Origin of the sequence: Pseudodesulfovibrio sp. 5S69, from assembly GCF_037094465.1 — a bacterium.
Classification (GTDB): Bacteria; Desulfobacterota; Desulfovibrionia; order Desulfovibrionales; family Desulfovibrionaceae; genus Pseudodesulfovibrio; species Pseudodesulfovibrio methanolicus.
Map to the genome: position 1 here is coordinate 2,131,881 of NZ_CP146609.1, position 57,448 is coordinate 2,189,328.

At 62.5% G+C, this 57,448-nt stretch carries 50 protein-coding genes and 1 tRNA gene (2 of these 51 only partly in view); 24 read left to right on the plus strand and 27 right to left on the minus strand.

Annotated features, from left to right (window positions below; all coding sequences use genetic code 11):
- Window positions 1-2,468: the 5' portion of an SNF2-related protein gene (locus V8V93_RS10100; RefSeq protein ID WP_338666554.1), read on the minus strand. It extends 742 nt beyond the left edge of the window; only the first 2,468 of its 3,210 coding nucleotides appear in the window; the start codon lies at window positions 2,466-2,468; its stop codon lies beyond the left edge, outside the window.
- 197 nt (window positions 2,469-2,665) lie between these two features.
- Here V8V93_RS10100 and V8V93_RS10105 point away from each other — a divergent pair, with 197 nt between their 5' ends.
- Together V8V93_RS10105 and V8V93_RS10110 are read left to right on the plus strand one after the other, a co-directional pair.
- Window positions 2,666-4,303 (plus strand): peptide-binding protein, encoded by a 1,638-nt coding sequence (locus V8V93_RS10105; RefSeq protein WP_338666555.1) that lies wholly within the window; start codon window positions 2,666-2,668, stop codon window positions 4,301-4,303.
- A gap of 15 nt (window positions 4,304-4,318) precedes the next feature.
- Window positions 4,319-6,520 carry a RelA/SpoT family protein gene (locus tag V8V93_RS10110; RefSeq protein ID WP_338666556.1) on the plus strand — a complete coding sequence of 734 codons (2,202 nt, stop codon included), beginning with the start codon at window positions 4,319-4,321 and terminating at the stop codon, window positions 6,518-6,520.
- Between the two features lie 75 nt (window positions 6,521-6,595).
- Here the strand turns inward: V8V93_RS10110 and V8V93_RS10115 are convergent, their stop codons facing one another.
- From V8V93_RS10115 to V8V93_RS10145, 7 genes are all read right to left on the minus strand, one after another.
- The gene (locus V8V93_RS10115; protein WP_338666557.1) at window positions 6,596-6,949 is read right to left on the minus strand and encodes a hypothetical protein; all 354 of its coding nucleotides are present in this window, start codon (window positions 6,947-6,949) and stop codon (window positions 6,596-6,598) included.
- A 239-nt stretch (window positions 6,950-7,188) separates the two neighbouring features.
- On the minus strand, window positions 7,189-7,581 hold the full coding sequence (locus V8V93_RS10120; protein ID WP_338666558.1) for a cytochrome c3 family protein: 393 nt from the start codon (window positions 7,579-7,581) through the stop codon (window positions 7,189-7,191).
- A gap of 246 nt (window positions 7,582-7,827) precedes the next feature.
- The gene (locus V8V93_RS10125; RefSeq protein ID WP_338666559.1) at window positions 7,828-9,591 is read right to left on the minus strand and encodes an amino acid ABC transporter permease; all 1,764 of its coding nucleotides are present in this window, start codon (window positions 9,589-9,591) and stop codon (window positions 7,828-7,830) included.
- A 72-nt stretch (window positions 9,592-9,663) separates the two neighbouring features.
- Window positions 9,664-10,488 carry an ABC transporter substrate-binding protein gene (locus V8V93_RS10130; RefSeq protein WP_338666560.1) on the minus strand — a complete coding sequence of 275 codons (825 nt, stop codon included), beginning with the start codon at window positions 10,486-10,488 and terminating at the stop codon, window positions 9,664-9,666.
- A gap of 73 nt (window positions 10,489-10,561) precedes the next feature.
- Complete coding sequence (locus V8V93_RS10135) at window positions 10,562-11,290, minus strand: amino acid ABC transporter ATP-binding protein (RefSeq protein WP_338666561.1); 729 nt, start codon at window positions 11,288-11,290, stop codon at window positions 10,562-10,564.
- Window positions 11,291-11,458: 168 nt separating this feature from the next.
- Window positions 11,459-12,820, minus strand: a complete 1,362-nt coding sequence (locus V8V93_RS10140; protein ID WP_338666562.1) for an L-serine ammonia-lyase — start codon at window positions 12,818-12,820, stop codon at window positions 11,459-11,461.
- 19 nt (window positions 12,821-12,839) lie between these two features.
- On the minus strand, window positions 12,840-15,023 hold the full coding sequence (locus tag V8V93_RS10145) for a malate synthase G (RefSeq protein ID WP_338666563.1): 2,184 nt from the start codon (window positions 15,021-15,023) through the stop codon (window positions 12,840-12,842).
- Window positions 15,024-15,261: 238 nt separating this feature from the next.
- Between V8V93_RS10145 and V8V93_RS10150 the strand changes: the two genes are divergently transcribed.
- The gene (locus tag V8V93_RS10150) at window positions 15,262-15,711 is read left to right on the plus strand and encodes a glycosyltransferase (protein ID WP_338666564.1); all 450 of its coding nucleotides are present in this window, start codon (window positions 15,262-15,264) and stop codon (window positions 15,709-15,711) included.
- A 95-nt stretch (window positions 15,712-15,806) separates the two neighbouring features.
- On the opposite strand, the gene V8V93_RS10155 is transcribed toward V8V93_RS10150, so the two are convergent.
- On the minus strand, window positions 15,807-16,175 hold the full coding sequence (locus V8V93_RS10155; RefSeq protein ID WP_338666565.1) for a response regulator: 369 nt from the start codon (window positions 16,173-16,175) through the stop codon (window positions 15,807-15,809).
- 565 nt (window positions 16,176-16,740) lie between these two features.
- On the opposite strand from V8V93_RS10155, the gene V8V93_RS10160 reads away from it, so the two are divergent.
- From V8V93_RS10160 to V8V93_RS10235, 16 genes are all read left to right on the plus strand, one after another.
- On the plus strand, window positions 16,741-18,456 hold the full coding sequence (locus V8V93_RS10160) for a sensor histidine kinase (protein WP_338666566.1): 1,716 nt from the start codon (window positions 16,741-16,743) through the stop codon (window positions 18,454-18,456).
- Window positions 18,449-18,880 (plus strand): response regulator, encoded by a 432-nt coding sequence (locus V8V93_RS10165; RefSeq protein WP_338666567.1) that lies wholly within the window; start codon window positions 18,449-18,451, stop codon window positions 18,878-18,880. The genes V8V93_RS10160 and V8V93_RS10165 overlap by 8 nt, the downstream gene beginning before the upstream one ends.
- 16 nt (window positions 18,881-18,896) lie before the next feature.
- Complete coding sequence (locus V8V93_RS10170) at window positions 18,897-19,295, plus strand: response regulator transcription factor (protein ID WP_338666568.1); 399 nt, start codon at window positions 18,897-18,899, stop codon at window positions 19,293-19,295.
- Window positions 19,292-19,675, plus strand: a complete 384-nt coding sequence (locus V8V93_RS10175; protein ID WP_338666569.1) for a response regulator — start codon at window positions 19,292-19,294, stop codon at window positions 19,673-19,675. The genes V8V93_RS10170 and V8V93_RS10175 overlap by 4 nt, the downstream gene beginning before the upstream one ends.
- 60 nt (window positions 19,676-19,735) lie before the next feature.
- A complete protein-coding gene (locus V8V93_RS10180) occupies window positions 19,736-21,013 on the plus strand; it encodes a sulfite exporter TauE/SafE family protein (protein WP_338666570.1) in 1,278 nt (425 codons plus the stop codon).
- 4 nt (window positions 21,014-21,017) lie between these two features.
- Complete coding sequence (locus V8V93_RS10185) at window positions 21,018-21,704, plus strand: hypothetical protein (RefSeq protein ID WP_338666571.1); 687 nt, start codon at window positions 21,018-21,020, stop codon at window positions 21,702-21,704.
- Between the two features lie 135 nt (window positions 21,705-21,839).
- Complete coding sequence (locus tag V8V93_RS10190) at window positions 21,840-23,327, plus strand: PAS domain-containing sensor histidine kinase (protein ID WP_338666572.1); 1,488 nt, start codon at window positions 21,840-21,842, stop codon at window positions 23,325-23,327.
- Window positions 23,324-24,670 carry a sigma-54-dependent transcriptional regulator gene (locus V8V93_RS10195; protein WP_338666573.1) on the plus strand — a complete coding sequence of 449 codons (1,347 nt, stop codon included), beginning with the start codon at window positions 23,324-23,326 and terminating at the stop codon, window positions 24,668-24,670. The genes V8V93_RS10190 and V8V93_RS10195 overlap by 4 nt, the downstream gene beginning before the upstream one ends.
- Before the next feature lie 131 nt (window positions 24,671-24,801).
- The gene (locus V8V93_RS10200; RefSeq protein ID WP_338666574.1) at window positions 24,802-25,842 is read left to right on the plus strand and encodes an FUSC family protein; all 1,041 of its coding nucleotides are present in this window, start codon (window positions 24,802-24,804) and stop codon (window positions 25,840-25,842) included.
- Window positions 25,843-26,528: 686 nt separating this feature from the next.
- Window positions 26,529-27,005, plus strand: a complete 477-nt coding sequence (locus V8V93_RS10205) for a cytochrome c3 family protein (RefSeq protein ID WP_338666575.1) — start codon at window positions 26,529-26,531, stop codon at window positions 27,003-27,005.
- 3 nt (window positions 27,006-27,008) lie between these two features.
- Window positions 27,009-28,157 (plus strand): electron transporter RnfC, encoded by a 1,149-nt coding sequence (locus tag V8V93_RS10210; RefSeq protein ID WP_338666576.1) that lies wholly within the window; start codon window positions 27,009-27,011, stop codon window positions 28,155-28,157.
- Window positions 28,158-28,208: 51 nt separating this feature from the next.
- The gene (locus tag V8V93_RS10215; protein WP_338666577.1) at window positions 28,209-29,180 is read left to right on the plus strand and encodes an RnfABCDGE type electron transport complex subunit D; all 972 of its coding nucleotides are present in this window, start codon (window positions 28,209-28,211) and stop codon (window positions 29,178-29,180) included.
- A gap of 2 nt (window positions 29,181-29,182) precedes the next feature.
- Window positions 29,183-29,752 carry an RnfABCDGE type electron transport complex subunit G gene (rnfG, locus tag V8V93_RS10220; RefSeq protein ID WP_338666578.1) on the plus strand — a complete coding sequence of 190 codons (570 nt, stop codon included), beginning with the start codon at window positions 29,183-29,185 and terminating at the stop codon, window positions 29,750-29,752.
- A 12-nt stretch (window positions 29,753-29,764) separates the two neighbouring features.
- Window positions 29,765-30,457: an electron transport complex subunit E gene (locus V8V93_RS10225; protein WP_338666579.1), complete on the plus strand. Its 693-nt coding sequence runs from the start codon at window positions 29,765-29,767 to the stop codon at window positions 30,455-30,457.
- 3 nt (window positions 30,458-30,460) lie between these two features.
- The gene (locus tag V8V93_RS10230) at window positions 30,461-31,036 is read left to right on the plus strand and encodes an electron transport complex protein RnfA (protein WP_338666580.1); all 576 of its coding nucleotides are present in this window, start codon (window positions 30,461-30,463) and stop codon (window positions 31,034-31,036) included.
- A 24-nt stretch (window positions 31,037-31,060) separates the two neighbouring features.
- Complete coding sequence (locus V8V93_RS10235) at window positions 31,061-33,175, plus strand: FAD-dependent oxidoreductase (protein ID WP_338666581.1); 2,115 nt, start codon at window positions 31,061-31,063, stop codon at window positions 33,173-33,175.
- A gap of 162 nt (window positions 33,176-33,337) precedes the next feature.
- Here the strand turns inward: V8V93_RS10235 and speA are convergent, their stop codons facing one another.
- The 3 genes from speA to V8V93_RS10250 all read right to left on the minus strand — a co-directional run bounded on the left by speA (window position 33,338) and on the right by V8V93_RS10250 (window position 39,210).
- A complete protein-coding gene (gene speA / locus V8V93_RS10240; protein WP_338666582.1) occupies window positions 33,338-35,251 on the minus strand; it encodes a biosynthetic arginine decarboxylase in 1,914 nt (637 codons plus the stop codon).
- Window positions 35,252-35,413: 162 nt separating this feature from the next.
- Entirely contained in the window at window positions 35,414-36,817 is a 1,404-nt protein-coding gene (locus tag V8V93_RS10245) for a sigma-54-dependent transcriptional regulator (RefSeq protein ID WP_338666583.1), read from the minus strand.
- Window positions 36,814-39,210 (minus strand): c-type heme family protein, encoded by a 2,397-nt coding sequence (locus V8V93_RS10250; RefSeq protein ID WP_338666584.1) that lies wholly within the window; start codon window positions 39,208-39,210, stop codon window positions 36,814-36,816. The genes V8V93_RS10245 and V8V93_RS10250 overlap by 4 nt, the downstream gene beginning before the upstream one ends.
- A 308-nt stretch (window positions 39,211-39,518) precedes the next feature.
- Between V8V93_RS10250 and V8V93_RS10255 the strand changes: the two genes are divergently transcribed.
- From V8V93_RS10255 to V8V93_RS10265, 3 genes are read left to right on the plus strand one after another with little or no spacing between them, the layout of a single operon-like run.
- Window positions 39,519-40,961 carry a putative sulfate exporter family transporter gene (locus V8V93_RS10255; RefSeq protein ID WP_338666585.1) on the plus strand — a complete coding sequence of 481 codons (1,443 nt, stop codon included), beginning with the start codon at window positions 39,519-39,521 and terminating at the stop codon, window positions 40,959-40,961.
- A gap of 46 nt (window positions 40,962-41,007) precedes the next feature.
- Window positions 41,008-41,178, plus strand: coding sequence for a hypothetical protein (locus V8V93_RS10260; protein WP_338666586.1), 171 nt, complete (start codon window positions 41,008-41,010; stop codon window positions 41,176-41,178).
- A gap of 52 nt (window positions 41,179-41,230) precedes the next feature.
- A complete protein-coding gene (locus V8V93_RS10265) occupies window positions 41,231-41,503 on the plus strand; it encodes a hypothetical protein (RefSeq protein ID WP_338666587.1) in 273 nt (90 codons plus the stop codon).
- 187 nt (window positions 41,504-41,690) lie between these two features.
- Here the strand turns inward: V8V93_RS10265 and V8V93_RS10270 are convergent, their stop codons facing one another.
- The 15 genes from V8V93_RS10270 to V8V93_RS10340 form a co-directional block, all read right to left on the minus strand.
- A complete protein-coding gene (locus tag V8V93_RS10270) occupies window positions 41,691-42,350 on the minus strand; it encodes a response regulator (RefSeq protein ID WP_338666588.1) in 660 nt (219 codons plus the stop codon).
- Window positions 42,343-43,974: an ATP-binding protein gene (locus tag V8V93_RS10275; RefSeq protein WP_338666589.1), complete on the minus strand. Its 1,632-nt coding sequence runs from the start codon at window positions 43,972-43,974 to the stop codon at window positions 42,343-42,345. Before V8V93_RS10275 ends, V8V93_RS10270 begins: the two co-directional genes overlap by 8 nt.
- Window positions 43,971-44,930 (minus strand): triphosphoribosyl-dephospho-CoA synthase, encoded by a 960-nt coding sequence (locus tag V8V93_RS10280; RefSeq protein WP_338666590.1) that lies wholly within the window; start codon window positions 44,928-44,930, stop codon window positions 43,971-43,973. The genes V8V93_RS10275 and V8V93_RS10280 overlap by 4 nt, the downstream gene beginning before the upstream one ends.
- The gene (gene citX / locus V8V93_RS10285; protein ID WP_338666591.1) at window positions 44,927-45,502 is read right to left on the minus strand and encodes a citrate lyase holo-[acyl-carrier protein] synthase; all 576 of its coding nucleotides are present in this window, start codon (window positions 45,500-45,502) and stop codon (window positions 44,927-44,929) included. Before citX ends, V8V93_RS10280 begins: the two co-directional genes overlap by 4 nt.
- Window positions 45,492-46,895: a citrate lyase subunit alpha gene (citF, locus tag V8V93_RS10290; protein WP_338666592.1), complete on the minus strand. Its 1,404-nt coding sequence runs from the start codon at window positions 46,893-46,895 to the stop codon at window positions 45,492-45,494. The genes citX and citF overlap by 11 nt, the downstream gene beginning before the upstream one ends.
- A 15-nt stretch (window positions 46,896-46,910) precedes the next feature.
- Window positions 46,911-47,756, minus strand: a complete 846-nt coding sequence (locus tag V8V93_RS10295) for an HpcH/HpaI aldolase/citrate lyase family protein (RefSeq protein ID WP_338666593.1) — start codon at window positions 47,754-47,756, stop codon at window positions 46,911-46,913.
- Window positions 47,753-48,073, minus strand: a complete 321-nt coding sequence (citD, locus tag V8V93_RS10300; protein WP_338666594.1) for a citrate lyase acyl carrier protein — start codon at window positions 48,071-48,073, stop codon at window positions 47,753-47,755. The genes V8V93_RS10295 and citD overlap by 4 nt, the downstream gene beginning before the upstream one ends.
- A gap of 13 nt (window positions 48,074-48,086) precedes the next feature.
- Window positions 48,087-49,154 carry a GNAT family N-acetyltransferase gene (locus tag V8V93_RS10305; protein WP_338666595.1) on the minus strand — a complete coding sequence of 356 codons (1,068 nt, stop codon included), beginning with the start codon at window positions 49,152-49,154 and terminating at the stop codon, window positions 48,087-48,089.
- A 14-nt stretch (window positions 49,155-49,168) separates the two neighbouring features.
- Window positions 49,169-50,431 carry a 2-hydroxycarboxylate transporter family protein gene (locus V8V93_RS10310; protein ID WP_338666596.1) on the minus strand — a complete coding sequence of 421 codons (1,263 nt, stop codon included), beginning with the start codon at window positions 50,429-50,431 and terminating at the stop codon, window positions 49,169-49,171.
- Between the two features lie 383 nt (window positions 50,432-50,814).
- Window positions 50,815-51,441, minus strand: a complete 627-nt coding sequence (locus tag V8V93_RS10315) for a hypothetical protein (RefSeq protein ID WP_338666597.1) — start codon at window positions 51,439-51,441, stop codon at window positions 50,815-50,817.
- 13 nt (window positions 51,442-51,454) lie between these two features.
- Window positions 51,455-52,138, minus strand: a complete 684-nt coding sequence (locus V8V93_RS10320; RefSeq protein WP_338666598.1) for a hypothetical protein — start codon at window positions 52,136-52,138, stop codon at window positions 51,455-51,457.
- An 81-nt stretch (window positions 52,139-52,219) separates the two neighbouring features.
- A complete protein-coding gene (locus tag V8V93_RS10325; protein WP_338666599.1) occupies window positions 52,220-52,762 on the minus strand; it encodes a hypothetical protein in 543 nt (180 codons plus the stop codon).
- A gap of 1 nt (window position 52,763) precedes the next feature.
- Complete coding sequence (locus tag V8V93_RS10330; RefSeq protein ID WP_338666600.1) at window positions 52,764-52,946, minus strand: hypothetical protein; 183 nt, start codon at window positions 52,944-52,946, stop codon at window positions 52,764-52,766.
- Between the two features lie 477 nt (window positions 52,947-53,423).
- Complete coding sequence (locus tag V8V93_RS10335; protein ID WP_338666601.1) at window positions 53,424-55,226, minus strand: reverse transcriptase domain-containing protein; 1,803 nt, start codon at window positions 55,224-55,226, stop codon at window positions 53,424-53,426.
- A gap of 437 nt (window positions 55,227-55,663) precedes the next feature.
- Window positions 55,664-55,740 (minus strand) — tRNA-Pro (locus V8V93_RS10340).
- 240 nt (window positions 55,741-55,980) lie between these two features.
- Between V8V93_RS10340 and V8V93_RS10345 the strand changes: the two genes are divergently transcribed.
- A complete protein-coding gene (locus V8V93_RS10345) occupies window positions 55,981-57,030 on the plus strand; it encodes a protein-glutamate methylesterase/protein-glutamine glutaminase (protein WP_338666602.1) in 1,050 nt (349 codons plus the stop codon).
- 39 nt (window positions 57,031-57,069) lie between these two features.
- Window positions 57,070-57,448: the 5' end (the start) of a HEAT repeat domain-containing protein gene (locus tag V8V93_RS10350; protein WP_338666603.1), read on the plus strand. The gene runs 1,553 nt beyond the window's last position; 379 of the gene's 1,932 nt are visible here — the first part of the coding sequence; it begins with the start codon at window positions 57,070-57,072; the stop codon falls past the right edge of the window.

The following is a 57,448-nucleotide window of genomic DNA, read 5'->3' on the forward strand; positions in this document are numbered from 1 at the left end:
TTGGCCACCTCGGCCTTGGTGCGCCGCAGGATGAACGGCTTGACCCGGGTACGCAGGTAATCGAGCGTCTCTTCGTCGCCGTCCTTGATGGGCTTGACGATGCCGCGCTGGAAGCTGTGCTGGGAGCCCAGGAAGCCGGGCATGAGAAATTCGAACAGGGACCAGAGCTCGAACAGGTTGTTTTCGATGGGCGTACCCGACAGGCAGACACGCAAGCCGGCTTCAAGCTTGCGTACCGAGCGGGCCGTGATGGTGTTCGGGTTCTTGATGTTCTGGGCCTCGTCCAGGATGACGCTGGCGTACTCGTACTTGAGCAGTTCGTCCAGGTCGCGCCGGAGCAGGGCGTAGGTCGTGATGACCAGGTGCGAGCCCTTGATATGCTGGAACAGCCCCTCGCGTTTTGCCCCGTAGATGGTCAGCCGCTTCAGGTTGGGCACGAACTTCTGGGCCTCGCGCTCCCAGTTGGGCAGGACCGAAGTGGGCACGATGATCAGGTTCGGCCCGTCCACGCCGCTGTCCACCAGGGACTGGATGTAGGACAGGGTCTGGATGGTCTTGCCCAGGCCCATCTCGTCGGCCAGGATGCCGCCGAAGCCGTACTCGCGCAGGAAGTTCAGGTAGCTCAACCCCTGGACCTGGTAGGGGCGCAGGGTGGCCTGCAACTCCTTGGGCTGGGCGACGATCTTGATCTGGTCGAAGTTGTTGATCTTCTCGCGCAGCTTGACGAAAAATTCATCGGTCTGGGCCTGCGGCAGGTCTTCCAGGATCTTTTCGAGCACCGGGGCCTCGAACTGGTTGAACTGCTGCTTGGGGGCCTTTTCCGGGTCGAAGCCCAGGGCCTTGAGCTTGTGCCCGAGCTTGTTCAGCCAGGACTCGGGCAGGCTGGTGTAGGAGCCATCCTTGAGCTGGACGTAGCGCTTGCCCTTGGTCCACGCCTCCCAGATGACCTCGATGGGTACCCGCTGGTCGTCGTACTGGACCGACAATTCGAGGTTGAACCACTTGTCCTCCTCGTCGCTCTCCACCTCGGCAACCACCTGGGGCTGCGTGGTGCGCACCTTGTAGCGGGTCAGGTTCTGCTCGCCGTAGACCCGGTAGGCCTCGACCAACTGCGGATAGAAGTCGAGCAGGAAGTTGATGGCCTCCTCCTGCTCCATGAACCAGATGTGGTTGTTCCTGGGCTGGAAATTCATGTCCTGGAGCTCGGTCAGGAGCCGGGCCTCCTCGTCCTGAGCGCGCCGGATGAGGTAGGACTTGCCGCCGTCGTGGTAGGAGCCTGTCTGCAGGTCCGGGTTGGGGCCGGGCATGATGAACTCGCCGTGCTCGTTGGTGTAGATGTTCTGGATCTTGAGCACGAGCAGGGAGCCTTCCTCGTCCAGGTAGAGCTTGGGATCGTAGTCCGCGTCCTGGAAGATGGGGCCCACGCGCTCCAGGAAGTCCTCCTGGCCGTAGAGGTCGCTGACCGGAATCTGGGTCCAGACGCGGTCCAGGAACTCGGACACGTCGGCGTGGGGCACGATGGGCTTCTGCTCGACCATGCCCTGGACCAGCTTGGGGTCCAGCCCGGTCTGCACCGGATAGAAGGAGTTCTTGTAGTAGACCCACAGCGGCAGCCGCCCGTAGAAATATATCTCCTCCTCATCGGTGATGGGGAAGGGCATCTTGTCCTCGCGGGCCAGCAGGATGTCGAAGGACAGGCCGTCCTCGCTGAGTGCGGGCGAGAGCTTCAACTGCATGGTCTTGGACTCGATGGTCACGGGCTGGTCGGTCTCGCGCAGGTAGAGGTAGTACTCGTTCTTGACTGCGCGGAAGAACCAGGAGTGCAGGCCCGCCGGAATCTCCACCTTGTGGCCCCAGTAGTCGAGGTAGTGCCCGATCTGCTCGGCCACGCCGGGCAGGGCAGGGGAGGTATCGCACCAGTCCTGGTTTTCCACGATCTGGGCCAGGGTGACCTCGTTCTGGACCTGGGAGATGCCCGACTTGTTCTGGCGGGCGCGGAAAAAGGCGACCTGCAACCGGCCGAGCTCGGGATAGATGCGGTAGATGAGATAGTGCCGTCCGGACTCGGGTTCGAGCTCGGTGGCGAAGAACGGGCGGAAGGTCTGGCGCCAGTCCGTGCGCGGAGTGGGCATCTCGCCGCCGGATTCGGTGTCCAGGGACTTGAGCAGCTTGACCGCCGTGGCGGCCACGTGACGGCAGACTCCGGAGAAGGAGTCCGGACAGTTGCAGTAATAATTGATGGTCTTGTCGGACAGGTTCAGCCCGATTTCCGAGGTGTAGTTCTGGAAGTCGTCGCCCTGCACCTGGCCGTCGATGTCCCAATACTGTTCCCGCTTCTTGAGGTCCAGTTTTGCGACGCCGTTTTCCGCCACGATGCCACGGGCGCTCTCCAGGATGTAATCCGGGACGCTGTCGCCGATGAAATCCTGCAATATGGATTTGACTATCTGTTCTTCACCGCTGCTCATAGAAAGTCTCGCGAAATCATCATATCAACAAATTCGAACAGAACTTCTTACATAGAACCCCAGCAATGGGCAAGCTGGATTTGTTTCCCCCACGTCCATGTGGCCCCTTGGCTTTTCGCACCCGTTGGGCCATACTGGAAATGTCAACCATGCTCGCATAATTATATGGTTCAACCAAATTGTTTTTGCAAGGGAAAATGAGACTCAAGAACCTGCTAGTGCCCCTGTTCTGCCTGATGCTCCTGTCCGCCTGTTCCGACGGCGGCGGCCCCGCCACGCCCGTGGCTCCGGTAAACCCGGCGGATATCCCGGCCGAGCCCGAGCAGGGCGGCACTCTGGTCCAGCCCATGCTCGGCGAGCCGAGCAATCTGATCACCATCCTGTCTTCGGATCAACCCTCCCACATGATCGGCAGCGAGATCTACGTCAGTCTGCTCAAGTACGACAAGGACATCAACCTGGTGCCCTACGCGGCCGAGTCCTACGAGGTTCTGAACGGCGGCAAGCTGCTCAAGTTCAAGCTGCGCCGGGACATCTACTGGACCGACGGCGTCCAGCTCACGGCCGACGATGTGGAGTTCACCTACCGGTTGACCATCGACCCCAAGACGCCCACGGCCTATGCGGGCAACTTCAAGCTGGTCAAGGAGTTCCGCAAGACCGGCAAGTTCTCCTTCGAGGTGACCTACGACCAGCCGTTTGCCAAGGCGCTGGTATCCTGGGCTACGGACATCCTGCCCAAGCACCTCCTGGAAGGGGAGAACATCGTCGACACCAAGTACAGCCGCGCACCCGTGGGGGCCGGGCCGTACATGCTCAAGGAATGGACCGCCGGCAGCCGGATCGTGCTCGAGGCCAATCCGAACTATTTCGAAGGCAAGCCGTACATCGACCACTTGGTCTACCGCATGATCCCGGACATGGGCACCCAGTTCCTGGAACTCAAGGCCGGGAATCTGGACATGATGGGGCTCGACCCTCTGCAGTACCTCTACCAGACCTCGGGGCCGGGCTGGGACGGCAGTTTCCGCAAGTTCAAGTTCCTCTCCTTCGGGTATTCCTTCCTCGGCTTCAATTTCCGGCATCCTTTTTTCCAGGACGTGCGCGTGCGCCGGGCCATCGACTACGCCATCGACCGGCGGGAGCTGGTCAAGGGCGTGCTCTACGGGCTGGGCGAGGCGGCCAACGGGCCGTACAAGCCGGGCACCTGGCAGTATGATGCGAACATCAAGCCGCGCCCCTATGACCCGGACAAGGCCCGAGAACTCCTGGCCGAGGCGGGCTGGACCGACTCGGACGGCGACGGTTGGTTGGACAAGGACGGCAAGCGGTTCGTCTTCTCCATCATCACCAACCAGGGCAACACCCAGCGCAGCAAGACCGGCGTCATATTGCAGCAGCGGCTCAAGGACGTCGGTATCCAGGTCTCCCTGCGCACGGTGGAGTGGGCCGCGTTCATCAAGGAGTTCATTGACAAGGGCCGTTTCGACGCTATTATCCTGGGATGGAATATCCTGCAGGATCCTGACATCTACAACGTCTGGCATTCGTCCAAGGCCGTGGACGGCGGGCTCAACTTCATCCGCTACACCAACCCGGAACTGGACGACCTGCTCGAGCGGGGGCGGCACCTGGTCCGGGAGGAGGAGCGCAAGCCTATCTACGATCGGGTGCAGGAGATCCTGCACGACGAAGTGCCCTATTGTTTTCTCTACATCCCCATGTCCCTGCCCATCGTTCAGGCCCGGATACAGAATATCAAGGCGGCTCCGGCGGGGATCGGCTACAACTCAGAGAAGTGGTGGATACCGCGCAGGCTGCAGCATCAGCCGTAAGACGGACGGACATACATGATTCGCATCAATGAAATCACCGACAAGGTGGCCTCATACATCAAGGAACCCGACCTGGACCTGATCCAACGGGCCTACGTCTTTTCCGCCCAGGCGCACGACGGCGTGGTCCGGCGTTCGGGCGAGCCGTACATCTCCCACCCCATGAACGTGGCCTATCTCCTGGCCGACATGCAGCTCGACGAGGCCACGGTGGCCGCCGGGCTGCTGCACGACACCGTGGAGGACACGGACACCACCGTGGACGAGATCGAGGAGCTGTTCGGCTCGGACGTGGCCGACATCGTGGACGGGGTGACCAAGATCAGCAAGATGGACTTCGAGTCCAAGGCCGTGCAGCAGGCCGAGAACATCCGCAAACTCATCCTGGCCATGGCCGAGGACATCCGCGTGCTCATGGTCAAGCTGGCCGACCGGCTGCACAACATGCGCACCCTCAAGTACATGAAGCCGGTCAAGCAGCGGCTCATCGCCCAGGAGACCCAGGACATCTACGCGCCCCTGGCCAACCGGCTGGGCCTGCACCGGATCAAGACCGAGCTGGAAGACCTCTGCCTGCAATACCTCCGTCCCGACGTCTATGCGCAGCTCTCCGAGGCGGTGCACGAGCACCGGGCCGCGGGCGAGTCGTACATCGAGAAGGTCATCGAACTGATCTCGGACATGCTCAAGGTGAACAAGATCAAGGGCCGTGTCTTCGGCCGGACCAAGCACCTGCATTCCATCCAGGTCAAGATGGAGCAGCAGGGGCTGACCTTCGACGAGATATACGACCTTATCGCCTTCCGGGTCATCGTCAACTCGCTCAAGGACTGTTACGCCGTGCTCGGCCTGATCCATGCGGCCTGGCGGCCCGTGCCCGGCCGGTTCAAGGATTATATTTCCATCCCCAAGGCGAACATGTACCAGTCCCTGCACACTACGGTCATGGGGCCCGAAGGGGAGCGCATCGAGATACAGATCCGCACCGAGGAGATGCATCGCATCGCCGAAAACGGCGTGGCCGCCCACTGGCAGTACAAGGAAGTGGGCAAGGGGGCCAAGCGGGGCAAGACCGCGGGCAGGCGCGACGCCGAGCGGTACACCTGGCTCAAGCAGATCATGGACTGGCAGCGCGAACTGTCCGACCCGCGCGAGTTCATGTCCTCCCTGCGGCTCGAGATGTTCCAGGACGAGGTCTACGTGTTCACGCCCAACGGCGACATCAAGGAGCTGCCGGACGGGGCCACGCCCGTGGACTTCGCCTACGCCATCCACTCGGAGGTGGGCGACATCTGTGCCGGAGCCAAGGTCAACGGGCGCATCGTGCCCCTGCAATACCGGCTTCAGAACGGCGACTCGGTGGAGATCATCACCGACAAGAACCGCGTGCCCAGCCGCGACTGGCTCAAGTTCGTCAAGACCGCCAAGGCCCGGACCCGGATCAAGCACTACATCCGCACCGTGGAGAAGGAGCGGGCCATCAACCTGGCCAAGGAGATGCTCGAGAAGGAAGGCCGCCGGGTCGGCATCAACGTGCAGAAGGCCATCAAGGACGGCGAACTGACCAAGCTGGCCGCGGAATTCAACTGCGGCAGCCTGGACGAGCTCCTGACCCAGATCGGCTTTTCGCGCTACACCCCGCGCAAGGTCATCAAACGGCTGTACGCGGTCCTGCACGGTGAGACCCTGGACGAGCGCAAGATCAGGGAAAAGGGCGAGGCCGAGCCCGACGAGGAACCGATCGTCGCCTCGGGCGTGGAGATCGGCAAGAAACCCAAGGCCGACGGATTGCAGATATCCGGCGTGGACAACGTCTTGGTGCGCTTCGCCAGTTGCTGCAACCCGCTGCCCGGCGAGCCGATCATCGGCTACATCACCCGCGGTCGAGGCGTGACCGTGCACCGCATCGACTGTCCCAACGTCGGTAACTTCGAGGACGAGCGGCTCATCCAGGTCAGTTGGGAGGGCGTGGAGGAGAAACCGTACCCGGCCAAGGTCAAGATCAAGTGCCTGAACAAGCCGGGGATGCTCGGGCGCATCTGCACCATGCTCGCGGACCTGGACGTGAACATCGATTCCGGCAACTTCGAGTCCAAGGTGGACGGCACCTCGCTGCTCAACTTCACCGTGGAGGTCAAGGATCTGGACCAGCTCTATTCGGCCCTGGCCGAGGTCAAGAAGCTCAAGGCGGTCAAGGAGGCGATCCGCGTCTCCTGATCGCGCGCATTCCAGCGAACGACAAAAGGCCCGCTTTGGAGCGGGCCTTTTCTTTTGGGCTGAGGCCGCCGGGGGCTAGTTGGCGGTCCGGATCCTGATCGAGTATTCCAGGACCGATCCACGGTTCAGGGAGCGTTCGCGGACCACAACGGGGCGGCGGTGGACCGGCTCGCAACGCCTGGCGACATAGCGCGAACGGTAGACATGGCGCTGGCCGTAGCGGTGGCCGGGGCGGTGGGCCCATTGGGGAGCCGGATGGCGGGGCATGGCTCGGTGCCCCCATGCCGGGCCCTTGGCCACGGACCGGTGCACGACCACGTGCTTGGCATAGCCGGGGGCGGCCGCGCGGTGGTTGCCGGGACCGGCCCAGGCCGAAGCGGAAAGGGTGAGCAGGCAAAGGGTCACGGTGATGATGAGAAGGCGTCGCATACTGTCTCCTGGGTTGTGGTTGCTTCGTTTACCATATGGCAAGGGACGTGCCATTAATAACATCATGAATTATCAGTATTTTAATGTGGACTCTCCTGCGGGGGAGCGCAGGGTTTGCGCACGCGCGCACCGGATCTGGACGGTGCGTGCGCCCTGGTGCGCGGGCGGGAACGGGAAGACCCCGCCTGGCGGGGCGGGGTCTTCGGCTTGGGGAGGATGTGGGGGTATGGTCGTATGGCTTACTTCTCGTGGCATTGGCCGCAGCTCACCGGAACCGCCTTGCCCGCCTTTTTCAGGGTCTTGTGGCAGCCGAGGCAACTGCGGTCGGTCTTCTTTGCGTGGAAGGCCGTATAAAAGGCGGTCTCGCCCTTCTTGCCGGGCTGGTCGTGGCAGCCGGTGGCCGCGCAGCCCTGGATATCGGACTTGCCGTCCCAGGTGTGGTGGCAGGTGACGCACTGGACATCGGCCGCGCCGTGCCCTGCATGGGAAAACTCGACCATGGCCTTGCTCGCCTTGATTCCTGCGGGCGGGCCGAGCTTGAGATCGCCCGGCGCTTGCGCGGCGGCCGAGGCCAGGCCCGCGCCCAGAAGCAGCGCGCACAGGGACAGAGTGACGGTCAGAAAGCGGGACATGCGAACCTCCAGTGGTTGTTGGTGAATGCCACTTTGCTGATCGCAATGGACGTGCCAATGTAAATATCCCATGAATACGGTCTGTTGGGGAAAAGATCACCGCGCACGGCGTACCGTTTTTGCGCGCCGTTGCGCAGATTAGCCGGGCTGCGACCGCCTCGGGACAGGGAGGGCGGAGTGTTTCGGGAACAAAAAAGGGGAAGCGCGTCTGCGCTCCCCCTTCATATGCCAGTGTCGCTGAACCGGCTACATCTCGATGCGCATGGCCTCGGGGCTGAGCTTGCGTTCCAGCCGCTTGGCGTACAGGCTCATGAAGTAGCTGAAGACGAAGTAGAGCACGGCCACGGTGGTGTAGATCTCGAACGGGTGGACCATGATCCGGTTGTTGACGGCGTAGGCCGCGCGGGTCAGCTCCATGACGCCGATGATGTAGGCCAGCGAGGTGTCCTTGAAGTCGGCGATGAACATGCCCACCAGGGCGGGGAGCATCTGTTTGAGTGCCTGGGGCAGGATGATTTTCCGCATGGTCTGGAAGTAGGTCAGGCCGGACGCCTTGGCCGCTTCCACCTGGCCGGAGGGGATGTTTTCGATGCCGCCGCGTACGGTCTCGGCGATGTATGCCCCGAAGAAGAAGGTTAGGGCGATGGTGGCCGCCCAGAAGGCGTCCAGGTCCACTTTGAAGACGACCGGGAGGATGGCCTGGTAGAACCACAGGATGACCAGGATGAGCGGAATGCCCCGGATGATTTCGATGTACAGCAGGCTCGGGATGCGGAAGACGCGGTTTTTGGCGGTGCGGCCCATGCCCAGGACGAGCCCGATGAGGAAACTGCCGACGATGGAAATGACGGCCATGAGCAGGGAGCCGGCCAGACCGCCCAGACCGAGGAAGAACTCGGTGTCGTCGCCGTCGGGGAAGCGCCAGATGAGCAGGGTCTTGAGATTGGCCCAAATGATTTCCCAATTGAAATGATATACGGCCGTGCCGACCTCGTAGAGGACGTAAGCCAGGGTGGCCACGAACAGGATTTTGAGCGACAGGATGGTTTGCTTGCCGACCACGCGCAACGACTGCCTCAAGGGCGAGATGGTGCGCTGGTCCGGGCTCTTGCGGAAATACCAGAAGACGTATTCGAGCTTGCGGCCCAGGAAGTCGAGGGGCCAGAAAAGGATGTCGGCCACCCTGCGCAGGGGGGTGGTCCGGTCCGGGGACATGATCTTGAGGCGTTCGTTGACGATGTAGAGGATGCCCGCGATGGCCAGGGACATGGCCAGGTAGACCAGGGTGGCCACGCTGAAGGCCTCGAAGGTGCGGTAGGTCAGGGAGTAGACTTCGGTCATGGACCAGCACAGTTCGGTCACGCCGATGGTCATGGCCAGGGAGGTGTTCTTCATGTTGTTGAGGAACTCGCTGCCCAGGGGCGGGATGATCTCGCGGAAGGCCAGCGGCAGGATGACCTTGCGCAGCGTCTGGGAGAAGGTCAGGCCCGAGGAGTAGGAGGCTTCGAGCAGTCCCTTGGGAATGGACTGGATGCCCGCGCGGATGATCTCGGCCATGAACGCGCCGGTGAAGATGCCGCAACCGACCGTGGCGCACCAGAACTCGAAATGCATGTCGAAGAGCTTGAGGCGGAGGTCTTCGGGGAAGGCGTAGGGCAGGGCGAAGTTCCAGAAAAAGAGCTGGATGAGCAGCGGGGTGTTGCGGAACAGTTCCACGTAGCAGGTGGCGAACCAGTAGACCGGTTTGAACTTGGACAGCCGGGCCAGGCCGAAGACGGTGCCCATGGCCAGGGCGATGATCGAGGAATAGAGCGTGATGGTCAGGGTGGTGTTCAGCCCCTCGAGCATCAGCAGGCCCATGTGCCCGTATTGGCCCTTGTGGGTGAAGACGGCCCAGTCGAAATCGTATTTGAATTCGAATACGAAGGCGAAATAGTAGACCATCAGGGCGGTCAGGACCAGCAGGGTCACGTTCTGGACCCAGATTTTTTCGAAATACCGTTTAAACATCGTGCTCTTTTAAGGAAGAGGGTCCCGGAGCAGAGAGCTCCGGGACCCGTTTACATGCTTCGGGACAGGGGCCTACGGCCACATCTCGATCTTGGAGGTCAGCGGGAACGGGTAGTCGGAATTCGGGCCGAACCACTTGTCGTAGATCTTCTTGTAGGTGCCGTCCTTCCAGATGTCCTGCAGGGTGAAGTTGATGGTGTCGCGCCAGGCGGAGTCGTCCTGGGGCAGACCGATGCCGTAGGGCTCGTCGGAGATGAAGTCGCCGACCAGTTCGTACTTGCCGGGCACCTTGGCGGCGTAGCCGAGCAGCAGGGTGGAGTCGGTGGAGATGGCCTGGACGCGACCGGAGTTCAGAGCCTCGAACATGGCCACTTCGCCGTCGTAGCCGGTGACCTGCGGATTGGGGTTGCCCAGCTCCTGCAGGTAGGCCTTGGCGTTGACGATGGAGGTCGTGCCCTGCATGGAGCCGATCTTCATGTTGGCCAGGTCCTTGACGTCCTTGACCGCGCCCTTCCGGGCCAGGAACTTCTGGCCGTCGAAGAAGTAGGTGATGGAGAAGTCGATCTTCTCGTCGCGCACGCGCTTGTGGGTCATGTTGGACAGGACCATGTCCACCTTGGGCGGGTTGGTCTGGACAAAGGAAATACGGGTGTTGTTGTTGACCACGACCTTCTCGAGCTTGCAGCCGAGGCGCTTGGCGATCTCGGTGGCCATGTCGACGTCGAAGCCGACCCACTCGTTCTTGTCGTTGATGAAGCCGAACGGGATGCCCTGATTGGACAGGCCGGCCTTGATGACCTTGGTGGACATGACGCGGTCGTAGGTGGGACCGGCGAATGCAACGGAAGCGGCCAGGACCAGCAGCGCGGCCATGGCGGTGATTTTGAGAACTCTCATTTACCTCTCCTGGTTGATGAGTCGTATGAAAAAGCCCTTGTCGGACACCGTGTCCGGCAAGGGCATAAATCCGTTAGTGACTGAGAATCTTGCTGAGGAAGTCCTTGGTCCGGTCGGATTGCGGGTTGTGGAAGAATTCCTCGGGCGTGTTCTCCTCGATCAGATACCCGTCGTCCATGAAGATGACCCGGTCCGCCACTTCGCGCGCGAAGCCCATCTCGTGGGTCACGCAGACCATGGTCATGCCTTCGCGGGCCAGGGATTTCATGACGTCCAGGACCTCGTTGATCATCTCGGGGTCCAGGGCGGAGGTCGGCTCGTCGAAGAGCATGATCTTGGGCTGCATGGCCAGGCCGCGGGCGATGGCCACGCGCTGCTGCTGGCCGCCGGACAGTTGGGAGGGGTAGGCCCCCGCCTTGTCCGGGATGCCGACCTTTCTGAGCAGGTCCATGCCGATGGCCGTGGCGTCGCCCCGGCTCATGCCGCGGACGAGCGTCGGCGCCAGGGTGACGTTCTCCATGACCGTCATGTGCGGATAGAGATTGAACTGCTGGAAGACGAAGCCGACCTCGGCGCGCAGCAGGGTCATGTTGGTGCGCGGGTCGGAGACGTTCATGCCGTCCACCAGGATGTCCCCCTCCTGGATGGGTTCCAGCCGGTTGATGCAGCGGATCATGGTGGACTTGCCGGACCCGGACGGGCCGCAGACAACTACCACTTCGCCTTTGGTGATATTGAGATTGATGTTCTTGAGGACCTGGAAGTCCCCGTACCACTTGTTGACGCCGTTGAAAGAAATCACTGTGAACTCCGAAATAAAAATGGGCAAAAGCCAAGAGTTTTTTTAGCAGGGAACCGGCTGAAAAGCAATCAAAATTCTGCCCCCGGCCAGTGGCGCTGAACCTTGTTCAGCATCCGGCCGGGGGCGAAGAACGAGACCGCCGGGCGGCACGGGCCGCCCAGCGGATGGTCAGCATTCCGTGAAGCTTAGGGCCAGCCCCGCCTCGGAGGTCTCCTTGTATTTGCCCGACATGTCCCGCCCGGTCTGGGCCATGGCCCGGATGGCCTTGTCCAGGTCCACCTTCTGGTAGCTCTCGTCCAGGGTGGAGGCGATCAGGTAGGCGTTGAAGGCTTTGACCGCGCCCATGGCGTTGCGTTCGATGCAGGGGATCTGCACGAACCCGCCCACCGGGTCGCAGGTCAGCCCCAGATGGTGCTCCAGGGCGATCTCGGCGGCGTTTTCCGTGACCTGGAAGCGGTAGCCCCGGGCATAGGCGATCATGGCCGCGGCCATGGTCGAGGCCACGCCCACCTCGCCCTGGCAGCCCACTTCGGCTCCGGAGATGGAGGCGTTGTGCTTGCACAAAAAACCGATGGCGCAGGCGGCCAGCAGCCCCTCGCGCAGCTCGGTCTGCAGGGCCCCGGTGTGGCGCTTGAGCATGAAGATGATGGCCGGGATGACGCCGGCCGCCCCGCAGGTGGGGGCGGTGACCACGCAGTGCCCGGCCGCATTTTCTTCGGAGGCGGCCAGGGCGTAGGCGTTGAGCGCCTTGATGAAGCCGGGCCCCTGGAAGTACTCCTGGCGGGCACGGTTGTACATGGCCGCGGCCTTGCGCTGCAGGCCGATGGGCCCGGGCAGCACGCCCGAGGTCTGGATGCCGGTCTCCACGGCCTGCTCCATGACCGAGATGATGTGGTCCAGCCCCATGTTGATCTCGTCCTCGGTGGCACCGGTGATGGCCATCTCATTGGCCAGGATGAGTTCGTGCAGGCGGATGTCCCGCCCGCACAGGTGCTTCTTCAACTCGGCCATGGTCGAGTAGGGATAGGCGGGTTCGCCGCGCTCCGGCTCCTCCCAGCCATCCCAGCGCAGGAAGCCTCCGCCCACGGAGTAGTAGATGCGCTCCAGCAGGACCGCGTCCCCGGCCTTGAGTCGGAAGATCATGGTGTTGGGGTGGGCGTAGTCGTGCTGCACGGCGTCCTTGATGATTTGCCCCGGTGCAAAGGGCAGGAACTTGACGCCCAGGTCCAGGTCGAAGGGTTTGTCCTTGTCCAGGAACCGCTCCAGGGTGTCGGCCCCGCAGGTGTCGGGCTGGGAGCCGAGCATGCCGGACAGGATCGCTCTGGGCGTGCCGTGGCCCTCGCCCGTGGCGGACAGGGAGCCGAACAGCCTGATCTCCAGGCCGTCGGCCCGTTTGCGGTCCGCTTCGGGCAGTTCCCGGACCAGGCGCATGAAGTCGAATCCGGCCTTCATGGGGCCGATGGTGTGCGAACTGGATGGGCCGGGGCCGATCTTGAGCAGTTCGAATATGGATGTGGTAACGGGCTGCATGCTCGTTTCTCCCTACGGGTTACTCGCCCGCCTTCACCTTGCGGCGCATGGCGTGCAGGATTGGTTCCGTGTAGCCGTTGGGCTGGCTCGCCCCCTTGAAGATCAGGTCGCATGCGGCCTGAAAGGCGACGCTCCCGTCGAAGTCCGGGGCCATGGGCCGGTAGGCGGGGTCATTCCGGTTCTGGCGGTCGACCACTTCGGCCATGGCCTTGAGGGTGTCGAGCACGGCCGCTTCGGTGCAGACGGAGTGTCTGAGCCAGTTGGCCAGGTGCTGGCTGGAGATGCGCAGGGTGGCGCGGTCCTCCATCAGGCCGACACCGTTGATGTCGGGCACCTTGGAGCAGCCCACGCCCTGGTCCACCCAGCGGACCACGTAGCCGAGGATGGACTGGCAGTTGTTGGCCAGCTCGCGGGCCACGTCGTCCTCGGACGGGCGCTCACCGCGCATGAGCGGCAGGGTGGTCAGGGCGTCCAGGGAAGCGCGCATCTTTCCGGTCAGTTCCCGCTGGCGCTCGAAAACGTCCACCTGGTGGTAGTGCAGGGCGTGCAGAGTGGCCGCCGTGGGCGAGGGCACCCAGGCGCAGTTGGCCCCGGCCCTGGGGTGCGCGCCCTTGGTCTCGACCATCTCCTTGAGCATGTCCGGTTTGGCCCACATGCCCTTGCCGATCTGGGCCTTGCCCGAGAAGCCGCAGGCCAGGCCGATGTCCACGTTCCAGTCCTCGTAGGCCGCGATCCACGGCTCATTCTTGATGGCCTCCTTGCGGACCACGGGCCCGGCCTCCATGGCCGTGTGGATCTCGTCGCCCGTGCGGTCCAGGAATCCGGTGTTGATGAAGATGACCCGGTCCTTGGCGGCCCGGATGCATTCCTTGAGATTCAGGGTGGTCCGGCGCTCCTCGTCCATGATGCCGACCTTGAGGGACAGGGCGGGCATGTGCAGCGCCTTTTCCACGGCGGCGAACAGGTCGCAGGTGAAGGCGACCTCCTTGGGGCCGTGCATCTTGGGCTTGACGATGTACACGCTGCCGGTCTTGCTGTTCCGCCACCGTCCGTCGCCCTGTATGTCGTGCAGGAAGATCAGCCCGGTGGCCAGGGTGTCCAGGATGCCCTCGGGCACTTCCTCGGGACCATCGGGGCCATCCAACAGCACCGCGTCCGTGGTCATCAGGTGGCCCACGGTGCGCACCAGCATCATGCTCCGGCCGGGCAGGGTCACGGTCCCGCCGCCGGGCGCGGCATAGGTGCGGTCGTCGTTCAGTGCGCGGGTCACGGTCCTGCCGCCCTTGTCGAAGCTGGCCGTCAAGTCGCCCCGGATCAGGCCGAACAGGTTCAGGTAGGTGAGCGCCTTGTCCTCGCCGTCGACCACGGCCACGGAGTCTTCGCAGTCGAGGATGGTAGACATGGCCGATTCCAGGACCACGTCCTTGACTCCCGCCGGGTGGTCGCGGCCCACAAGGTGCTCCGGGTCGAACTGCAACTCGATGTGCAAGCCGTTCCTTACGAAGAGCAGGGATTTGAGCGCGCCGTCCTCCTCGACGAAGCCCGCGAACTGGGCCGGGTCGCGCAGGGCGGTGGTCTTGCCGCCGGGCAGGGTCACGGCCACTTCCTTGCCGGACGGGCCGTCGGCCACGGCGAAGCCGGTCGCGTCGCTGTGCGAGCCCTCGGCCAGGGGCACGGCGACGTCCAGGTGGGCGGCGGCCCAGGCCATGACCTTCTGGCCGCGCACCGGGTCGTACCCCTTGCTCGGGACCTCGTCCTTCTCGATCACGTCCGAGCCGTACAGTGCATCGTACAGGCTGCCCCAGCGGGCGTTGGCCGCGTTCAGGGCGAACCGGGCGTTGGTCGCCGGGACGACCAGTTGCGGCCCGGCGATGGTCGCGATCTCCGGGTCCACGTTTTGGGTGGTGATGGTGAAATTCCCGCCCTCGGGCACGAGATAGCCGATCTCGCGCAGGAAGGCATGGTAGGTCTGTTTGTCGCCGGGCTGGCCGGGGTGCGCCCGGTGCCACTCGTCCATGGCCGCCTGGATGCGGTCGCGTTCGGCCAGCAGTTCCCGATTGCGCGGGGTGAAGTCCCGGAACACGGCTTCGGCGCCGGTCCAGAAAACGGCTTCGTCCAGTCCGGTTCCGTCCAGGATGGTCCTGATGGCCGCGGCGAGATCCTCGTGTATCGACAGCTTTCCTGCCTGCATTCTTTGCGTCACGTCTGCTCCTGATGCTCTGATGTTGGATGGGTCTCCTTGGGAGACATCCTTTCCAGATTGCCTTGAGTCGGGGAGTAATGCAACCACTACCGACTTTTCCGGCAACACGTTTCGGATATCAAGGGGCTTGTTCTCGGGACCTGGCAGGGCCGGGGGTTGAACGGAATTTGTAAGTGTTTCCGGTTGATACGACATTCTGACGAGCTCACCTAGCAGGCGGAGTCCCGGAGAGGCGTGCATGCAGCCGAATGTCATTATTCCGGTTCTCAACAAATTTTTCCTGACGCGGGATTGCCTGCGTTCCCTGCGCAGGCATGCGCCCGAGCAGGACATGGAGGTCCTCGTGGAGGACAACGGCTCCGCCGACGCGACGGCCGCCGGGCTCGATCCCCTGGGCGCGGAGTTGTTCGGGGACCGTTTTCGGGCCATCCACCTGGCCGAAAACCGAAATTTCGCCCCGGCCTGCAACCTGGGCGCGCGCGAGGCCGGGGGCAGGCACCGCTTTTTCCTCAACAACGACACGGTGCTGCCGCCGGGCTGGTATCCGCCCCTGCTGGAGGCCCTCAGGGGAGGCTGCGGAGCGGCCGGGCCGCTGCTCATGTATCCGGCCCGCGGCCCGCTGCCCCTGGACCGCGTCCGGCACCTGAGGGTGGCCTGCCAGCCGAAACTGCACTTTTGCCACCTCTAGGAGTTCTTTCCGGCTTCGCATGCCGTGCGTCAGCCGAACCATCCAAGTGAAACGGGGCGGAATGCGCCACCGCAAAATGCGCGGACCGGACCGTCCTACCGTCCGGCGGCCTCCAGGATGCGCTTCCACAGCCGCTCCAGGGGCACGGGCTTGTGCAGAAAGTCGAAGGCCCCGGCCTCCAGGGACTGCATGTGCCGGGTCATGTCGCCCTCGCCGGTGAGCAGGATGACCTCGGTGCCGGGGAAGTTCTTGCGGATGATTTTGAGGATTTCGAGCCCGTTCAGGTCGGGCATGTGCATGTCCAGCAGGACCACGTCCACGGGTTCGGCCTCCAGGACGGCGTAGGCATCGACCCCGTCTTCCGCGGTGGACACCCGCGCTCCGAGATGGGCCAGCCGTTTGGCGAGGGTATCGACAAAGGCGGCCTCGTCGTCGACGAGCAGTATGCGGATGGGAACGGTCATTCGTGGTTTCTCCTGTTGCGCTTTCTACAATGAACATGCCAGCGGCTGAATACGCAACACGTCTTGATACTTTTTTCTCCGCTTGTCGAGTATTGATGAAGGTCAATGATTCAAGTGCATTGTCGTGACATTGTTCGGAAGGAACCACCGGTCCCTCCTTGGAGGCAGTAAAAAATTAAAGAGGCTATTCAAGGGAATGTTGTGAGAGGTGGGGTATTTTTACCCGCCATGGGATGCAAAGGAATCAAAGGTCCCCTCTGGCGGGGCCTTGCGGGTGAAATATTACCATTGGTACCTTTTGTATCGCCGGGTAGAAAAGTACCGTTTTGATCTCCCTAACCCAATAAAAAGGGTGACTACTCCTCGCAGACATGTCCCGACGGCATCCGTGAACTCGCCGTCAGGAAAGATGAAAAATAAATTATTTCAATAAGTTAAAATAAAAAAAGGAGAGAGCTTCACGGCCAATGCCCGCCGAAAGCGTGGCACACGGATTGCTGATGGCGGTTCAGGCAGAGGTTTGGGTGTCGGGCGCAGGGCCCGAGACGGCAACCGAGAGTGGGCCATGCATCCCGAAAAGAAGTCCTCCTACGACAACCTGTCGCGCAACCTGTCGCTGACGGTCATCACGGTGTCCTTCGCGCCGCTCATCCTGGTGGGCGGGCTCATCTTCCACCAGTTCCGCTCCATATATACCGAAAAGGTCTTCGCCCACCTGGCCGAGGTGGTGGACAAGCACGCGGCGGACATCAATACCTTTCTGCAGGACAAGCTCACCGAGGTCCAATACATCGGCCGGACCTCCTCGTTCGAAGACCTGACCACCTCGAACCACCTGGAAAAGGCCCTGCGCGGGATGCAGCAGCAGTACGGCCGCATCTTCGTCGATCTGGGCGTGGTCGACAGCCACGGCCGCCAGGTGGCCTATGCCGGTCCGTTCAGCCTCTTGGGCGCGGACTATTCAGGGGCGGACTGGTTCCGCAACTCCAAGGAGAGCGACGCCATCATCAGCGACGTTTTCGAGGGGTTGCGCCAGTCCCCCCACTTCATCATTTCCGTCAGCCAGGGCCAGGGCGAGGAGCGCTGGACCCTGCGCGCGACCATCGACTTCCTGGCCTTCAGCTACCTGGTCCAGAACATCCGCATCGGCGAGACCGGGTTCGCCTACATCCTGAACAGCCGGGGCGTGTATCAGACCCGGCCCAAGGACGAGCACAATCAGGACCTGGAACTGACCCCGCGCCGCCAGCTCGGGCGCGACAATGCCCTGGCCGGGGTGTCCATCTTCGAATCCGTGGACCGCGAGGGCGACGCCTACGTCACGGTGACCGCGCCCATCAAGGGCGGGGACTGGAAGCTGGTCTACCAGCAGAAGTCCTCGGACGCCTTTTCGGCCATGATCCGCACCGAACTCGTCACCCTGGGCATCTTCCTCATCGGCGGGCTGGCCATCGTGGCCATGGCCCTGCTCATCTCCCGCAAGCTCGTGGTCCGCTTCCAGGCCATCGACCAGGAGTCCGAGCTGATGAGCAAGCAGATCGTGGAGACCGGCAAGCTGGCGGCCATCGGCGAGCTGGCCGCGGGCATCGCTCACGAGATCAACAATCCGGTGGCGATCATGATCGAGGAGGCGGGCTGGGTCAGCGATCTCATGGAGGACGAGGGCCGGGAGCTGCCGTCCTATGCGGAGATTCAGCGGGCTCTGACCCAGGTGGGCAATCAGGGGCGGCGGTGCAAGGACATCACCCACAAGCTGCTCAGCTTCGCCCGGCAGACCGACACCAGGGTGACGGACATGTCCGTGCCGGAATTCATCCGCGAGGTGGTCGACATCTCCATGCAGCAGGCCCGTTTCGCCCAGGTGGATTTCGATCTCGACCTGGACGAGTCCATGCCGCACATCTCCGCCTCGGCCACCGAGTTGCAGCAGGTCCTGCTCAACCTGGTCAACAACGCCATCCAGGCCATGGAACCCGACGGCGGCAAGCTGTCCATCGGCTGCACCATGGAGGACGGCCAGGCGGCCATCACCGTGGCCGACACCGGCCCCGGCATCCCGGCGGCCAACCTGGGCCGCATCTTCGACCCGTTTTTCACCACCAAGCCCGTGGGCAAGGGGAGCGGCCTGGGGTTGTCCATATGTTTCGGAATAATCCACCAGATGGGTGGAGAGATAGACGTGGAAAGCACAGTGGGCAAGGGCACGCGGTTCACCATCCGTCTGCCGGTGCCGCCGCCCGCATGGCAACCTGAAACGCGACAGGAGATGAGACATGACTGATGCCACTGTTTTGATCGTGGACGACGAGCGGGGGTTCGTCGAGACCATGGCCAAGCGGCTCGAAAAGCGCAACATGACCGTTTTCCAAGCCTTTGACGGTGACGAGGCCATGGTCCGGTTGGCGGAGCATCCGAACATCCAGGTGGTCATCCTGGACATGAAGATGCCCGGCAAGGACGGCCTGGTCGTCTTGCAGGAGATCAAGGAGGCGTACCCCCTGGTCGAGGTCATCATGCTGACCGGCCACGCCACGGTCCCTTCGGCTGTGGAGGGCATCCAGCACGGTGCCTACGACTACCTGATGAAGCCGTGCAGCTTCGAGGACCTGAACCAGAAGATAGCCGAGGCCGTCGAGCTCAAGAGCGAGCACGAGGAAGAGGCCATCGAGGCCCGGCTGAGCGACATCGCCGGGCGCATGGGGTAGCGGCGTGGACAGGACCATGGACACTGCGAAGGCCCCGGGCCGGAACGTGCGCCTGCTCATCGTGGACGATGAGACCGGGTTCGCCGAGGTCCTGTGCAAGCGCATGCGCCGACGCGGCGTGGAGGCGGCGTCGGCCGAGAGCGGCGACGAGGCGGTGCGTCTGCTGCGCCGCGAGGAGTTCGACGTGGCCATCGTGGACCTGAAGCTTCAGGGCATGAACGGGATCGAGATCCTGAAGGTTTTCCGGTTGATGGCCCCGGAGATGCCGGTGCTCATGCTGACCGGCCACGGCAGCGAAGAGGCCCGCGACGAGTGCATCAAGCTCGGCGCGGCGGGCTATCTCTCCAAGCCCGTGGAGTTCGACAGGCTGCTCGACAAGGCGTTCGAACTGAGCGCCGGGAGAGAACGGGCATGAACGGCGTGCAAGTGCTGCTCATCGACGACGAGGTCGGGTACACGGATGCCCTGGCCAAGCGTCTGGACCGCAGGGGGCTGTCCGTGACGGCCGCGGACGGCGGGCCTCAGGCCCTTGAAATCATGGCTTCGAAGTCCTTCGACGTGGTCCTGCTCGACATCAAGATGGCGGGCATGGACGGCATCAAGACCCTGCGAGCCATCAAGCGGCGCCATCCCGAGGTGGAGGTGGTCATGCTGACCGCCCACGCCAACACGGACATCGTCATTTCCAGTCTGGCCATGGGGGCGTTCGATTACCTCCTGAAGCCGGCGGATGTGGAGGAACTGGGCCGCAAGATCGAAGATGCGGCCATGAGAAAGAGAAGCAATTCGAAGTGATCGGCCCGAGGGTGGGTGCTTCGGACGGGTTGAACAAAACAAGAGGAAGCGAGGATAGTCATGCGATTTTTCAGTCAATGGGGTAGATTCATGATGGCCGGGGCCGGAGCCATGGCCCAGTGGGAGATAGACAACGCCAAATCCATAGTGAGCAGCCGCAAGAAGCTGCTGCTCATCGGGTTGATGATCATTCCCATCATTTTGATCGGCGTGGCCTTTGCCGACGACATCGGCCCGGCCCTGCCGCATCTGCTCGGCGGCCACAAGGCCTACAGCCCGGCCTTCTACAGCCTGGGCATCTTCATGGTCTCCATCGCCATCGGCGTGGGCGCGGGACTGATCACCGGCTGCATCGGCGCGGGCGGCGGCTTCATCATCGCCCCGGCGCTCATGTCCGCGGGCATCAAGGGCATCCTGGCGGTCGGCACCGACCTGTTCCACATCTTCGCCAAGGCGATCATGGGCAGCGTCATCCACCGCAAGCTCGGCAACGTGTCCGTATCCCTGGCCGTGGTCTTCCTGGTCGGCGCGATCCTCGGGGCCACCGCGGGCGGCGTCATCAACCGCGTGCTCTACGAGATCAACCCGATCCTGAGCGACGCCTTCATCACCACCGTCTATTCGCTGATGCTCGGTTTCCTGGGCTTCTACGCCCTGACCGACTTTCTGCGTTCGCGCAGGGCGGACAAGGGCGGCGACGCCCACGGCGGCGGGGAAGGGGCCGAACTCGGGGCGCTGTGTCGCAATCTGCAGGACGTCAAGTGCCCGCCCATGATCAAGTTCGATCAGGACCTGGTCGCCGGCGGCCGCCAGATCTCGTGGATATTCCTGGTCATGTCCGGCGCGCTGGTTGGCCTGGCCGCGGGCATCATGGGCGTGGGCGGCGGCTTCCTGACCTTCCCGATCTTTGTCTACGTGCTCGGCGTGTCCTCCATGACCACGGTGGGTACCGACATCTTCCAGATCGTGTTCACGGCGGGCTTCGCGTCCATTACCCAGTACGCCATCTACGGCTTCATCTTCTACACCCTGGCCATGGGCATGCTCATAGGTTCGCTGCTGGGCATCCAGATCGGCGCGCTGGTGACCAAGATCGTGCCCGGCATCACCATCCGCGGCTTCTACGCCATGGCGGTGCTGGCCGGGTTCATGAACCGGATATTCGCCCTTCCCGGCAAGCTGGCCGACATGGAGATCATTTCGCTCTCGCCCGGCACGGGCTCGGTGCTCAACACCATCGGCATCTGGGCGTTCTTCATCGTCATCGGCGGGTTCTCGGTCTGGGTGATCGGCACCTTCCTGATGAACATCTCCAAGCTCAAGAGAAAGGAGGCCTAGCGCCATGGTCTACAACAAGAAGGAATTCTACGGGGGCTTCGGCCTGCTGGTCGTCTTCTTCCTGGTTCTGTTCATGATGTTCCAGCCCATTTACCACGGGCACAACGGCATGCAGTTCCTGGACAACCTCTACAACTCCATCTCCAAGGGGTCCATCAACTACTCCGCGCAGTTGAAGACGGACATGGCCCAGTACGACGGCAAGGCCATCGAACTGACCCTGACCTACGGCTCCGAGGCCCAGGCCGCCCAGTCGGCCGAGCTGTTCGCCAAGGCCGGGGCGCAGGCCACGGCCGAGGGCAAATCCCTGCATCTGGCCGGCTCCCTGGGCGCGATCCTGAAGAGCAGCCTGGACGACGCCCAGGCCATGTACGACAACGACGGCCAGGCCATGCAGGCCAAGTACGGCATCGAGCCGCGCCGCGCCCTGTTCAACTGGTGGACCTCGTTCAAGCTGATGAACAAGGCCCTGGGCAACCAGAAGGAGTTCGCGGCGGCCAAGGCCGTGGACACGGTTCAGACCAAGGCCGTGGAGGCCTCCTACAACTATTATGGAATCGAGGCGCAGAGCATCACGGACGACATCGGCCTGGTGAGCTTCTCCCTGGTCTTCTACGTGCTCTACACCTTGTGGTACGGTTTCGCCATCCTGTTCGTCTTTGAAGGATGGGGACTCAAGCTCAGTCACTAAGTGTCGGAATGCGCATCATACCCTAGCCCCGCGTGGTCCGGCGGTCCCCCCCGGCCGCCGGACCACGCACCCGATCTAGGAAGGGATTTACTCCTGTGCGAAATGATTGTATTTTCTCCAAATGAGGAAACGTGCATGAATCTCCAGAACTATTATGACACCGTCATGGAGCTGACCCACGGCATCGTGGTCACGCTCGATCTCGACGGGGGGATCATCCACGGCAACTCCGAGCTGGAACACCTCTCGGGGTATCATCTCCAGGAGCTGGCGGGCCGCGACTGGTTCGAGGTCTTCATCCCCAGGGACGAACGGGACATGGCCCGGCGCGCCCTGCTCGAAAGCGTCCACGGCAAGGACATCACCGCCTTTGCCGGGCGCATCCGGGCCAAGGATGGGGACACGGTCTACGTCAACTGGAACCTCAAGCCCCTGACCGATTCCAACGGCGAGATCGTCAGCCTGCTGTGCGTGGGCCAGGACGTGACCGACCTGGTCCTGCGCGAGAAGGGCCTTTTGCGCGAGCGGTTCACGCTGCTGGAGCGCAACAAGGAACTCAACTGCCTGTACTCCCTGAGCCAGCTCATGGGCGAGATCCACCGGACCATGGACGACCTTCTGACCCAGGTGGTGGAGTTGCTCCCGGCGGCCTTCCAGAATCCGGAGATGACCTACGCCCGGCTGCGCATCGGGCACAAGATTTACGAGACCCCCGGCTTCGAGGAGAGCGACTTCATGCTCAAGTCCGACCTGGTGGTCAACGGGGATAAGCGGGGCTCGCTGTCGGTGGCCGTGCGCAACGACGCGGCCCGGCCCGGCTTTCTGGAGGACGAGAAGGACCTGTTCACCACCGTGGTCCAGCAGGTGGTCATCCTGGTCTCCAAGCGCGAGACCCGGCTGGCCAAGCAGGAGCTCGAACGGCAACTGCGCCAGTCCGACCGGCTGGCCAAGATCGGCCAGTTCTCGGCCGGGGTGGCCCACGAGATCAACGAGCCCCTGGCCAACATCCTCGGGTTTGCCGAGCTGGCCCTGCAAACCCCGGACCTGCCCGAGCAGGTGGCCACGGACCTGAACAACATCGTGGAGTCTTCCCTGCACGCCCGCGAGATCATCCGCAAGCTCATGTTTTTCGGTCGGCAATTGCCGCCCCAGCCCGCGTTCATCGATTTCAACGATACCGTGGAGCAGGCCCTGCGCATCACCGAGTCCGGGGCCCGGCGCGGGGACATCGAGATCGTCCGGGATTACGACCGCTCCCTGCCCAAGATCCTGGCCGACCCGCAGCACATGAAGCAGGTGGTGGTCAACCTGGTGGTCAACGCCATCCAGGCCATGACCGGGGGCGGCATCGTGACCATCCGGACCATCGGTCATGAGAGCGACGCCTATCTGGTGGTCGAGGACACCGGGCCGGGCATGCCCCCGGACGTGCTCAAGATGATCTTTACCCCGTTTTTCACCACCAAGGACGTGGACAAGGGTTCCGGCCTGGGGTTGTCCGTGATACACGGCATCGTCAAGGCCCACGGGGGATTCATTCAGGTGGAAAGCTCGCCGGACGGGGGGACCAGGGTGGAGGTCGCCTTTCCCTGCCATCTGCGCGACCCGGAGGATGAGCCATGAGCAGGACGGTCCGCATACTCGCGGTGGACGACAGCAAATCGACCCTGGAAGTGCTCAAGCGCAACCTCGTGCCCGCGGGCTACGAGGTCTTTACCTGCGGCCGGGTGGATGAGGCGGTGGCCCTGCTCGAGGACCTGGTCATCGACCTGGTCATCACCGACTACCGCATGCCAGCGGCCTCGGGGCTGGACCTGATCAAGCACGTGCGCGCCAACCTGCCGGACGTGGAAATCATGATGATCACCGGCTACCCGTCCATTCCCGGCGCGGTGGAGGCCATCAAGGACGGGGCGGGGGAGTACCTGGCCAAGCCGTTCACCACCGACGAACTGCTTTCCTCGGTGGGGCGCATCGTGGAGCGGTTGCAGCGCAGGCGGGTGCTTTCCTCGGCCGACACCCCGCCCGACAATTTCGGGATCATCGGCAACTCGCCGGAGATGGAGCTGGTCTTCCAGCGCATCGGCAAGGCCTCGGCCTCGGACGCCAACGTGCTCATCAGCGGCGAGTCCGGCACCGGCAAGGAGCTGGTGGCCAGGGCCGTACATTACAACAGCCACCGACGGACCGCGTCGTTCGTGCCGGTCAACTGCACGGCCATCCCGGACAGCCTGGTGGAGAGCGAGCTCTTCGGCCACGTCAAGGGGGCCTTCACCGGGGCCAAGGAGTCCAGGGCGGGCTTCTTCGAGGTGGCCAACGGCGGGTCCATCTTTCTGGACGAGATCGGCGACGCCAGCCCGACCATGCAGGCCAAGCTCCTGCGGGTCCTCCAGTCCAAGGAGTTCTGCAAGGTGGGGTCGAGCCTGGGCAAGACCGTGGATGTGCGCATATTGGCCGCCACCCACAAGGACCTGCGGCGCATGGTCGACGAGGGCACCTTCCGCGAGGACCTCTTCTACCGGATCAACGTCATCGACATCCACGTACCGCCCCTGTCCGAGCGCGGGGACGACCTGCTCGTGCTCCTCAACCACTTCCTGGCCGAGTTCTCCAGGGGCATGCACCGCCAACCGCCGGCCCTCACGGACGAGGCCCTCCAGGCCCTGCGGCGCTACGACTGGCCCGGCAACGTGCGCGAACTCGAAAATCTCATCCAGCGGCTGGTGGTCATTGTGGACCACGATACCATCGGTATAACGGACCTGCCCGAGGCCATGCGCTTCAGCCTGCCGCGCGAGGGCAGCGTCAACCGGACCCTGGAGGAAGTGGAGCTCGAACATATCCGCAACGTCCTGGTCATGACCGGGGACAACAAGACCCGCGCGGCCGAAATCCTCGGCATCAACCGCAAGACTCTGCGCGAAAAACTCAAGCGCTTCGAGGAGATGCCCAAGCAGGCGGAATAGCCTGCTCCGGCCGTCCCGGTGCGAATTTTTGGGGTTGACCCGGCCCGGTCCTTATGCGAAAGGGCCGGACGGCGTTGACCTGCCCGTCCAGTAGGGTATGGTTCAACGCACAATCATATCCAAGGCGCATCATGGCTTTCAACGCGGAAAAATTCATCAGCAGTCACGTCAGGCACGGCATGAAGGTCGGCCTGGCCAGCGTCCTGGCCTACGTCGGGGCGGAATGGATCGGCCTGCCGTACGGCTACTGGGCGGTCATCACCACGGTCATCGTCATGCAGATGCACGTGGCCGACTCCATCCAGATGTGCCTGTACCGGTTCACCGGCACGGCCATCGGCGCGGGCATGGGCATCCTGATGATCCTCGTCTTCCCGCCCACCCATTTCTATACGCTCATCGCCGTCTTCGTGGGCACGGGCATCTGCGCCTACCTCACACGGTACGATGCGCGCTACCGCATGGCGGCCATCACCATGGCCATCGTCTTTCTGTCCAGCCTGCACGCGGAGCACCGCATCGAATACTCCCTGTTCCGGGTGGCCGAGATCGGCGTCGGCGTACTCTGCGCCTTCGTGGTCTCGGTGGTGGTCTGGCCCAACCGGACCGCCTCGGTCCTGCTCGACCGACTGTCTGCCCAGTACGACCAGGTGGCGGACAACGTCCTGCTGCTCATGGACAATTTCCTGCACCGTCAGCGCAAGACCGATCCGGACCTGTTCTTCGACCTGGCCCGCGAGGTCCAGGCCAACCGGGAACTCTATAACAAGGTTTATGCCACCGAGCGCCGGGTCTTCCGCGATGACATGGACCTGCTGGCCCTGCAGGTCAATACGCTCAACTCCGTGGTGGAGCGGTTGCAGTCCACCCCCAGCCTGCTCAACGAAGTGGAGGGCGACGGGTTCGACATCATCATGAACCCGGAGCTCACCCAGTTGGCCAGCGACATGGCCGACGCCCTGCGCGCCATCGGCCGGGGCGTCCACTACGACCCGCATCCCCTGGCCAAGGCCGTGGACGGGGTGGAAAAGCGGTTCATCGAGCTGCGCGAGCAGGGCGTCATCGAACGGTTCGAGGTGCGCCGCTACTTCCAGGTCATGAGCTTCATCAACACCGCCCAGCACCTCGGCGAATTCCTTTTGGTCGTCCTGTACAAGCCGCAGATGCCCTGACGCGGCACCGTTCGGGGTACGGCAGAGAAGAGGCGCGCGGACGGACTCCGCGCGCCTCTTCTCTTGCCTGACCGGCAGGGCGCATCGCGCCCGCAGGCTTTTCCGCCGCCTCCGAATGGCTCCTTGCCGCCGATCCGTACCCGATTTCGGGGAACGGGCCGCATCGAAAATATTAAATAATTTTACCAACCGGGGAAAAACTCCCCGGTTGATTCGCGCAACGGCCTTTCTCGGCGGTTTTGCGCGATTCGCCGGGTTGCGAAAGGCGGGTGCGCAATCCGGCAACGGCCCGGCCGGCGCCCCCTGGATCGCATTTAACACTTCGCTTTAATTATCTATTATTGTGCATACCCCGTTCCCCGTCGGGGGAAGAGATGCAGGCGGTCCGATGCGCTGGCGGTGGCCAGGGCCTGTTGAGCCGGATCGAAGAAGGGCGGGCCTTTCGGAGAATTTGCGCGATTTCAGGGGTAGAGCCGCAGGCGTGTTTGCTATTTTTATTTTTATTATATCGCATAGTTGTAAGTATTTCTTCCTTTTGCATCATAGGCGCTGCGGCTGGCATGCTTTCTGCTTTTCGCTTGTTGATTGACTAATCAATCGGGGCGCGGGGCGCGATGTGGGGCAATAATACGGAGACAGCCCGCCCGCGTGTGTTGAAACCACCTATCCGAGCGAGGATTGACCAGTTGCAGAACAGATACTTCATCATTTCATCGGTCGTAGCGCTCCTGTTCGCGGGGGCCGTGGTCGGGTACGCGATCCCGGTGGAGAAACAGGAGGTCCCGGCGCGGGTCATCCTGGACAACACCGGCGGTCGGGTCGTGTTCGCCCACAGGGTGCACGCCGAGGACTACGGTTCCGCCTGCGATGACTGCCACCACGACGGTCTGGAGGGCGAAGCCTACCTGCCGTGCGGCACTTGCCATCCGGCGGAGTTCGACGAAACGTTCCGCGCCGAACATCAAAAGGCGTTCCCCGACCGGAAGGCCTGCCTGCGCTGCCACGACGAGGTGCCCACCGGGCCGCTCGCCGAGGACGCACGGCCGGACATCGAATCCATCCCCACCAGGGGCGAGGCCTTCCACACCCTGTGCATGGGGTGCCACGAAGAGAACGGCGGCCCATTCGGCGACGACGCCTGTTACCAGTGCCACGCGAGGTGATCCATGCTCAAGATACACTATTCTCTTGATTTCGAGCTGACCAATTCCATCCGCGACATGGCGCTCCCGGAAGAGCTGCACATTCAGGTGCGCAACCTTATCCTCAAGACCAAGAAGGGCAGCGTCCTGACCAAGGGCGACGTCATCGCCGAACACCCGGCACCCGGCGGCGGGGCTTTCCACGCGGCAGCCGGGGGCAAGGTCACGGGCGTCAACTACCACAACCTGGTCGTCAATTGCACCGGCGGCGACGAGACCGTTTCCCCGGTGGACGTGAACTCCATGGGCAAGGGCACGGAACTGCTGCGCACCCTGCAGTCGTTGGGCGTGGACGTAGCCCCGCTCACGGGCAAGGCCGAGGTCCTGGTCATCAACGGTCTGAACCCGGAACCGGGCGTCTCCGTGGCCCAGCAACTGCTCCGGGACGGCCGGGAGGAACTGCGCGCGGGCGTGGCCCTGGCGCGCAAGCTGCTCTCGCCCAACCGGGCCGTCCTGGCCGTGCCCAAGGGTGAGCAGGTCGCCATTCACGGCGCGGAGACCGTGGGTATCCGCGCCAAGTATCCATACTCCCTGGACGCCCTGGTGGTCCGCGCCGTGACAGGCAAGGAGTTCCCCGAGGGCACCAGGGTCATCAACGTCATGGACCTGTACGATCTCGGCCGCGTGGCCCTGACCGGACTGCCCATCACCGAGACCCTGATGACCATCGCCGGGCACAACTACCGGGTGCCCATCGGCACGCCCGTGCGGCACATATTGGACCTCCTCGGCCTGGTGGCCGGTCCCGGCGACACCATCGTCCTGGGCGGGCCGTTCCGGGGCGAGGCCATCTACAGCCTGGACGAGGGCGTGAAGAAGACCGACTACGGCCTGTTCATCACCTCGTCCGACGCCATCCCGGCGGTTCAGGACGCGGCATGCATCAACTGCGGCGAATGCGTCCTGCAGTGTCCGGCCCGGGTGCAGCCGCACCTGATCAGCCGCTGCGCCGAATACGAGCGGTTCGAGGAAGCCGAGCGCTACGGCCTGAACAGTTGCTTCGAGTGTGGACTGTGCGCCTTCAACTGCTTCGCCAGGCGGCCGTTGCTCCAGTACATCCGCTTCGCCAAGGCGCAGCTCAAGGCCAAGGGACAACAGGACGCCCAGGTCTAGGCGGTCCGGGAATCAAATACGAAGATCGACAACACAAGGATGATGAAGGATATGAACCCTCCCATACTCAAAGCGATGTCCGACATCACGCTCAAGCTGACGGTTTCGCCGCCGCCGCACTGGCGCAGCGGGCGGACCATCCAGGGCATGATGCAGGCCCACCTGTTGGCATTGGTCCCGGCCGCCGCCATGGCGGTGGTCATGTACGGCTTCCGCGCGGTCTCGGTCATCGGCCTGGCCGGTACTGCGGCCGTGCTTACCGAGGTCGCCTGCCTGCGCCTCCAGAAGCGGGACGTGGACGTGGACAACTACTCGGCCCTGTATGCGGGCGTGCTTTTCGCCTTCCTGCTCCCGGCCACCGCGCCGTGGTGGCTGGTGACCATCGGCGGGGTGCTGACCATCGCCCTGGGCCGGACCGTGTTCGGCGGCTTCGGCTGCAACCCGGTCTGCGCCCCGCTGGTGGCCTGGGCGGTGTGCCGCTTCTCCTGGCCCTCGGCCATGGACATTGACCTGAACCTTGCGAATTACATGATAAACAGCCCGGTGGACCAACTCATGTATTACGGAGTGGGAAGCCTCCGCCAATTCGACTACATGGACCTGTTCACCGGGCATCAACTGGGCGGCCTGGGCTCGTCCCAGGTCATGGCCCTGGCCGCGGGCGGCATCTTCCTGCTCGCCGCACGGTGGATCCGCCTGTTTATCCCGGCGGGCTTCCTCCTCGGCGTGGCGGGCACGTCCGCGATCTACTGGGCCATCGACCCTGCCGTCTACGCCGACCCCATGTTCCACCTGCTGGCGGGCTCCACCGTGTTCGGCGCCTTCTTCCTGGCTCCGGACGTGTCCTCCAGCCCGGTGGGCAAGATTCCCCAGACCGTGTTTGGCCTCATCGCCGGGGCCATGGTCGTGATCATCCGCACGTACGGGGTGTATCCCGACGGCGTGCCGTTCGCCGTCATGGTGGCGAACCTGCTCAGCCCGTTGTTGGACCGTCTCCGTCCCAAGTACTTCGGAGTCAGATAGCCATGCGTGAAATCATCAATATGATCGTTGTGTTGTCGCTTATATGCGCCGCTTCCGGCACCCTGCTGGTCAACCTTAAGCGGGCCACCAAGGCGAAGATCGAACAGCAGGTGCTCATCAACGTCCAGGGCCCGGCCCTGATGACCGTGCTCGCGGGGTGCGACAACGACCCCATAGCCGAGCGCAAGACCGTGGACGGGGTCACCGTGTTCCCGGCCAAGCGGTCCGGCAAGCTCGTGGGCGTGGCCTTCGAGACCTTTGCCGCGGGGTACTCCGGCGACGTCGGGGTCATGGTCGGGTTCGACGTGGACAACAACCGGCTCATCGGCATCGGCATCACCACCCAGACCGAGACGCCGGGCGTGGGCACCCGGATCATGAAGCCCGCCTTCCTCAAGCAGTTCAAGGGGCACGGGCTCGACTCCATGGCCCTGAGTTCCAAGAACGGCGACATCGACGCCGTGGCCGGGGCGACCTATTCGTCCACCGGCGCGGTCGACGCCGTGCGCAAGGCCCTCACCCTGTACAAGGGCATCAAGCCCCAAATCGCCGACCTCTGGCCGGCGTCCTAAGGAGCGATACAAATGAGTGCTTCCATCAAGAAGGAGTTCCTCAAGGGGCTGTGGGACGAGCTGCCGCCGTTCCGCGTGGTCCTCGGGCTGTGCCCGACCCTGGCCGTGACCTCCACGGCCGAGAACGGATTCGGCATGGGCATGGCCGTGCTCTTCGTCCTGACCCTGTCCAACGCCATCATCTCGGCCCTGCGCAAGGTCATCCCGGGCAAGGTGCGCATCGCATGCTTCATCGTCATCGCGGCCTCCCTGGTGGTGGCCGTGGAGCTGCTCATGCAGGCGTACACCTATTCCCTGTACCAGCGGCTGGGCATCTTCGTGCCGCTGATCGTGGTCAACTGCATCATCCTGGGCCGGGCCGAGGCCTTCGCCTCCAAGAATCCGGTCCTGCCGTCCATCGCCGACGGCCTGGGCATGGGCCTTGGTTTCACCATGTCGCTGACCTTCCTCGGCGCTCTGCGCGAGGGGTTCGGCAGCGGCACGGTCTTCGGCATGCCGGTGGCCTGGGACGGCTTCCAGCCCGCCCATTTTATGGTCATGGCTCCCGGCGCGTTCGTCTGCCTGGGCCTGATTCTGGCGGGCATGAACGCGCTCAACCGGTACCTGAGCCGCCGCAAGGGCGAGCCGGAGACCGAGCCGCAGAATACGGCCTGCGCCTCCTGCGCGGGCTGCAACATGTGCATCACGGCCAAGAGGGAGGGGTAGATCATGGATTACTTCATGCTGTTCATCTCGGCCATCTTCATCAACAACATCGTCCTGGTCCAGTACTTGGGCACCTGTCCGTTCATGGGCACGTCCAAGTCCACGGACGTGGCCATCGGCATGGGCGCGGCGGTCATCTTCGTCATGCTCATGGCCACGGCCTTCACCTGGCCCCTGCAACACTATGTGCTCACGCCGTACGGCATCGGCTACCTCCAGACCATCGTGTTCATCCTGGTCATCGCCTCCCTGGTCCAATTCGTGGAGCTGTTCCTGAAGAAGGTCATTCCGCCGCTGCACGCCTCGCTCGGGCTGTTTCTGCCCCTGATCACCACCAACTGCGCGGTCATGGGCGTGGCCATCATGGTCCAGCGCAGCAACTATTCGTTCGTCAAGGCGATGGCCTTCTCCCTTGCCTCGGGCATCGGCTTCCTCATCGCCCTGGTCATCATCTCCGCCATTCGGGAGCGGCTGGACGTCTCCCCGGTGCCGGTCGTCTTTCGCGGCATCCCGGTGGCGCTCATCACGGCGGGCATCATGTCGCTGGTCTTCCTCGCCTTCCAGGGCATGGCCGCGTAACCGTACAAGCACAAGGACGAGATCATGGTAACCTCATCCATATTGGTTCTGTTTCTCCTAGGGTTGACGGCCGCTTCGATCCTGGCGGTCGCCTCGCGCATCCTCTACGTCAAGGAGGACCCCCGCGTGGCCAGGGTCGAAGCGTGCCTGCCCGGCGCCAACTGCGGCGGCTGCGGCTTCCCCGGCTGTTCTGCGGCAGCCGCGGCCGTGGTCGACGGCATCGCGCCGCCCGAAGTCTGCGTGGTCGCCAACCTCGAGACCGCGGCCCGCATCGCCGGGATCATGGGCGCCGAGGTGCAGTTCAAGGAGCCCAAGGTGGCCACCAACATCTGCAGCGGCGGATCGCGGGCCAACCTGCTCTTCGACTACAAGGGCGTGGAGGACTGCCGCGCCGAGGCGCTGCTCTACGGCGGCGAGAAGTCCTGCGGCATCGGCTGCATCGGGCTCGGCACCTGCGTCAAGGTCTGCCCGTTCAACGCCATCCGTTTGAGTGACGCCGGGCTGCCCGTGGTGGACTGGAACGCCTGCCGGTCCTGCGGCAAGTGCGCCGAGGCATGCCCCACCGGGGCCATCCGCATCTCCAGCGTGACCAGCGTGCTCCTGCACCTCAACCAGACCGACGACTGCCTGGCCCCGTGCATGCAGAAGTGCCCGGCCCAGATCAACGTCCGGCGCTTCATCCAGCAGCTCAGGCAGGGCGACATGCGCGGCGCCTTGCTGACCATCAAGGAGCACAACCCGCTGCCGCTCATCGTCGGCCGCGTCTGTCCGGCCCCGTGCGAGAACATCTGCCGCCGCAAGATCGTGGACGAGGGCGTGGCCATCCACACCCTGCAACGATTCGTGGCGGACTGGGAGATGCACTCCGGCGTACGCGTACCTCTGCACTGCAATCCGCCCAGCGGACACAGGGTGGCGATCATCGGCGGCGGTCCGGCCGGGCTGTCCTGCGCCTATTTCCTGCGCCGCGTGGGGCATGAGCCGGTCATCTTCGAGAAGCGCCAGCACATCGGCGGCATGATGCGCGGCGTCATTCCGGAATACCGGCTGCCCAAGAAGGTGGTGGACTGGGAGGTGCAGACCATCCTCAACCTCGGGGTGGAGGCCCGCACCGGTGTGGCCTTCGGCAGGGACGTGACCGCGGCCGACCTTGAGCGCGAGGGCTTCGAGGCCATCTTCATCGCCACGGGTGCCTGGAAGGTACCGCCGCTGGGCATCGAGAACGACGACGCCGAGGGCGTGCTCGACGCGGTCTCGTTCCTCTATGGCGTGGGCCGGGAATATACCGACCTGCGCGGCAAGACCGTGGTCGTCGTGGGCGGCAGCAACACGGCCATGGACGTGGTCCGCAGCGCCGTGCGTCTCGGGGCCACGGTCATCGCCCTGGTGCCGAGCATCCAGCGCAAGATGTCCGCCAACAAGGACGAAATCCTGCGCGCCCTGGAGATCGGGGCCGACCTCCGGTACCTGACCGCGCCGTTGGAGCTGGTGGCCGAGGACGGGGCCGTCTGCGGCGTGACCTATTGCGACCTGGCCTATGACGACCCGGAAAAGGCCAAGGGCGACCCCAAGCCCGTGGCCGGGACCAAGGCGTTCGTGGCGGCCGATCTGGTCATCGCGGCCACGGACCGCGTGGTCGACGACAGCCTGTTGCGCGACGCCGAAGGCAACCCCCTATTCAAGACCGACAAGAAGACCGGAGGGATCGGCGCGAACCCGACCACGTTGCAAACCGACATCCCCAACGTGTTCGTGGGCGGAGAGGTCCACACCGGCCGCAACATCCTGATACAGGCGGTGTCCGACGGGCGCCGCGCCGCACGTTCGATCCACTTCTACGTGACCCAGGGGACCGTCCCTGAACCGGACAATCAGCAGGTTCAGGTCATCCCGGAGACGATCCTCAAGGACATGCACGTGACGTACTCCATTCCCAGAGTACAGGAGCCCCTTGTCAGCGTGGACGAGCGGCGGCACACCTTCAAGGAGGAGGTGGCCGGTTCCATCACCTATGAAACGGCTCGTAAGGAGGCGAGCCGCTGCCTGCGTTGCGGGCTGACCTGCTACGACGCCGACGCCGGGGCCGAATACACCCTGGACGAGGACGTCACGGTCATCAGCGCACCGGGCAGGGAGTAATCCGGGACCCTCGAACGATCTCCCGATCGGGCCCGCATGCGCCTCACCCTCCGAGGATAGCGCCCCCTGTCGCCCGGCGGACAGACGCATGAAGCCGCAGCCCCGGACACCATTCGTGTCCGGGGCTGCAATTGTCTTGTCCGATGCGTGCGGAGGAGCCGCCTACCGTTCCAGGTAGGTGTAGCCCCGCAGGCCGTTCTTGTAGGCCTGGAGGATTTCGCGGCGTTGGGCCGGGGTGATCAGCCCCTTGCGCACGCTCTGCTCGGCGGCCTCGCGGAAGCGGGTGAGCAACGCCTTGGTGTCGTATTCCACATAGGAGAGCACGTCCTCCACGGTGTCGCCTTCCAGTTCACCCACGAATTCGTACTTGCCGTCCTCCAGGATGCGGATGGTGACCACGTTGGTGTCGCCGAACAGGTTGTGCAGGTCGCCCAGCGTCTCCTGGTACGCGCCCACCAGGAAGGCTCCGAGGCAATATTCCTCCGAGCTCCTGAGGGCGTGCAGGCGCATGGTCCGGTTCACACCGGGGCCTTCGATGAAGCGGTCGATCTTGCCGTCGCAGTCGCAGGTGATGTCGGCCAGGGACCCCTCGCGGGTGGGCTCCTCGTCCAACCGGTGCACGGGCATGACCGGGAAGAGCTGGTCGATGGCCCAGGAGTCGGGAAGGGACTGGAACACGCTGAAATTGCAGTAGTAGATGTCCGAAAGGGTGCGGGCGATTCCCTCCAGTTCCAAAGGCAGGGTCGGCAGGTCGCGGGCCAGGACCGCGATGCCCCGCACGGTCTGCCAGAAGACGTTCTCGCCCAGGGCGCGCTCGCGGAAGGAGATGATCCCCTGGTTGAAGGCCTGGCGGACCTCGTCCCGATAGTAGAGGGCGTCGTTGAAGCTTTCCTGGACGTTGTCCAGGCTCAGGGCGAGCATGGTCTCGTGCAGGTGCCGGATGTGGACGCTGGTGTCCTCGGGCAGGTTTTTCGGGAGCGGCTCGGGCTCGAACCGGGCGGCGTCGAGCACGTTGAAGAGCAGCATGGAGTAGTAGGCCACCAGGGCCCGGCCGGATTCGGTGATGATGGTCGGGTGGGGGACGCCCTGCTCGTCGAGTACGGTCATGACCCCCTCGATGATATCCGCGCAGTACTCGTACACGGAATAATTGCGGCTGCTGGACAGGCTGGTCCGGGTGCCGTCGTAGTCCACGGCCAGGCCGCCGCCGAGGTCCAGATAGCGCATGCCCGCGCCCTCGGCCGTGAGGCCCGCGTATATGCGGCTGGCCTCGGCCACGCCCGAGCGAATTTCGCGGATGTTCGGGATCTGCGAGCCCAGGTGGTAGTGGAGCAGTTGCAGGCAGCCGAGCATCCCGGCCTCCTTGAGGCGGTCGATGACGTCGATGATCTGGGCCGCGTTGAGCCCGAAGATGGAGCGGTCCCCGCCGGACTCGGCCCATTGGCCGGTAGCCTGGGAGGCGAGCTTGGCGCGCACGCCGAGGATGGGCTCCACGCCGAGCGCCTTCGAACGCTCGATGATCAGCGGCAGTTCGCCCGGCATCTCGATGACCAGGACGCACTTGAAGCCGAGCTGCACGGCGTGCAGGGCCAGGTCCACGAACTCCTCGTCCTTGTACCCGTTGCATACGAGCACGGCGCCGGGGTCGCTGTGCATGCCCAGAGCCGCGATGAGTTCGGCCTTGCTCCCGGCCTCGAGCCCGTGGTGGTACTTGCGGCCGTGGCGGGTGACCGCCTCGACCACCTGTTGCTGCTGGTTGACCTTGATGGGGTACGCGCCGAGGTAGGTTCCCCTGTAGTCGAGGCTTTCCATGGCCTGAATGAAGCTGTCGTTGAGCAGGGAAATCTGCGTGGCGAGCAGGTTCTCGATGCGCAGCAGCACCGGCAGGTCCAGGCCGCGCGCCTGGATTCCGGCAATGATTTCGGGGATGGGCACCGCCCCGGCGAAGTCGTCGGGCGTGGCGGTTACCTGGAGGTCTCCCTTTTCGGAGACGCCGAAGAAGCCCGCGCCCCATTCCCGGACGCGGTAGAGTTCCGCGGACCGCTCAGCGGTCCAGCCTTTGTGTGCATGGGTCACTCATATATCCTCCCTCAAGATATGGAACCGGGAAATCCGGCGCATTCCGGCGGCATGTAGGGGCGGGGGCCCCGAATGTCAACACGAATATCCGTCCGGCGGCGGATTGTGACGAAAAAGAAAGGACGGCACCGGGCGGCCGGGGAACCTGGTGTCTTCGGATCAGTTGGACGCTACGGCCGTCCCGTTCCGCTTGATGATTTTCTGCAGGCTGACCCGTTCGAGCCCGGCCAGGCGCGCCGCCTCCGAGATGTTGCCGCCGGTCCGGGCCAGGAGCCGCTCCAGGTAGGTCCGGGTGAATTCGTTGAGCACTCTGGCCTTGGCCTCCTTGTAGGCGTCGATATGCTCGTCCGTTTCCCCTGCGTCGCCGGGCCATGCCGCGCCGGGGCCGGACAACCTGCCCTCGGCCAGGCGCAGGTGGACCATCTCCACCTGGTTGCCGGGGCAGAAGACCGTCAGGCGGCGTACGGTGTTCTGCAACTCGCGCACGTTGCCGGGCCAGGGCCGTTCGCACAGGCAGGCGACCACCTCCGGGCTCAGGGTCTTGGGGTCGAGGTGCATCTCAAGGCAGGTCTGGTTCAGGAAATGCGCGGCCATGCGCGGAATGTCGTCGCGGTATTCCCGCAGGGGCGGGGTGTTCACGGTGAGCACGTTCAAGCGGTAGAACAGGTCCTCGCGGAACTCGCCCTCGTTGATGCGCTCCGGGAGGTTCCGGTTGGTGGTGGCCAGAATGCGCACGTCGATCTTGACGGCGGCGTTGGCCCCCACGGGCCGGATTTCGCGTTCCTGGAGCACACGCAGGAGCTTGGTTTGCATGGACATGGAGATGTCGCCGATTTCGTCGAGCAGGATGCTGCCGCCGCAGGCCGAGACGAACAGCCCCTGGCGGGCCTTGTCCGCTCCGGTGAAGGCGCCCTTGACGTGGCCGAAGAGCTCGCTCTCCAGCAACTGCTCCGGGATGGCCGGGCAGTTTACGGCCACGAAGGGGCCCTTGGCCCGGCTGCTCAGGCGGTGGATGTTCCCGGCCACGAGCTCCTTGCCCGTGCCGGATTCGCCGCAGATCAGCACATTGTATTCCGAGGCGGCCACCGCGGCGATGGATTCCTTGAGGCGGCACATGGCCGGGGCCTTTCCCACCAGGGTGGACTCGCATCGGCCGGCCAGGGCGCGCAGGGCGCGGTTCTCGCCGAGCAGCCGCCCGCGCTCCAGCCCCTTCTGCACCGAGCGAGCCAGTTCTTCCCGTTTGACGGGCTTGGTCAGGAAGTCGTAGGCCCCGGCCTTGAGCGCGGTCACGGCGGCCTCCACGCTGCCGTAGCCGGTGACCAGGATCACGGTCAGGCCGGGCTCGATCTCCAGGGCTTGGTGCAGGAGCTCCTGGCCGTTCAGCTTGGGCATGCGCAGGTCCGTCAGCATGAGGTCCACGCTGTCCGACGACAGGATTTTCAGGGCTTCGGCCCCGTCGCCGGTCAGCGATATCTTTACCTCGGGAAAGCCTGCGGCGATGAGCCGGGCCAGCCCCTGGGCGAAATCGGGTTCATCGTCGACAAGCAATATGTGTTGGCTCATTCGGCCTCCTCGGCGTCCTTGGCGGCCAGGGGCAGGTACACGCGAAAGAGCGCGCCGCCGCCGGGCCTGTTTTCCACCTCGATATCGCCGCCCAGGTCGCGGATCAGGCTGTAGATCACGGCCAGGCCGAGGCCCGTTCCCTTGCCCGCCTCCTTGGTGGAGAAGAAGGGGTCGAACACGCGGTTGAGGTGCTCGGGCAGGATGCCGGTCCCGTTGTCGGCCACGGTGATCTCGGCGAAGCGTTTGCCCGCGGCGATGATGACGCGCACCTCGCCCGTGCGCACCTCCTTTTCCTCCAGACCGCTGACCGCGTCCAGGGCGTTCATGATCAGGTTGGTCAGAATGTGCTCCAGGGCGTCGGCCCCGGCCCCCAGCGGCGGGATTTCCGTGGCCGCCTCCAGGAGGAGTTTCGCCCCGCACGACTTGGCCCTGGGCTGGAGCAGGTCCACCGTGGCCGAGGCCATGGCGGTCAGGTCGCCGGGCTCGCGGGAGGCCGGGCGCGGGCGGCTGAAGTCCAGGAGGTCGCGGACCACGCGCTGGGCCAGTTCGGTGTGGCGGATGATCACCGCGAGGTCCGCCTGGGCCTGGCCGTCCTTCTGCGAGGCGGCCAGCAGTTCGGCGTAGCACAGGATGACGCCCAGCGGGTTGTTGATCTCGTGCGCCAGCCCGGCCGCGAGCTGCCCCACGGCGACTATGCGTTCGTTGCGCACCATCTGGTCCTCCATGCGCCGTTCCATGGTCACTTCGCGCAGCGAGGCCACGGTGCGGCGGCCCTTGGTTTCCGTGAGCGGGTAGAGGTGGGCCACGAAGATGCGTCCGTCCGGCAGCTCGAATTCGCCGCAGCCAGTATCCCTGGTGGCGTCGTGGATCATTTTCAGCAGGCTGGCGACTCCGGGATCGTCCAGGGTGTCGGCCAGATGGACGGCCGTGGAGTTGGCCAGGAGCACGGCGTCGCCCGAGTCCAGCAGAAGGAGCGGGTCCGCGATGCCCTCGAACAGGGAGGAGAGCATGGCGTTCTGGGTCAGGAGCCCGTCCAGGGCCTCCATGTTCTCCATGGCGATGCCCAATTGCTGGCCGATGGCCCGGGCCAGGTCGACCAGCCGGTCGGAGCGTTCCTGGGGCTGGTCCCAATAGAGGTTCAGGAGGCCCCGGCTGGTCCCCGAGGTCTGCACCGGGATGTGCCAGGAGAGGTCGCCCATGCGGGGGTCGATCCCGGTGACCAGGTCGTGCCAGTCCTCCGGCAGTTCGGGCGGGACGTCGGGGTCGGGCCAGGAGGCGAAGTCCGTGGCGGCCAGGACGCAGACATAGCCCGCCCTGGACGCGCCGAAGCGGCGGGCGATGAGCTCCAGCCCGGCGCGCAGCAGTTCCTGTTTGGTCTGGCTGCGGTTCAGGCTGTCCAGGAGCGAGACGAACAGGGCCACGTCGGCGCGACGGTCGTCGGCAAGCCGGGTCAGGTCCACGGTGCGCTCGGCCACCTTGTCCTCCAGGGTGGCGGCGTATTCCTTGAGGTCCACGCGCGCTTGGCGCAGGTGCTCGGCGAAGAGTTCGAAGCCGTGCAGCAGCCCCTCGATCTCGTCCTCTTGGGGCAGGAACAGCTCGGTCTGGAGCGGGGCCTCGTCCGGGAACAGGCGCTGCATGACCCCGGTGACGCGGCCCAGGCTGTGGACCACCAGGCGGTGAAAGAATCCCTGGATGATCAGGAACTGGACCAGGATGCCCAGGGCGAACAGCAGGGCGAAGGACAGGGTGGCGTCGCGGATGCCGCCCACGTCCCGCTCGACCTTGAGCCGAACCATGTCGATGCCCGCCAGGCCGCCCACGTGATTGCCGAAGCCGCGCACGTCGCCGTAGCGTTCGATAAGCTCGTGCGGAGCCTCTTCCGGAGCGCCGTGGCAGTGCATGCAGGAGACGTCGTAGCGCTGGGCGTAGACCGTGATGAAGTAGCGCTCGCCGTCCGCGTTCCGGAATTCCTCAAGGTGGTTCAACTCGGGGTCCGCCCGGAAGCGGTCGATGAACTCGCGCTCCAGGGGAGTGGCTTCGGAGTCGGGGTTGCGCGCGCCCTCGGTGACGCGGCGGTAGGTGAAGCTGTTGTGCTCCAGGTTGGGGTCGCTCATGACCGCGCGGGTCACGTAGGAGGCGCTCATGGCCTCGAGCACGAAATGGTCGCTGGGCAGAGTCTTGTACATGACCGGGCGCAGGGTGTTGCGGACGTAGCGCTGCACGGCCTCGACCTGGGCCAGGATGAGCGAGGCCTTTTCCCGCGCCTCTCCCTCCATGAGGCGGTTGAGGTGGATGTTCAGGCCCACGGCGAAAAAGGCCACCAGGCCCGTCATGAGCAGGAACAATCCGGTAAAGAACTTGCTTTGCAGGCTGTGCGGCATGAGCCGGCGCATGGTACCCCTCTTGGCTTTGCGGGAAGCATATGCGGCCGGGAGATCGAATGCAACAGGGGCGGTTTCAACTGCGTCCTTTCGGCAGCAGGGTGTAACCGCAAGGCAGCACCTTCGGCGTGAGCTGCCAATAAATAGTTTTATATTTCAGATAATTAAAAAATTATACCCATTGGAACCATTTTTGCTTTGCTGCCGTTTTAAAGCCGACGGAATCGGCTTTGGTCGATCCCCCCGACCGGAACGGGGCAGGGGTCGGAGGTATGTTCAATAACCATCGCCAAACCGAATGTGACAATGAGGAGGTTCTTATGGCGGAAAAACGGTGGCTTACCGAGGACAAGCTCGCACTCATCATGGGGCTGATTCTCTTCGCTCTCGGCCTGTTCAGTTTTGCCGGGGTCGATTTGTTGGGGTGGGGAGTCAGCACGAACACCTGGATACATCCCGGGCAGATCTTTTCCGTGACGGCCAAGGCCGATTACGGCGGATTGAACGGGTATGCGTCCCTGTTCCTGACCTATGCGTTCATCACCCTGTTCCTGAGCTTCGGCGTGAAGTTCCTGGGCGGTGACGTCCCCAAGTTCATCAAGTCCTTTACCGTGGTTTTCTTCCTGAGCATGATCTGCTGGGCCGCCGGGCACTACGCGGTCATCGCGGCCACCCCGGACAAGCTGGAGAAATTCGGCCTGACCTGGGCCATGGGCCTGACCGGCGAGGCGGGCTTCATCGTCGCGCTGGTGGTGGGCATCATCATCGGCAACTTCTTCCCCGGTTTCGCCGAGGAGATGAAGGAAGCCCTGCGTCCTGAGATGTACATCAAGATCGCCATCGTCATCCTGGGCGCCGAGCTCGGCGTCAAGGCCGTCGACGCCATGGGGCTGGCCTCCGCGGTCATTTTCCGAGGCCTGTGCGCCATCATCGAGGCGTATCTGATCTACTGGGCGCTGGTCTATTACGTCTCGCGCAAGTACTTCAAGTTCAGCAAGGAGTGGTCCGCGCCGCTGGCCTCGGGCATCTCCATCTGCGGCGTTTCCGCGGCCATCGCCACGGGCGGCTCCATCCGCGCGCGGCCCATCGTGCCGATCATGGTCTCGTCGCTGGTCGTCGTCTTCACCTGCATCGAGATGCTGGTGCTGCCGTTTGTGGCCCAGTGGTGGCTCAGCGGCGAACCCATGGTCGCCGGCGCCTGGATGGGCCTGGCGGTCAAGTCCGACGGCGGCGCGGTCGCCTCGGGCGCCATCACCGACGCGCTGATCCGCGCCAAGGTCCTGGCCGACACCGGCGTGCAGTACCAGGGCGGCTGGATTACCATGGCCACCACGACCATCAAGATCTTCATCGACGTGTTCATCGGCATCTGGGCCTTTGTCCTGGCCGCCGTGTGGTGTACGTTCATCGAATGCAAGCCCGGCCAGGGCGGCATGAAGATCGGTGAAATCCTGGACCGTTTCCCCCGCTTCGTCGTGGGGTACGTGGTCACCTTCCTGGTCATGCTGCTCATCTGCGTCATGAACAAGGACCTCATCCCGCTGGGCAAGGCGACCATTGCCGGGACCCACGTCTTCAGGGGCCTGTTCTTCGTGTTGACCTTCTTCACCATCGGCATGGTGTCGAACTTCAAGAAGCTGTGGGCCGAGGGCATCGGCAAGCTGGCGGCCGTCTACATCGTCTGCCTGGGCGGCTTCATCATCTGGATCGGGTTGTTCATCTCCTGGCTGTTCTTCCACGGCGTGAAGCCGCCGGTCGTCTAGGAATGGAATCCGTCCCGAATAAACGAACGAACAAGGAGCGTACATAATGTCCGTAGAAGAACACAATATCGCCGAAGAAATGGGCAAGATGGAATATGAGCCGTTGCAGCCCATCGAGATCAAACTGATTCGCTGGAGCCTGATCATCGGGGTCGTGTCCCTGGTGGTCCTCTATCTGGTCAGCGCGGCCTTCTTCCCCGCGGCGCACGGCGTATAGCCATTCAACGGCGGGCAGGGGCGAGCCCGTGCCCGCCGTTTCGGAGAGACATATGCAACAATGTGAAATGATCGTCAGCAAACTGGTGGACCGGGTGCGCGCGGATAAGCAGGACGTCCTGCGCAAGCGCATTGAGGACGCCGTGGTCGAGCAGGCCGGGGCCGAGGGCCCCGAAGGCCCGGCCGCGCACCGCTTCCTCCTGGACCTGGACCTCTTCGTGAACATGCGCGGACCGGAGTTCATCTACTCGCGCGGCATCGCGGAGAGCCTGCGCGTGGGCGAGGACATCTTCGAGCTGGCCTACGTGCTCAAGAAGGCCATGTAGCAACCCCGGTCCCGAATCGGACCGACAGCCACCCCGGACGCCCCTCCGACCCCAGGGGGCGCACCGGCGTTGTATGGGCGGGATGGATGTGGAACGTATCCATCCCGCCTTGTCTTTTGCTTCGGGGGATTTCCGTAAGGCGCGGACCGGTCGGGGTTGACGGCCGAAGGGGAAAGAGGGTCATCTCTCAGAGCCACCGATACTTGCGCAGGGGGCGGCCGATGGCCGGGTAATCGAGGTGGCTCGACACCTTGCCGATCTCTTCCAGGTAGACGAGGTATTTCTTGATGGAGACGCGGGACAGGCCGATGTCCTGCTCCAGGTCCTTCATGCTGCAGCTTTCCGTTCGGCTCGACAGGCTGTTCTGGATGTTTTGCAGCGTGTCCGCGTCGACCCCCTTGGGGTAAGACGGTTTTTCGCGGATGAAGATCCTCTTGTCCAGAATGCTCTGATCCAGTTCCGCATGCGATTCGAGCAGCCTCCGCCGTTCCTGGTAGGAGAGGAGGGCCACCTGGAAGCGCTCGAAGGTGAAGGGCTTCATCAGGTAGTCTATGACCCCGAGGCGCAACGCCTTCTTGATGTCGTTCGAGCTGCGGTCGGCGGTGATCATGATGACGTCCACCCGCGTGTAGGTGTTGCGGATGTGCTGCAGCAGTTCAAGGCCGTCCAGCCCCGGCATGAACACGTCGAGCAGGACCAGGGTCTGCTCCTGGCGGTCCAGGTAGTCGAGGCAGGGCTTTGCCGTGCCGAAGTGGCCGCGCAGGTTGAACCCCTCCAGCCGGGACAGATATTCGGAATTGATGGCCGCGACCATGGGGTCGTCCTCGACGATGATGACGTCAATCATTTTTTCCCTCCTTACTCGCGGAAAGCGGCAGTTGCACGGTCACACGGGTCCCTTTTCCCGGCTTGGAGTCCATTTCCAGCGTTCCGCCGAGGGAGTCCACCGTGAGCAGGACGAGATACAGGCCGAGTCCGCGGTCGCGCCCCTTGGTGGAGAAGTTCCGGGTGAAGATCTTGTCCATCAGGCCGTCTTCGATGCCTTCGCCGGAGTCCTGGATCATTATCCAGATCTGTTCGTCGTCCACCGTGAAGTCGACGGCCATGTGTTTTTTCTCGGTTTCGGCCATGGCGTCGATCCCGTTGTCGATGATGTTGCCGACGATGGTCACGAAGCCGTTGCGCAGCGTTGGATCGGTGATGTCCGGCAGCACCCCTTCGATCTCGAACTCGACCTGGGTGCCCAGCTCCCTCGCTTTGTTGAATTTGCTGGAGAGGAATCCGGCAATGACCGCGTCCTTGATGCCCGAGGACAGGGCCGCATGTTCCTTCATGCGCACGCCGATGAGGTTCGACAGGTATTTGGAGAGTGCCTTGAGCTTGCCTTTCTGCAACAAGCCATAGATGACGTGCAGCCGGTTCAGGAAGTCGTGCGATTGGGTCCGGAGGGCATCCACGTACCGGTTTACTCCCGTCAGGTTCTCGGCCAGTTGGCGGACTTCGGTCATGTCTCTGAACGTGGCGATGGCGCCGACGAGGGTGCCGTTGACCATGATGGGCGTCCGGTTGGTCAGGATGATCGTCCCCAGGAGATTCTGTTCATTGTCGAATTCGGGCTGCCTGGTGACGAGTATCTCCGGGAGGCGGGAGTTCGGCACCACCTCCTCGACCGGCTGGCCGAGGAAATCACCTTCGATGCCGATATTGTTCAATATCCTGGTGGCTTCGGCGTTCACCAAGGTAATCCGGGCGTTGGTGTCGATGGCGACGATACCTTCGCGCACCGTGCTGAGCATGGCCACCCGTTCCTCCAGGCGCCTGGCGATATCTTCGGGTTCGAGTCCGTGCAGGATGTTGATGATGCTTTTCGAGAACAGGACCGCCATCACCAGGCCGAAGATGAGCACAAAGAAAAGGTCGGGCCAGATCGGCGCTATGAATCGGGCGATGGATTGCTCGATGGCGTCGGACATGATGCCCACGATGGTCACGCCGACCTGGCGGCCGTCGTCGCCGTAGATGGGGGTAAGGGCCCTCAGGGACGTGCCGAACGTGCCCGTGGCGAAGGAGATGTAGCTCTTCCCCCGGATGGCGTCTCCCGCGTCGCCGCCGACGACATGCTTGCCGATGTTTTCCGCGACCGGGTGATAGGTGCGCATGCCGTGCATGTCGATGAGCACGATGAACTTGACCCGGCTGGCCTTGGTCAGCATCGTCAGTTCGCTGCGGATTTCCGGCATCAGCGCGCTGTCGCCCTGCATGAAGCGTTTCACCAGCGGCATCTTCGAGGTGATTTCCGCTACGCTCATGGCCTGGGTTCCGGCCACGTGGCGGTATTCTGAGTCGATGAGGTGATGGACGTGGAGGTCGAGCAGGGCGAAGGGCGGCACGAACATGGCGCAGACCATCAGCATGAGTTTGGTCTTGAGCCGCGTCTTGCGGAAAAGCGGGGAAAAGAACCGTAGTATCATGGCGCCTCACGAAGCGGATCCGGAGCGGCAGGCTCCGTCGCAAGAAAATGGAAGAACAGGACGATGGCCAGCAGGTCGGCACAGCCTCCCGGACTGAGGTTGCCGACAATGAACCGCCGTTGCATGGCGCGGAGCAGGTGCATTCCCTCGGGGGTCGCGGCTCCCCCCGCGTCCAGCGCGCGCCGGGCCTCGTCGCGGACCAGTTCGAGGCCGGCCCGCCCGCCCCTGTGCAGCACGTTGGTATCGGCCATGTCGCGCATGAGCAACAGCAGGGCGTTGATCGAGGCTATGTTGAGGCTGTGGCCGCCGATCCAGCGGTCGAATTCCGCCTTGGCGGCGAGGACGTGGGGAAACCCCTGTTCCGCCTCGCCCCTGATACCCTTGATGCCGTATAAAATAAAGAATTTCTCTCCGGCTGTCAGGCTGCGTCCCGCAATCAGCCGCCCCCGGCGCAGCAGACCGTTTTCCGTGAGCCCCGACCGGCGCAGAGGGCGGAAGGGCCCGAAGTCGCGCTCCGTGAGGCCTTGGACCAGCGTGGCCGCCGTCGCGCAGACCGAGGCGCAATCCAGGCCTTTGTCGAGAGCCTCGTTGCGCCCCGCGGCGGCCGCCAGGACCCCCAGCGAGAAGATCAGCCCCTTGTGGGTGTTCACGCCGCCGGTGGAGGCGAGCATGGTCTCTTCCGCCGCGCGGCCCAACCCGCGCAGGCGGCGGAAGGCGTCCCGCGGGGGGGCCCCGGCATCGCCCATGCCCAGTGCGGCGGCCCCGCGGAAATAAGGCTCCAGGCTCATGGCGCTGACGATCATGGTGGAGATGTCCATGTCCCGGTGGGCTCCCGCCGAATCAGGGCAGACCAGTCCGGGCTTCGGGGTGGCGGTCGCCTCGTGAATGGCCGCCCTGACGGCCGTCTTGCCGACGGCTGCGGGGGTTATGCGTCGTATCGGGCAGTAAAGGGTCATGACGCATCCCCTGCGGGCGGGTAGCCGGAGAGGGCCAGGGCCGAGTCCAGGGCCCGCTGCATGTATCGCCACACCGCGTCGGCGGAATGGCTCGACCGGGCCCGGCAAAGGGCCGCCTCCTCATCGCAGAGGAAGCATCTTCTGGGCGGCAGGCCGAGGTCCCGCCGGGAAAGAGGCTCCCCGTCCGGGGCGAGTACATCCGCATCGGCCAGTCTGCCGAAGGGGTGTGCTCCTTCGAGTTCCATGGCGAGCCGTTTGAGCGTCCGGGCCGGAATAGCCGTGGCCAGCAGGCGGAACGGGCCGTCCGCGCTCTCGATCCATTCGTCATGGAGGGGACGCCATCCTGGGCGGGCGGCGTCGAGGATTCCGTCCATGGCCGCACCCAGCGCCGTCAGGAGTTCCTGGGCGCCGGGCGGGTTCTTGTCGCCTCCGGGGAGGTTGAGTCCCAATGAGAGTACGCTCGCGCCGGTGTCGGCCGCCAAGGCCAGCTTGCGGAGCCAGCGTTCCTCCCGGGCATCGAGTATGGCCCTGGAGGAACGCCCGGCTGTTGTGCCGGTTGACTCAGACCGCATAGACCTTGTCCACGATGGTGCCGTCGCGGTATTCGACCAATCCCACCACTCGGTCGCCTTTTTCCATGGGCCGGGGTTTTCCGGTGATGCGCAGGGCCTTCTCCCGCAGCTCCTCGATGGTGCAGACGGGGAGTCCGGCCGCCTTGAGCCGGTCGATCAGGTCGGTTCTGCGAGGGTTCACGGCAATGCCCTGTTCGGTCACGAGCACGTCCACGTCCTTTCCCGGGGTGGTGATGGTGGTGCAGCGCTCCACGACGATGGGCAGGCGCGCCCGCACGAGGGGGGCGACAATGATGGTCAGGTCGGCGCCCGCGGCGGCGTCGTTGTGTCCGCCGGAGCCGCCGATGATCACGCCGTTGGAGTCCGTGAGCACATTGACGTTGAATTCCAGGTCGACTTCGGAGGCGCCGAGGAGCACGGCGTCGAGGAAGTCGACGCAGCAGCTCTTCTGCTTCGGGTTGGCGTAGGTGTCGGCGGATATCTCCTGGTGGGCGGCGTTGTCCCGGATGGAACGGACGCTGCTCAGGTCGAAGCACTGCACGTCGAAGATGCTCTCGAACAGCCCTTCCTCGATCATTTCGACCATGTACTTGGTGATGCCGCCGAGCAGGAAACCGCCCTTGAGCCCGAGCTTGCGCATGTCGTCTCGCAGGAAGGTCGAGGCCGCCAGGGATGCGCCGCCCGCGCCGGTCTGGTAGTTGAACCCGTCGCGCAGCAGACCCGAGGCCCGGATGACCGCCTGGGCGTTGCGGGCGATGGCCAGGGCCAGGGGGTCGCGGGTCATGCTGATCGAGCCGGAGACGATGCCCGTCGGGTCGCCTATCCTGTCCACGCACACGACATGGTCCACGCGGTTGTGGGGGATGGAGATGTGCCGCAGGGCCTCGTCGGAGACGAAGTCGGTCACGGCCACGACCTTTGCGGCATGTTCCACGTCCGGCAGGATGTAGCCCAGGGAGCCGCATGCGGAAGGGCCCTGGACGCCGTTGATGTTGCCGTATGCGTCCACGCAGGGCGCGGCCACGACGGCGATGTCGATTTTCAGCGATCCTTCGCCGATGGCCCTGGGCCGGCCGCCGTGCGAGCGGAACATGACCGGCTTTTCGAGCACGCCCCGGCTGATGGCCGCGGCGAGCGGGCCGCTCATGTAGTCGGTGTCGATGGCGGCGATGACGCCGCTTTTGATGTGGGGAATCATGGCCTCGTGCACGGGAAAGAGCGAGGACATGGCTATGGTCAGGCCCTTCACCCCCAACTGCGCCGCGGCCTCCAGCACCATGTTGGCGACGTAGTCCCCGTTGCGCATGTGGTGGTGGAAGGACAGGGTCATGTTGTCCGCGAGCCCGGCTTCACGAAGCGCGGTGGCCACGTCGGGCAGGAATTTATGGTTCACGATGTACCTCCGTTGCTATTCGGCCATCTGCAGGACGCTTTTGGCGCGTTTGATAATGGGCAGGTCGATCATCATTCCGTCCAGGGAGACCGCGCCCTTGCCGTCGCGTTCCGCGGCCTCGGCCGTTTCGATGACCCGCGAGGCCCAGGCGATCTGCTCCGCGGTCGGCATGAAGGCGGTTTTGACCGCATGGACGTGGTGGGGAGAGATAAGCGCCTTGCCGGAAAAGCCGAGCTGCGCCGCGTAGGCGGCATCCTTCGCGAGGCCCTCCATGTCGGTGACGAAGGGGAAGGGCGTGTCCACGGCGGCGATGCCGGCGGCCTTGCAGGCCATGAGCATGCGGCCTCTGGCGTAGGCGATCTCGTCGCCTTCCGGGGTCCGCTTGGCGCCCATCCCGGCCGTGAGGTCCTCGGCGCCGAGCAGCATGCCGATCAGGGGGCCGCCGAACGAGGCGATGGCCGAGGCGTTTTCTATGCCCAGGGCACTTTCCACCAGGGCCATGATTTTGATGGCCCCGCCGTTTCGGGAGCTTGTGCCGATGAAGTCGGCAATCTCCCGCAACATGTCGGGGTGTTCGCATTTCGGCAGCAGGATGACGTCCGTGCCGCCGGTGACGGCCGCGGCCAAGTCGTCCCGCCAGTACGGGGTGTCCAGGCCGTTGATCCGCACGACGCAGGTGACGTTCTCCGGCCTGAGATCGGTCAGGGTGCGCCGGACCAGGATTCTTGCCGCGTCCTTTTCACCCGGAGCGACGGCGTCCTCCAGGTCGAGTATGACGGAATCCGCGCCGAGGTTGCCCGCACTGGCGAGCATGCCGGGGTTGTTCCCGGGCATGAACAGCATTGTCCGGAAGGTCTTCATTTGATCGACTCCTTGTAACGCGTTATGGCGGCCTCCATCCGGGCCAGGATGGTGCATCGCAGCGCTCCCCGGTCGTTGGCCCGGATGTTCACGCCCTTGAGCCCGGAGTCCTCCAGGCACTGCGTGATGGTTTTTATGATGTCCTCGCCGAATTGCTTCATGACGATGCTCTCCACATTGACGGAACTTTCCCCGCCCTCGGGCACCTGCGTCATCCGGATGAAGATGTCGTTCGACTCGAGGGTTCCCGCCTGGGAACTCGCTGTCTGACCCATGATCGTTTCTCCTTCGGCCTGGTGGCCGCGTTTGGTGTTCACGCTTTCCTCTTCGTTAGTGACGCCCCGTTTTCCCGCGCAGGTTCTCGGCTATTGACCGTCCCTTGTCCGAGAGCAGGAATTGCAGGGTCGACGGGGGAACGAGCCGCTCCAATTCGGGGATGCGCGACGGGAGGTTCCCGTCGCGCATGATCCGCCTGACTTCGGAGGCGCTGATGATCTCCCCGGCGGCGCATTGCCGCGGCATTTCCTCGATGGCGATGCCGTATTCGGGCAGCACCCGCCGGAGGACTTCGTTGTAGGTTGCGGTGGCGGGGCAGTAAGGTTCGCTGCCGACGAACCGGATGCCTATGCCCATATCCGGGGCTATGCGGGTGGCGAAGATCCGGGCGTCCATCTCGGCGTGCACCGCGGCGTGCGCTTCTCTGCCCGAGAAGTATGCCGGGAAACTCGCCCGGGAGACCATGTACGGGCCTCCGGGGACGACCACGACGGTTTTCAGGTCGGAAGCGCCCCTGCGTACGAGTTCGAGCCTGTCCTCGAACGGGAAGGAGGAGGCGTCCTCCTCGACCACGAAAACGACCACCTGCGCACAGCGGGCGGCTGCCTCCGCGACCAGGGCGTGGTGGCCGAGCGTGAACGGGTTGGCATTGACGACCACCGCCCCGAACCGGCCTCCGGAATGCTTCGGCATGGTCCGCCTGGACTGTTGGAGCGTCTCCGCCGTCCGGCGGCTCCAGGCCGCATAATCAGGCTCGCCGAACTCCAGCATGGCCGCCTTTTCGGTGGAAGCGACGAGCTGGAATCCCAGCGAGGCGAACTTCGGGGCCTCGTTCGACTTGGTGAAGATGCAGACCCTCCTGATGCCGTCCACGAGGGCCTGTGACAGGATGCGGCCCACCAAGGACGAGGCGAGCCCCCGTCCCCGGTGGGCGGCGTCCACGCAGACACCGCAGATGGTCGCGCCCGCCAGGAAGGCCGTGCCGCCGAGGCGGCCGTCCTCGAAGAAGCCGATGCCCGTGTCGATGCCGTCGGGCATGCTCAGGCCCGAAGCCCGCAGCAGCGCTTCGGCCTCGCTCAGTTCCTGCCGGGTCGCGATCGCTCGGAATCCTTGAAGGACCATCTTCCGTTCCTTCCCTAGTAGAGTATCGGAATGGTCAATCCGACGATGATCAGGATGAGCGCGCCGCCCAATCGCGAGGCTATCTGCGAGAAGGGCATGAGCTCGAACCGGTTGGCGGCGGACAGCACCGCGACATCGCCGGTGCCGCCCATGTTGGCCATGCACAGCCCCGCGGCGATGGCGGATTCGATGAAGTGGAAGCCCACCAGAAGACCGCCGCAGCCCGCGCCGATGATCGCGCCGACAATGACGGAAAGGACCAGGAAGAAGGTCTGGAGGTTGAAGGCGTCGATGACCACGCCCAGGTCCGTGTAGGTGACGCCCACACCCACGAGCAGCGGGGCGGTCATGTACTTGGCGACGAACTTGAACCAGGTCGCGGAGGCTTCCTGTATGGATTTCGGCACCACGCCGGAGACCTTCAGGATGGCCACGGTGATGATCATCAGGGCATAGTAGTGAAGGGGGATGAACTTGGACAGGATGCGGCCGACGAGGAGCATGGTGCAGGCGGTGAAGAGGCCTATGCCCAGGGCCTGGATGGTCACCTGCGTGACATCGGCTACCTCGTGTTCCTCCTCGCCGCTGCGGATCAGCTTGCCCTCGCCCGACAACTGCGGATAGACCTTGCCCAGCTTGTCGAGCAGGCCGCCGAAGATGATGGCGAGGACGTTGCCGATGGCCATCGGGGGGATGAGGAGGGACAGTATCTCCTTGGTGGAGATATTGGTGCTGGCATGCAGGATTTCGGACATCGGCAGAACGCCCGCCCCGAGGCCGCCGCCCATGATCGGGTAGCAGATGAAGGCGATGCCCCTGCTCCAGCCCTCGCCGGTCAGGGCGCCGACGAGGCCCGCAAGAATGGACGCGCAGATGAGACCGAGCACGATGGGCACGGCGAAGCGCAGACCCGCCTTGACGAGCAGTTTGGCCTTCATACCGAAGATGGAGCCGCAGATGAGCGCGGCAATGTAAAAGTTCAGGAAGTCCGAAGGCTTCATGAATCCGTCAATGACTTTTTTCACGGACGGCGGCATGATGCCGAAATAGACGAAGGCGGCGCTGACGAAGATGCAGAAGATCGGCCCGCCGCCGAGGTAGGAATTGACAATCGGGGTCTTGCTGCCGAGCCAGTCGAGGAGAAAGCCCATGCTCATGGTGATGGCGAAGCCGCCAACCATGCCGCCGGGCAGCTTGCCTATGGCGCTGGCGATCGCCACCAGGACCGAGAGAGCGAGAAGGTGGGGAAGCTTCATCCCCATGACTTCAGTGTTCATGCAATACCTCACACTTGTTGACGTTTACGAGTCGGTTCCCCATCGTTGGGGCAAACGCTAGCTCCTCGCGTGAGATATTTGGGAGTTGGGTAACTAATGGCGTACTTTTGAAAGTTTTGAAGGCGGGGGGGGGGGGCAAAACGGGCGGCGCGCCGTACCCGCAGGGGAAATGAAAAAGGGGCCTGGATGTGCCCGAACTTGTGGCCAGGCTGCGGCCTTACCGTCTGACGCGAACTCCCCGTGTCGGCCGGGACCGGATCCCCTTCTCCATGGACCGGCCCCAAAGTGTGAATCCCGCCAGCCGCACGACGCAAAAACTCCTTGCCTGAAAAGGAGGGCAAGCCGTTTCAGACAAGGAGCCGCGTGTGCCGATCGAGTTCGGATTACTTCAGGTCGAGTGCTTTTTGAACCTTGGTCTCCACTTCCCGGCACCTGTATTTTTTGGCGATATCTGCCATCCTTCCCGTTCCCCAGCCAACGAACCCCATGTTCAGGTTTTCTTCCACGGAAGATGCAAACCTGTTGGCTTGGGCGAGGCCGACGACGGTCCCGGCCTCATCGAGTTGGATGTTGCCCAGGGTGTGGCATTTTAAGTACAATGTGTAGGGTATGATATCGCCATGTGCCGACGAGTTGAACACATTGAAAAGTACGCCGACGGTGCAGAATACGATGTCGTTGATACCGGCTTTCCCGGATTTGAGAAGAGGCTGTATCTGCTTATAGTCTTTCAATATGACGACATTTGTACCGGCAAACTCCCTGCGGGCGTCCTCCATGACCGTTCTTTTCAGAAAAGTTGTAATGGCATCTTGTTGAGATTTGTATTTGTCCCCAACACCGAAGGCGCCCAGCGTTGGCGAACAATGGAAAGAATAGTAGATATACTTGAGGTTTACGTCCTTGCATATATTATAGTTCGTTACTTCGTACAGAGGCAGTTCCTCAGCCTGCGCGCCGATGGCGAAGAGCAATATGAAGAGTGTCAGGGGAGCAAGGGTTTTTCGCATGTAACATTCTTGATTATTGATGGTTTTCGGTGGTCGGCGAGTTGTTTTGCTGCGTCGTGCCTCGCAGTTGTTCCAGCTCATATGGGTTTGTCTCTTCGACGGCGCTTTCAACCGTATCTCCCGCGCGGAATGCGGCCAGATAGACCTCGATCTTGTCGGATGCCTCGCGGGCGACTCGCTGTCGGCTTTTTTCCTTGTCCAGCGTGTAGAGCGGGATTTCATCGTCGATACGCCAGGCCGTGCCATCCGGGGTGAGAATATGCAGGCGCATCCGGACAATGTAGTTGGGAGTTCCGGCATTGACAGCCTGTTTTCCTGCTTCTTTTACGGACCAGCCCAGGAAGTAGCCTGCGTTGATCAAGACGCTGATGGGGTCCAAGGGGACCGGAATCGGCGGGCTTCCCAGGTCGCTATGCGCCAACTGCTGGACCGGGGAGTTGGTCAGGAGCAGGCGCATGGGCCAGTCCGCGGACCGCAGTTCGTTTTCTTCGGCGAGGTCGTCCTCGGAAAGTTGCTTGTTGAGCTGTTCGGCCAAAGACGTCTTGGCGTTGAATGCGGAGTAGTCGGTAATCTCGATAGAGTATGTTTCCTGCTTCCGGACGATGGGAGCGGCGGTATTCGTGCTTGCCTTGCACCCTGTGAGGGCGAGGACCGCGAGAATGAGGATTGCCGGAATCGGGAGAGTACGGTTGACCATGCGTAAGGCTCCATAGATATACTGATAATCGCGCTAATTTGCTGTATGTTGCGCGGCCGTCATCTGTCAAACGCCTTATATTCAAGCTGCGGCGTTCATGGCGTTCTTTTTGCCGAGGCCGTGAAACATGCCCGCCATCTTCTCCCCCGGGCCGAGAAAGCAGGAGAGGGTGACCTTGCGGGACATGCCGAAGCCGAGCGGATTGCCGACCAGTTCGATGCGGGCGTCGTTCAATTCGTAACGGCAGGCCAGATCGTATCCGAGACGATGGCACTTGGCGGTCTTGATCTCCTGATCCAGCCAGGACTTCAGGTTGCGGAAGGTGGACCCGCCGGCTTCCCAGGTGATGCTGATGCCTTCCAGGCGCTGCGAGGCGTTGAAGCGCAGGACCATTTTTCTGATTCCGGCATGGGTATGCATCGGCTCGTCGACGGTGAGCGTCGTACCGGATTCGTTTTTGACTTCATCCATCTCGCCTCGGAGCGAGTTGAGCGCGTGACGGGCTGGTCCGTAGGGAATGACCTGCTGATTGGCGGGCAAATCGTTGGTGGTGGAATAATTGAGCGGTCCGAAGGCGGTCTTGAGCAGCAGATTCCAGATTCTGTCGGTGAGATGCAGATTCATATCATCCTCCTGTGGATGCGGTTTGCGGTTCTACATTCACAGTCGGACGTCGCGGGAAAAGATGACAACAGATCAGGTCATCCTTGGGCTGCACTTTCATGATGATGTTGCCTGCGATAAAATCCTGTCGAACGTAGTCGTAGCCTCGCAGGCCGAACGCGTGGTAGATGAAATTTGTGGACATGGCGATTACTCCTCCCGATGCTCAGTGGTATGATTATCGGTTGGACGCCATGTCCTTTCATTTTGTCAAAAGTACGCTTGAACCGGATGAACCTTTTCTTCTTCTGAGCGGCTTTGGAGGGGGAGCTGGGGGGAGATAGTCTGTTCATATGTGACCAAAATATGTGACCAAGAAAAAAAGGACTTACGAAAATCATTCGTAAGTCCTTAATTTTTCTGGTCGGGATGAGAGGATTTGAACCTCCGATCTCCGCGTCCCGAACGGGACGGAGTGCGCTGTACGCCTTGAAATTGTAGCGTATTTTTTTGAACTGTCACATGAAAAAGGGGCCTAAAACCCACCAAAAATGTGACAGGAAATGTGACGGGATGGAATAAAGTCTAAGGCCGTATTACGAAGGGCAAGAGGGTGGGAATTCGGATTGTGCAACTCACTCTGCCAGTGTGGATATTAGGTGGGTGCGTTTGTACATCGACACTATATGTTACAAATAGTTTGGATTCGATCAAATGTGTCTTTGAATCCACTGTAGTCCATTTTGTTGAATGGTTTTTCTCCACGCATTATTTTGATAGCAAAATCCCTTTTGGAGAGAGCTTTGTTGGTGAGGACTCCACCTGTGGCGGTACAGACTGCATCATCAATAATTTTTTCGTCCCCCTTGAGAGTTTTATCCCACCCAGGCACTTTTTTGCCATCACGTGCTCGCATCCCATACGTCAGATCAGGAATTATTTTGTGCTGGCCTTTTTTATGGAATTCAGTGCTCAAAAACAATCGCCTTCCGAATTTGTCTTCTTTGAGAAGATCTGCATCTTGGTATAGTTGCTCTATAGCAAAAGTTTCAGTGGTACGATGGGCAGGTTTTGGAAGTATGATAGAAAATACGTTATTTCCCCAGTCGATATAATCTTTTCCTTTGTGCTTTTCATTGATGCTTTTAATGTCGCAATCGTAAACGCAGATAATCGGGTTCTGGAATTCGACGTAAAGTGCGTTTGCATTGTTGCACAAATAGTTCAAATGATCGAATCCGCCATTCGTGTATCGTTTGTGCTTGTGGATATTTAAATCTAGAGTGCTGTAATCACCTTTTTCTTTGAAAAATGAGAATGCTTTTCTCAAATGCATCCAATCAGTTTCTCCTTCTCCCAGGATTGTTGGGAGCCCGCAGTCCCTAAAGAGGAGCATTTTGTATCGTTGAAGGTATTTATAATACTGGTCTTTAGAAATAGATTGCAAATCTTTTCTGTTGTAATGAATTCTGTTTCTAATACATTCCTGCTCATCAAGGGTATTGAGCAAGTCTATTCTGTGACTTCTGACATGTCGGATGTGTTCGAGCTTCCCTCGCACGATGTTGGGGAAGCTGATTTCTTTTGTCGGATCGGAGCGATTACCCAAGTCAAAATTATTTATATATTTTTCTTGCGCGTTATCGAGTCCGTTGACCTTCCAGTCGTGCAACATGGCCCGCACTTGTTTAAGAGATTTTCTCCTAATGTTTGGATAATCGTTAACGACGATGCCAGTAACTAGCTGCCTGTCTGAACGTGTCCTCATCGAAGTTTTGTCGTCATTGATTTGAAAGCCATTTCTGGAAACGATTTCTTGGAGTACTTCACCAGGATCCCAGTCAATCCCGTTAGTTATGGCGATCTCTTCTGGGAAAATATTTTTATTTGTAGAAAAGGTTAAGTCATCGGCGTAGCGGGTGTAAAAGCAGCCACAAGATTTGGAAAGATCAGACAATTGCTTATCCATGTATGCGCAGATCATATTGGTAATGACTGGCGAACAGGGAGAACCTTGAGGAAGAATGTCATTGTGGCAAGCTATCTTAGCAATGAGGATTGCTACTTCTCTTTTGATTTCATAGGGCCTGGCTGTGAATAGTCCGAGTACCCTCCCGAAATGGATGGAGGGGAAGAAATCTTGTAGGTCAACGTTGAAAACGAATCGCTTTCGGGAGTGATTGGTGGCATTGCTCAAGATGTCTCGGTCAGTAACGAAGCCGTGTACTGACTTTTTGACCATATAAATATCTTGTAGCTTTTCGGCGAGTCTCCTTTGGATTCCTTTTAAGCCGGTAAATGGAGCAGAGATATTGCGAGTACTTCCAGAACGTTTTTTGATTTCGAAATCTGTGTATTGCCCGTTGGGGCCACCAAGGTGCTTGTAAAGAACATAGCTGAGTTTCTTAGCTGGAAAGCCAAGGAAAAGTGCTAGGTCTGTCAAACCGGTGAGGGATTGGAAATCGTTGAGGGTTGCTTTGGGCATGGAACATCCTAATGGCTGAAAGGGCATCTGCCTAGGAATTCTAACCTGAAGCGAGAGCAACAAGGAGGCTAAGGGTACACAGTAGCCTGGTCAGCAAGTTTGGAAAAGCCAGCGGCTTGACCGTTTCGTAGTCATCGCCGGTAACAGCGACAAAAATCAATTAACCTTACGGCAGATGCCCAATCATTGTTACTGGATAGTCTGAATATGTGATCGTTGCAAGATGGAATATGACACTGTTTCTTTTGGTAGGGAGGGCGTGACGTTTGAGTCGGGCTGTCGCACGAACAACCTATGCGTTTTGAGCGCATTGCTTGTTCTTAGTAACATATTAAATTTTATAGGATTGGTTTCAGCTTGTGTGAGGAAAATGTGACAAATAGTGTGACAAATAGAAAAGGCACTTACGAAAAATGTTCGTAAGTGCCTGTTTTTCCTGGTCGGGATGAGAGGATTTGAACCTCCGATCTCCGCGTCCCGAACGCGGCGCTCTACCAGACTGAGCCACATCCCGTTGCTCGTGAGAAAGGGTGTTTAGCCCACGGGTGATAAAAAGGCAAGGCAAAATTTTGATGAAAGTTCAAGGTTGTGGACAAAGTGGCTAAAGCTACTTAAAATGGAAAATTGTAAGACAAAATAATATCCTGCCGCGTGGCGGCCGGATAGTGTCCGCGATTGCCGCCCGTTGGCGGCTGCATGGATCGCCCGGGCGGTGCGGGGGACGGAATGTGGGGCTTCCCAAGGAGTTGTATACGTGATCAAAGTTCTCGTCGTTGATGATTCCGCGTTTATGCGGAAGGCCATCAGCACGATGCTCGACAAGGACCCCGGTATCACCGTGGTGGGGGTGGCGCGCAACGGCCGGGTAGGCCTGGACATGGTGCGCAAGCTCGATCCCGATGTCGTGACCATGGACATCGAGATGCCCGAGATGGACGGTCTGACCGCGCTCAGGCACATCATGATGGAATGCCCCAGGCCCGTGCTCATGGTCAGCTCCCTGACCACCGAGGGCGCGGAATCCACCCTGAAGGCCATGGAGCTCGGCGCCGTGGACTTCATTCCCAAGCAGCTTTCCAAGGTGTCGCTGGACATCATCAAGATCGAGCGGGACCTCATCGAGAAGGTCAAGACCGTTGCCGCGCGCAAGATGCGCCACGTGGCCGCCCGGCCCGCCGCGCCCCGCCAGGTCCGCAGGCCCGTGCCCTCAGCCCGCGCGGGCGGACGCCCCGTCCGCGACGTGGTGGCCATCGGCGTATCCACCGGCGGGCCCCCCGTGGTCCAGAAGATCCTGTCTTCGCTGCCTGCCGATTTCCCGGCCGGCATCGTCATCGCCCAGCACATGCCCGCCGCCTTCACCGGCCCGTTCGCGGCCCGGCTCGACAGCGTCAGCCGGATCAAGGTCAAGGAGGCCGAGAGCGGCGACGTGCTCAGGCCCGGCCACGCCTTCGTGGCGCCCGGCGGCAGGCATATCATTCTCGACCAGAAGGTCAGCCACATCAATGTGCTGGTCACGGACGAGCCCGCGGACGCCCTGTACAAACCTTCGGTCAACGTGCTCATTAGCTCGGTGGCCAGGGCGGTGGGACGTCGGGGGCTCGGAGTCATCCTGACCGGTATGGGCAACGACGGCTGCGAAGGCATCCGGGATCTCAAGGGGAAGGGAGGACGGGCCTTGGCGCAGAGCGATTCCACCTGCGTGGTCTACGGCATGCCCAAGGCGGTGGTGGAGCGGAACCTGGCGGACGAAATCGTGGACCTCGACGACATGGCCGAGTCCATCATGGCGAATTTGTACAAATAAGAACGACCCGCGAAATTCGGAAGGGGGAGGTCTGACAACATGGCGGATTGTACCGAATATCTGGCCCTGCTGAGCAGCGACAACAAGGAAATCGTCCGGGAGAGCGCCTTCAGGGCCGGGGAAGACAACTGCGTCGAAGCCGTGCCCAAGCTGGCGGAGCTGCTCAAGACCAACCACCTGGGCATCCAGGAGGCGGTGGACAGTTCCCTGCGCAAGATCGGCGGCCGGGAAACCGTGGAGGCGGTCATTCCGCTGCTGCGGTCCGACGAAGCCCCGGTGCGCAACCTGGCCATGGACATCCTGCGCGAGGTGGGCAACCAGGACATGCCGTCGCTCATCGACCTGATCCTGGACGAGGACCCGGATATCCGCATTTTCGTGGCCGACATCCTTGGCTCCACCGGGAACCTCCTGGCGG

What these genes read in the sequence shown, in the direction of transcription:
- V8V93_RS10230 (WP_338666580.1), top strand. Translation starts at nt 30,461, where the DNA reads ATGGATTACTTCATGCTGTTCATCTCGGCCATCTTCATCAACAACATC.
- V8V93_RS10190 (WP_338666572.1), top strand. Translation starts at nt 21,840, where the DNA reads ATGAATCTCCAGAACTATTATGACACCGTCATGGAGCTGACCCACGGC.
- V8V93_RS10195 (WP_338666573.1), top strand. Translation starts at nt 23,324, where the DNA reads ATGAGCAGGACGGTCCGCATACTCGCGGTGGACGACAGCAAATCGACC.
- V8V93_RS10320 (WP_338666598.1), bottom strand. Translation starts at nt 52,138, where the DNA reads ATGGTCAACCGTACTCTCCCGATTCCGGCAATCCTCATTCTCGCGGTC.
- V8V93_RS10180 (WP_338666570.1), top strand. Translation starts at nt 19,736, where the DNA reads ATGCGATTTTTCAGTCAATGGGGTAGATTCATGATGGCCGGGGCCGGA.
- V8V93_RS10245 (WP_338666583.1), bottom strand. Translation starts at nt 36,817, where the DNA reads ATGAGCCAACACATATTGCTTGTCGACGATGAACCCGATTTCGCCCAG.
- V8V93_RS10335 (WP_338666601.1), bottom strand. Translation starts at nt 55,226, where the DNA reads ATGCCCAAAGCAACCCTCAACGATTTCCAATCCCTCACCGGTTTGACA.
- rnfG (WP_338666578.1), top strand. Translation starts at nt 29,183, where the DNA reads ATGCGTGAAATCATCAATATGATCGTTGTGTTGTCGCTTATATGCGCC.
- V8V93_RS10260 (WP_338666586.1), top strand. Translation starts at nt 41,008, where the DNA reads ATGTCCGTAGAAGAACACAATATCGCCGAAGAAATGGGCAAGATGGAA.
- V8V93_RS10270 (WP_338666588.1), bottom strand. Translation starts at nt 42,350, where the DNA reads ATGATTGACGTCATCATCGTCGAGGACGACCCCATGGTCGCGGCCATC.
- V8V93_RS10250 (WP_338666584.1), bottom strand. Translation starts at nt 39,210, where the DNA reads ATGCGCCGGCTCATGCCGCACAGCCTGCAAAGCAAGTTCTTTACCGGA.
- V8V93_RS10325 (WP_338666599.1), bottom strand. Translation starts at nt 52,762, where the DNA reads ATGAATCTGCATCTCACCGACAGAATCTGGAATCTGCTGCTCAAGACC.
- V8V93_RS10215 (WP_338666577.1), top strand. Translation starts at nt 28,209, where the DNA reads ATGAACCCTCCCATACTCAAAGCGATGTCCGACATCACGCTCAAGCTG.
- V8V93_RS10130 (WP_338666560.1), bottom strand. Translation starts at nt 10,488, where the DNA reads ATGAGAGTTCTCAAAATCACCGCCATGGCCGCGCTGCTGGTCCTGGCC.
- V8V93_RS10165 (WP_338666567.1), top strand. Translation starts at nt 18,449, where the DNA reads ATGACTGATGCCACTGTTTTGATCGTGGACGACGAGCGGGGGTTCGTC.
- V8V93_RS10175 (WP_338666569.1), top strand. Translation starts at nt 19,292, where the DNA reads ATGAACGGCGTGCAAGTGCTGCTCATCGACGACGAGGTCGGGTACACG.
- V8V93_RS10160 (WP_338666566.1), top strand. Translation starts at nt 16,741, where the DNA reads ATGCATCCCGAAAAGAAGTCCTCCTACGACAACCTGTCGCGCAACCTG.
- V8V93_RS10155 (WP_338666565.1), bottom strand. Translation starts at nt 16,175, where the DNA reads ATGACCGTTCCCATCCGCATACTGCTCGTCGACGACGAGGCCGCCTTT.
- V8V93_RS10330 (WP_338666600.1), bottom strand. Translation starts at nt 52,946, where the DNA reads ATGTCCACAAATTTCATCTACCACGCGTTCGGCCTGCGAGGCTACGAC.
- V8V93_RS10110 (WP_338666556.1), top strand. Translation starts at nt 4,319, where the DNA reads ATGATTCGCATCAATGAAATCACCGACAAGGTGGCCTCATACATCAAG.
- V8V93_RS10185 (WP_338666571.1), top strand. Translation starts at nt 21,018, where the DNA reads ATGGTCTACAACAAGAAGGAATTCTACGGGGGCTTCGGCCTGCTGGTC.
- V8V93_RS10115 (WP_338666557.1), bottom strand. Translation starts at nt 6,949, where the DNA reads ATGCGACGCCTTCTCATCATCACCGTGACCCTTTGCCTGCTCACCCTT.
- V8V93_RS10235 (WP_338666581.1), top strand. Translation starts at nt 31,061, where the DNA reads ATGGTAACCTCATCCATATTGGTTCTGTTTCTCCTAGGGTTGACGGCC.
- V8V93_RS10265 (WP_338666587.1), top strand. Translation starts at nt 41,231, where the DNA reads ATGCAACAATGTGAAATGATCGTCAGCAAACTGGTGGACCGGGTGCGC.
- V8V93_RS10200 (WP_338666574.1), top strand. Translation starts at nt 24,802, where the DNA reads ATGGCTTTCAACGCGGAAAAATTCATCAGCAGTCACGTCAGGCACGGC.
- V8V93_RS10305 (WP_338666595.1), bottom strand. Translation starts at nt 49,154, where the DNA reads ATGGTCCTTCAAGGATTCCGAGCGATCGCGACCCGGCAGGAACTGAGC.
- V8V93_RS10105 (WP_338666555.1), top strand. Translation starts at nt 2,666, where the DNA reads ATGAGACTCAAGAACCTGCTAGTGCCCCTGTTCTGCCTGATGCTCCTG.
- V8V93_RS10280 (WP_338666590.1), bottom strand. Translation starts at nt 44,930, where the DNA reads ATGACCCTTTACTGCCCGATACGACGCATAACCCCCGCAGCCGTCGGC.
- V8V93_RS10150 (WP_338666564.1), top strand. Translation starts at nt 15,262, where the DNA reads ATGCAGCCGAATGTCATTATTCCGGTTCTCAACAAATTTTTCCTGACG.
- V8V93_RS10255 (WP_338666585.1), top strand. Translation starts at nt 39,519, where the DNA reads ATGGCGGAAAAACGGTGGCTTACCGAGGACAAGCTCGCACTCATCATG.
- citX (WP_338666591.1), bottom strand. Translation starts at nt 45,502, where the DNA reads ATGCGGTCTGAGTCAACCGGCACAACAGCCGGGCGTTCCTCCAGGGCC.
- V8V93_RS10295 (WP_338666593.1), bottom strand. Translation starts at nt 47,756, where the DNA reads ATGAAGACCTTCCGGACAATGCTGTTCATGCCCGGGAACAACCCCGGC.
- V8V93_RS10125 (WP_338666559.1), bottom strand. Translation starts at nt 9,591, where the DNA reads ATGTTTAAACGGTATTTCGAAAAAATCTGGGTCCAGAACGTGACCCTG.
- V8V93_RS10140 (WP_338666562.1), bottom strand. Translation starts at nt 12,820, where the DNA reads ATGCAGCCCGTTACCACATCCATATTCGAACTGCTCAAGATCGGCCCC.
- V8V93_RS10275 (WP_338666589.1), bottom strand. Translation starts at nt 43,974, where the DNA reads ATGATACTACGGTTCTTTTCCCCGCTTTTCCGCAAGACGCGGCTCAAG.
- V8V93_RS10210 (WP_338666576.1), top strand. Translation starts at nt 27,009, where the DNA reads ATGCTCAAGATACACTATTCTCTTGATTTCGAGCTGACCAATTCCATC.
- V8V93_RS10310 (WP_338666596.1), bottom strand. Translation starts at nt 50,431, where the DNA reads ATGAACACTGAAGTCATGGGGATGAAGCTTCCCCACCTTCTCGCTCTC.
- V8V93_RS10225 (WP_338666579.1), top strand. Translation starts at nt 29,765, where the DNA reads ATGAGTGCTTCCATCAAGAAGGAGTTCCTCAAGGGGCTGTGGGACGAG.
- V8V93_RS10315 (WP_338666597.1), bottom strand. Translation starts at nt 51,441, where the DNA reads ATGCGAAAAACCCTTGCTCCCCTGACACTCTTCATATTGCTCTTCGCC.
- V8V93_RS10170 (WP_338666568.1), top strand. Translation starts at nt 18,897, where the DNA reads ATGGACACTGCGAAGGCCCCGGGCCGGAACGTGCGCCTGCTCATCGTG.
- V8V93_RS10120 (WP_338666558.1), bottom strand. Translation starts at nt 7,581, where the DNA reads ATGTCCCGCTTTCTGACCGTCACTCTGTCCCTGTGCGCGCTGCTTCTG.